The organism is uncultured Mobiluncus sp. (genome assembly GCF_902488535.1).
Lineage (GTDB): Bacteria > Actinomycetota > Actinomycetes > Actinomycetales > Actinomycetaceae > Mobiluncus.
Genome location: NZ_CABTWO010000015.1, coordinates 1 through 55808, shown reverse-complemented (window position 1 = coordinate 55808; position 55808 = coordinate 1). Strand labels below are relative to the sequence as shown.

Here is a 55808-nt window from a genome sequence, read left to right as displayed (position 1 = left end):
ACATACACCTACGCATATCTATGCAAAAAAATTACATTGGAAACAAGCCAGAGACGCATTGCGATAATGTTGCAAAGTATATTCAAATGGACACTGTTATATTTCGTAAAGAATGGTATGGATGGGGGAACCCAACAGCCTATAGCGGTTACAGACTTAATGTGAAGGATTTTACTAATAAAGGAATCGCTCGGAAGTGTGTTGATCAGACTAAACACGATTGGAGGGCAATCAATAGTCATTATATTGTTGATAAATTTGGATGTAAGCATACGTTGTATAGCTCCACAACGGTGGAAGGTCTTAAGTGCAGCTGAACAGTCAATCTTGCGAAACGAAGTCTGACGCGACATGCCTGACGCTTTCTCTGCTGTGGGTGCTGTTTTCAGAAATCGAAATGGTGGGGTATCTAGCGGACGACGATTTTTATCAACGTTTCGCCGAGGCAGACAGTTCTTTACTTGAGTATATTTCTCGGTCATTGACCAAGATAGAAACGATCTCTGATGATCGAGGTATTTTTTTCCTCCAAGATTTTCTTGATTTATACCCCTGGGGGGGATGGAAAAAGATTTATAAACTTCCTTTGTCTCCTCAGCCATTTTCAGCTCTCAATAGGGAAATATTTTCTCGGCTAGGCAAGCGCGTGCAACGTTTACTTACCGGGGAGCATGAGCAGCCAGAAATTGCCTACAATGTGGAAGCTGTTGATGATGACGGTTTTGATACTGCAGATTCCGGCTGGTGGAGTTTTGACGCAAAGCCTCCGTATCGGGTAACTCTGCCAGGGAAGTACGACGTAAATTCGCAGCTCTGGCTGCCTATACTGACTGATGAATACCTAATTGTCACTCCGGGATGGGAGAGAGCGAATACGGCACGCGATAAAAGTAACTCTATTAAACTATTGGAAATTAATTCTTATAGTGATTGGGTTTTGTTGTGCAAACATTTTCCTTTCGTAAAATCAGCACCGTTCCCCTTGAATGATATTAATGGTGCGCCCCAGAGATGGATTACTGCTGACTTAGATTCGGCGCGTAATACGTATGATGCTATCAAATTGTCGATTAGAGGTTATTTTGACGCTGCCTACCGATTGCAAGACCAAATCGATGGAATTCCTTGCTTACTGATGGGCTGGAATCCGGGTGCCACGATTTGGCTGCGTCCGTCAGTTTCCGAGGCTTGAGAATTTGCTACGGGAGAACCAATAAGTGTAAGCTAGTTCCTCGGCGCATCTTGAGGCGGGTTCACGCCTCCCAGTGCGCACTTGCCTGGCAAAAGTCAGGTGGAATGGAAATCCAACGGTGCGAGATTTCGCTTGTGTTGCGTTTACAAATGCGACACACCCGAAAGCGTGTACCGGTGAAGAACCAGTTAGAGAGAGGTTAGCCCATGGCGGGACAAAAAATCCGCATTCGGCTGAAGTCTTATGACCATGAGGTCATTGACTCCTCGGCGAAGAAAATCGTCGAGACGGTAACCAGTGCTGGCGCTACCGTAGTCGGACCTGTGCCCCTGCCGACCGAAAAGAACGTTTACGTCGTGATTCGGTCGCCGCACAAGTATAAGGACAGCCGGGAGCAATTTGAAGTTCGCACCCACAAGCGTCTGATTGACATTATTGACCCCACGCCTTCCGCAGTTGATTCGCTGATGCGTCTCGAACTGCCGGCAGACGTGAATATTGAGATTAAGCTGTAAGGAGGACCACGATGACTAACGACACCATGGCCTCTGCAAAGGCATTACTGGGGCGCAAGCTCGGCATGACCCAGGTCTGGGATGAAGACGGCAAGTTGATTCCCGTGACGGTGGTCCAGGTCGAAAAGAACGTCGTCACCCAGATTCGTACTAATGAAACTGACGGCTACGACGCTGTCCAGCTGGGCTTCGGCAAGATGGACGAGCGCAAGGTCACCAAGCCGATGGCGGGTCACTTCGCCAAGGCCGGGGTTGAGCCGCGCCGTCACCTCGCGGAAATTCGCACCAACGACGCCAGCTCCTACGAGCTCGGTCAGGAACTGGGCGCGGATGTTTTTGACGCGGGAGTCCTAGTTGACGTTTCCGGAAACACCAAAGGCAAAGGCTTTGCCGGGGTGATGAAGCGTCACGGTTTCCAGGGCGTGTCCTCTTCTCACGGTGCACACCGCAACCACCGCAAGCCCGGCTCTATCGGCGCTTGCGCCACCCCGGGCCGCGTGTTCAAAGGCTTGAATATGGCCGGCCGCATGGGCGGTAACCGTCGCACCATCATGAACTTGAAGGTTCAGGCTGTGGACGCGGAAAAGGGTCTGGTCGTTTTGACCGGCGCGATTCCCGGCCCCAAAGGCGGCATCGTCATGATCCGCTCTGCTGTGAAGGGAGCCTAACAATGACTGAAAACCGCAGCGTAGACATTTTTGATGGCGTCGGCAAGAAAACCGGCACCGTAGAGCTGCCCGGAGAGGTTTTCGACCTCGACTTTAACAATCCCTTGGTACACCAGGTCGTAAACGCCCAGTTGGCGGCGGCTCGTCAGGGGACCCACTCCACCAAGACTCGTGGTGAAGTCGCCGGCGGCGGCAAGAAGCCGTGGCGTCAAAAGGGCACTGGCCGGGCTCGTCAGGGTTCGATTCGCGCCCCGCAGTTCGCTGGCGGCGGTACCGTACACGGTCCGCAGCCTCGTGACTACTCCCAGAACACCCCGAAAAAGATGAAAGCAGCCGCTTTGCGCCAGGCCTTGTCTGATCGGGCTCGCGCTGGGCGTATCCACGTGTTGAGCGACTTCGGCGTCAAGGAAGCCCCGTCCACCAAGGCCGCGAAGGCAGCTTTGCAGGGTGTTGTCGATGATCGTCGCGCCCTGATTGTGTTGACCCCGGAAGTTGATGACGTCGTGGCGTTGAGCGTGAACAACCTCAGCGAGCACCACGCTCTGTACGTCGGTGAGCTGAACACCTACGATGTGTTGGCTAACGACGATGTGGTGTTCTCGGCTACGGCGTTGGACTCCTTCCTTGGGAAAGGAGAAAACAAGTGAGCCTGGAAAAGACTAAGAACCCGCACGACGTGATTATTAAACCCGTCGTCAGTGAAAAAGCCTACAACTTGATTGACCACGGTCAGTACACCTTCGTGGTGGCTCCCGACGCGAACAAGGTCGAAATCAAGTCGGCTATCGAAGAAATCTTTAAGGTAAAGGTTGCTTCCGTCAACACCCAGAACCGTGAGGGCAAGCGCGTGCGCACCCGTACCGGCTGGGGCAAGCGTAACGACACCAAGCGCGCCATCGTCACCCTCAAAGAGGGCTCGATTGACGTCTTTGGGATGCAGGCCTAAGGGGGATAACTCATGGGAATTCGTAAGTACAAGCCAACAACTCCGGGCCGTCGTGGTTCTTCCGTGGCGGATTTCGCGGAAATCACGCGTGACCACCCGGAAAAGTCCCTGGTTCGTCCGCTGCACAAGACCGGTGGGCGCAACAACAAAGGTCGGATTACCTCTCGTCGTCGCGGTGGTGGCCATAAGCGCCAGTACCGCTTGATTGACTTCCGTCGTCACGACAAGGATGGTATTCCCGCCAAGGTGGCTCATATTGAATATGATCCGAACCGTTCGGCGCGCATCGCTTTGCTGCACTACGCCGATGGCGAGAAGCGCTACATCTTGGCTCCGTCCAAGCTGAAGCAGGGCGACTCCATCGAACAGGGTCCCACCGCGGACATCAAGCCCGGCAACAACTTGCCGCTGAAGAACATTCCGTTGGGTACCACGATTCACGCGGTAGAGATGCGTCCGGGCGGCGGGGCCAAGATTGCCCGCTCCGCTGGGGTTTCTGTCCAGCTGGTCGCCAAAGAGGGGCGTTATGCCCAGCTGCGGATGCCGTCTGGCGAAATCCGTAACGTGGATGCTCGTTGCCGCGCCACCATTGGCGAAGTCGGCAACTCCGATCATTCCAACATCGACTTGGGCAAGGCCGGTCGCTCCCGTTGGTTGGGACGCCGTCCGAAGGTCCGTGGTGTGGTTATGAACCCGGTTGACCACCCGCACGGTGGTGGCGAAGGCCGTACTTCCGGTGGCCGTCACCCGGTGAGCCCCTGGGGCAAGCCCGAGGGTCGTACTCGTAGCAAGAAGAAGGCGTCGAATCAGTACATTGTCCGTCGCCGTAAGACTGGCAAGAATCGCTGATAGGGGAGTTTGTTTATGCCACGCAGTTTGAAGAAAGGCCCCTTTGTTGATGCTCACCTGCAAAAGAAGGTGGACGCGCAAAACGAGGCCAACACAAAGAACGTCATTAAGACCTGGTCGCGCCGTTCGATGATTACCCCGGATTTCCTGGGTCACACCATCGCGGTGCACGACGGTCGCAAGCACGTGCCGGTGTTTATCACCGAATCCATGGTCGGTCACAAGCTGGGCGAATTCGCTCCGACTCGTACTTTCCGTGGTCACGACAAGGAAGACAAGAAAGGTCGCCGCTAAAAGCGGGGGAGGGATAGAACATGAAAGCTACTGCTCATACCCGCTATGTGCGCGTGACGCCGCAAAAGGCTCGCCGCATCATGAATGAGGTGCGCGGAATGGAAGCGAACAAGGCGCTTGACGTGCTGAAGTTTGCTCCGCAAAAGCCGGCCTTGCCGATTCGCAAGACTTTGGTTTCCGCCCTGGCTAACGCCGAACAGGCGGCTCGCAACGCCGGTACGTCTTTTGATTCCGATGAGATGTACATCGTTGAGGCTTACGTCAATGACGGACCCACGATGAAGCGTTTCCGGGCTCGGGCACAAGGGCGTGGGGCGCGTATCTTGAAGCGTACTTCTCACCTGACCATTGTGGTGGGGGACGCGGAAGACAAGAAGGAACTTGCTGCTCCGTACTTGCCGTCTCAGCGCCGTCCGGAAGCTGATCGGATTTCGGCTTCCGCCGCAAAGAAGGCTGCTGCGGCCGCTGTCACTAAGAAGGCAGCTAAGCCGGTAGAGGCTCAGGAAGAGTCGGCTCCGAAGTCCACGACTGCGGCCAAGAAGGCTCCTGCCAAGAAGCCGGCCGCAACGAAGTCCGCGACGAGCAAGACCACGGCCACCAAGTCCACGGCTGCGAAGTCCTCGACCACTAAGTCGACCACGACTAAGTCCGCAGGAACCAAGGCTACGACCGCGAAGTCCACGACTGCGAAGTCGAGCGCGGCCAAGAAGTCCACAGCTACGAAGAGCACGGCGGCAAAAAAGCCTGCCGCGAAAAGCACTGAGAAGGGAGCGGAGTAAATAATGGGTCAGAAAGTACATCCCACTGGTTTCCGTCTGGGCATAACCGCGGAACACCGTTCCCGTTGGTTTGCTGACTCTACGAAGTCCGGCCAGCGTTACCGCGACTTCGTGAAGGAAGACGTCGAGATTCGTCGTCTCATGCAGGACAAGCTGGAACGTGCCGGTATTTCCAAGGTCGAAATCGAACGGACTCGCGATCGTGTGTCTGTTGACCTGTACACGGCTCGTCCCGGTATCGTCATCGGACGCCGCGGCGCGGAAGCGGATCGTTTGCGCGCCCAGCTGGAGAAGCTGACCGGCAAGCAGGTGCAGTTGAACATCCGCGAGGTTAAGAACCCCGATTTGGATGCGCAGCTGGTCGCTCAGTCCATTGCTGAACAGCTCAGCGCCCGCGTGTCTTTCCGTCGCGCCATGCGTAAAGGAATGCAGTCCGCACAGCGTGCGGGTGCCAAAGGTATCCGTGTGCAGTGCTCCGGTCGTTTGGGCGGTGCTGAAATGTCCCGCTCTGAGTTCTACCGGGAAGGCCGCGTGCCGTTGCACACCTTGCGTGCCAACATCGACTACGGCTTCTACGAAGCGCGGACCACTTTTGGTCGTATCGGTGTAAAGGTCTGGATTTACAAGGGTGACATGACCGAACGGGATTGGAACCGGATGCAGGCTGAACAGGCCGGCCGCACGGGTCGCCGCAACGACCGTCACGCGGGGACCCGCCGTCCTCGTGCCGACCGTCCTGCTGACAACGCGGCCAACGAAAACGTAAACGAACCCCCCGAAGCCGCGACCGTCGCCGCCGGGGCAACCACAGAAACGGAGGCATAAGCAATGCTGATTCCTCGTCGTACTAAGTGGCGTCGCCAGCACCGTCCGGGCCGGCGTGGCTACGCTAAGGGCGGCACCGAAATCGCTTTCGGCGATTACGGTATCCAAGCCCTGGAGGGCGCTTACCTGACTAACCGTCAGATTGAAGCGGCTCGTATTGCCGTGACTCGTCACGTCAAGCGTGGTGGCAAGATCTGGATTAACATCTTCCCGGATCGTCCGCTGACCAAGAAGCCCGCGGAAACTCGTATGGGTTCTGGTAAAGGTTCCCCCGAATGGTGGGTGGCTCCGGTCAAGCCTGGCCGTGTGCTGTTCGAAATCGCTGGTGTCAGCGAAGAACTGGCCCGCGAAGCGCTGTCTCGCGCCCAGCACAAACTGCCCATCAAGACCCGTTTTATTTCCCGAGAGGGTGGTGAATGAACATGATAGGTTCCAAAGGACTGGCTCCTAACGATTTGGATGCCATGGACAACGAGCAGCTCGCGATGAAGCTGAAGGACGCGAAGCAGGAGCTTTTCAACCTGCGTTTCGCCCAAGCTACCGGTCAGCTCGAAGACCACGGCCGCATTAAGGCGGTTCGCCGCGATGTCGCCCGTATCTACACCATTTACCGTGAGCGGGAACTCGGCATTCGTACCGAGCCCAGCGTTAAGGAGTAATCAATGGCAGACGAAACAATGACTACCGAAACGACCGAACGCAATCACCGTAAGGTGCGCCGCGGCTACGTGGTGTCCGATCGCATGGAAAAAACCATCGTGGTTCAGCTCGAAGACCGCGTGAAGCACCCGCTTTACGGAAAGGTCATGCGCAAAACCAAGAAGGTTACGGTTCATGATGAGCAAAACCTCGCCGGTATCGGCGACTTGGTCGTCATCATGGAAACGCGCCCGCTGTCCAAGACTAAGCACTGGCGCCTGGTGGAGATTGCCGAAAAGGCCAAGTAATTCTCCACAACTAAAACTCGGTTGAGGTCTCTTAGACCTTTCAATCTGGATATAGGACGCGGCCCGGATACATTATGTGTCTGGGCTGCGTCCTTATTTCAGCGCCGCTGGGGCCGACTGTTGAAAGTGCGGCGCTTGACCTCATTTTGGCGCTCATTTCCCCCTAGAATATAGGGGTGATTGCGTTACCGTCTTTGTCTGACTTGAAAAAATCTCGATCCCTGAAGTGGAGTATCCACCCCGGAGCCCTGGGTATGTGGGTCGCGGAAATGGACTTTGGGATTGCTCCAGCCGTGAGGGATGCCCTGCAGTCCGCCCTCGATGACGCCATCACCGGCTACCCTCCCGTAGGTCTATCCCAGCAGGTTGGCCAGGCAATGCGAGAATTTTATGCGGCTGAATTCGGCTGGCAAATCGAGCCTGATGCGGTTGGCGTGGCCTCCGATGTACTGTCGGTGCTGCAGTCTGTGATGAGTATTCTTCCTCCGCAGGCTCCGGTGGTGGTGCCGACACCTGCCTATATGCCATTTTTGACGATGCCCCAAGACCAGGGACACGAAGTCGTGCAGGTCGTGTCCAACTATGATGCGCAAACTGGCCAGTATCAGCTGAACTTGGAGGGGATCTCGCAGGTTTTCCGCTCGGCGCAGGCTGGGGGACTGCTGGTGCTGTGCAATCCTTGGAACCCCGTGGGCAAGTGCGTGAGCCCCGCTGAGATGGCTGGATTGTGCGCTATTTTGGCTGATTACCCAGACGTCTTAGTGTTCTCGGATGAGATTCACTCCCCGCTAGTCTTGGACGGACAGCTCCACCCCTTCGCTCAATTTTCAGAGCTGGCAGCTTCCCGGACCGTGACTGCGTCAGCTGCCTCAAAAGGGTGGAACATCCCTGGTTTGCACTGTGCACAGTGGATCATTCCCGACGAATCGCTGCGGCAACGTTTGCGCACCCCGCTGCAAGTTTTTGCCTCCGGGGCGACCCCATGGGGGATGCTGGCATCCATCAGTGCTTTTCGCGATAGCCGCGAATGGTTGGGGGAAGTCAAAGCGCAGATTGTCGAAAATCGGGAAACTGTTCATGGCTGGTTGGCCAATCACGGTGAGCACTTCCGGGTGTTCCTGCCCGAGGCGACCTATTTGTCATGGTGGGAAACTGATGGAATCCTCGGAGCTTGCCCCGCCCAGACCCTGCGGGATTGCGGCCTAATCGTCAACGATGGCGCGGACTTGGGCAAGGGCTTTGAAAACTCTTTCCGTTTGAACCTGGCGACCACTCCCGAAGTGCTGCACGCGGCTTTGCGGGTTATAGAAGCGGGTATATAGGTTTGCCAAACGGATTGCTGATGCCCATTCTTGGTCAACAGGAGATTTAGAGGGTATTACCGAAGCGTTCTTCCTGGTCTAACCCCAGAATTTTCCCTGCCAAACTTCTCTGAACAGGGAGTTTCTTCAGGAAAAATTTTCCTATTGGTTTTTCTTGACACAGCTCTCTATGTGTGGCAACATTGTGTAAACGATTACATGTAATCGTTTACACAATGGAGTGGAGAGTCAATGCGCGCTAACGTGACCATTAAAGACGTAGCCGAGGAATCCGGGGTTTCGGTGGCTACCGTTTCGCGCGTACTTTCGGGAAAATCGGCTTCTGAAAAGGCTAAAAGGCAAGTTTACGCGGCGATTAAAAAGCTCCACTACACTCCGAATGGACTGGCTCGTTCGCTGCGTTCCAAACAAAATCGGGTCGTGGCAGTTCTTGTTTCAGACGTACGTAACCCGTACTTTGGTCTCCTTGCCCACGGACTGCAAACTAGCCTGGCAGAAGCAGGATATGCCATGATTATCGGCAACGCCTCAGAGAACTTTGAGCAACAGGAGCAATTCCTATATCAAGCTTTGGAACATCGAGTTGACGGGATGATTCTTGTTATTCAAAGCCGCCATTCCTCAGCTCTAAAACAGGTGCAACGAGCGGGAGTTCCTGTTGTGTTCGTTGATCGCACGATGGAAGGTTACGAGGTACCTACAGTAGATTCAGATGCGTACCCAGGAATTCGCGATGCGCTGATTCACCTGCAGGGATTGGGACACAAACGCATTGGGATGGTGTTGGGTCCAGAACATACTTCAACTGCGCAACAGCGTCTTCGGGTCTTCCTAGAGATTGGTGCTGAACTGGGGCTGGAAACCGTGGTGAATCCGAAATCAGACGGTGAACAGCACTCAGTTGCGTTGATGCAAGAGCTGTTGGAAGCCAATGTCAGCGCGGCCATCATCGCTTACACGCCGCGACTGTGGCCGATTCTCAGCTACCTCGGCAAACAGGGAATCCACGTGCCACAGGAGTTATCGATTATCGGTTATGACGACCTGCCAATTATGGAACACCTCAATCCACCGTTGACCACGATTAACCAGGATATTGAAGAAATGAGTTCTCTGGCTGTTCAGGAGTTGCAAAAACTAATTGCAGGGGAAGAAGCGCAAAGCCTTCACTTGCCAACTTCCCTCATACTTCGCAAATCCACAGCGCGGGCAAAGTAAGGAGCAGCGCAGATGACAACGTTGGAACTAAAGCATATCTATAAATCTTTTGGACCAGTAGAGGTGTTAAAAGACATTTCTCTGCGCGTAGAACCAGGGAAAGTGCATGTCTTGCTGGGAGAAAACGGTGCTGGTAAATCCACCCTCATCAAAATTATTGCCGGAATATACAGTGCAGATAAGGGTGAACTATTCCTGGATGGGAAACCGGTGACAATAGCTAACGTTAAGGACGCGGAGTCATACGGAATTTCGGTAATTCACCAAGAACTCAACCTCGTCCCCAAGATGAGCGTGGCAGAGAACCTTTTGCTGGGCAGACTCCCAACCAAGGCCGGAGTGTTAGATAAACGTGAACTTTATCGCCGGGCACAAGAGGCTTTGGATTTGGTAGGCATGAAACTCAATCTCAAACAGCCCGTGGGCGAATTGGGGATTGCAGGTCAGCAGTTGGTCGAAATCGCCAAGGCTCTATCCGTAAAGTCCAAAATACTGATACTTGATGAGCCCACAGCTGCTTTGACGACAAAAGAGATAAAGGTCTTATTTGAGCTGATGCGCTCACTAAAGGCACAAGGGGTGGGGATGATTTTCATCTCTCACCACCTGAACGAACTAGCAGAAATCGGGGACACTGTTTCGGTGCTACGGGATGGAAACCTCGTGGCGCAGGTAGACGCGAAGACTCCGGAACCTGAGCTGGTGCGTCTCATGGTGGGACGATCTATTGATGAACAGTTCCCCTCCCGCCAGGTTAAAGCCGGAAAGATAATGCTGGAGGTGAAAAACCTAAGTTCAGCAGGGAATTTCTCTGATGTTAGTTTCAATGTTCGTGCTGGAGAGGTATTGGGAATCGCCGGCTTGGTTGGTGCAGGAAGAACCGAGGTCTTGAGAGCCATCGCGGGAGCCGACACATTTGACTCTGGAGTGATTCAAATTCAGGGAAAGGAAGTTCCAAACTCCCAGATTGCTAAAAAGATTTCTTTGGGTCTGGGCATGGTTCCGGAAGACCGCAAAGCTCAGGGCTTGGTTTTGGGTGCAACGGCTGGCGAAAACCTCGGCTATGCAAAACTCATGCCCAGCGCTCGTTTCGGGATAGCCCAACGAAGAATGTTGCGTAAACAAGCTGAAGGAGTGTCCCAGCGGATGCGAGTCCGTATGGAAAGCATTGATCAGAAAGTCAAAGAGCTTTCGGGAGGAAACCAACAAAAGCTAGTGTTTGGACGGTGGGTGTTGGCCGGATCGAAGGTGTTACTTCTCGATGAGCCGACTCGCGGGGTCGACGTAGGCGCAAAAGTCGAAATCTATGAACTTATCAATCAAATCGTGTCCGATGGTGGCGCGGTGGTGATGGTTTCCAGTGAATTGCCTGAGGTACTAGGTATGTCAGACCGGATTCTGGTGATGTCGGAAGGTCGAGTTGCCGGGGAACTTCCGGGTAGAGGAACCACTCAAGACGAAATCATGACACTGGCGGTTTCCAATGTCGCAGAGTTGTCACAAATTTAGAAAAGAAGGCCAATATGCAAACAGTAACGAAACCAAGCGCTCAGCGTGAATTGAAGCCGTCTAACGGGCTGGTCAATGTCAAAACCTTCCTTGCCAACAATGGAGCTCTGGTCGGTTTGGTAATCTTGGCTATCGTTTTGAGCCTAGCGTCACCGGTGTTCCTTTCGGTGAACAACTTCACCCAAATTGGTGTGCAAACAGCGGTCACCGCAATTCTTGCGTTTGGAATGACTTTCGTCATCGTGGCAGCTGGCATTGACCTGTCCGTTGGCTCCATGCTGGCCCTGTCAGCCATGGTGGGTGCTTACGCCTTTACCGTTATGGGTATCCCCAGCTGGCTAGCTTTGCTAGTTGGATTGCTGGCTGGAATCATGTGCGGGGCAGTAAACGGAATTAGCAATGCGTATTTTCGTTTGCCGTCTTTCATTGCTACCCTGGCGATGCTCTCCATCGCTCGTGGGCTCACCCTGGTGATTTCCCAAGGAAAACCGATTCCCACCTCACCTGCGGTAAACATGTTAGGGGGGAGTATAGGTCCGATTCCTGTCCCGATTATCGTATTTGCTCTCTCGGGTGTTGTGGCGGCTGTAATCCTCAACCGAACCGCAATGGGGCGTGCCATGTATGCCGTCGGTGGCAATATCGAGGCAGCTAGGCTTTCGGGTATCCCCGTGAAAAAGGTGCAGGTGACCGTGTTTGCGTTGTGCGGACTATATGCGGGTGTGGCTGGAATGGTTATGGCTGGTCGACTCAATTCCGCTGGCGCACAAGCCGGTGTGGGATACGAGCTCGATGCGATTGCGGCGGTCGTGATTGGGGGTGCATCTCTGGCCGGCGGTTCAGGTAAAGTTTCCGGAACTCTGGTTGGGGCTCTTCTGCTGGCGGTAATTCGTAACGGACTCAACATCATGAATGTTCCTTCCTTCTGGCAACAGGTGGTTATAGGTCTGGTCATCGCCGTCGCAGTGGGTATTGATGCCCTGAAGAACAAGGAATCTGCACACTAAACCATAAGGAGCGGGCTTGCCCTGGAAAAAGGGAACCATTCCTTGTGGGTTCAAAAATTGCAATAAATAAACAACATGTTTCGAGGGACCCCCCGGAACACAACACCCAGAAAGGTAAACACATGATGAAAAAATTTCACAAGTTATTTGCATCTGGAGCGATTCTGTCTCTAGGGATTCTAGGACTGAGCGCTTGCGGCGGCACCGATGCCGCCAATGATGGAGCCTCCTCAGGGGAGAACGGCAATGCCTCAGGTGGGAAAAACCTCGTATTGTTAGTTTCCACTCTGAGCAATCCCTTCTTTGTGGATCTGAGCGACGGTGCCAAGGCCGAAGCGGAATCAAAGGGGTACACACTGGAGATTTCTGATGCTCAGGATGACTCGGCCACCCAGGCTAACCAGGCTCAGAACGCCATCAGTAAGGGCGTGAGTGCGGTAATTATTAACCCGGTGGATTCCGACGCGGCGGGACCTTCTGTTGAAGCGCTGAATGGTGCAAAGATTCCCGTTATTGCAGTTGATCGCGGTGTCACTACCGGCAAGCTGGATTCTTTTGTGTCCTCAGATAACGTCCTTGGCGGCAAACTTGCTGCGGAGCAGATTGCCAAGGCCATCGGCGAGAAAGGAGACGTCATTGTGCTCCAAGGGGTGCCAGGTGCCTCCGCGACTCGTGACCGTGGTCAAGGCTTCGAGGAAGGCATCAAGGCCTTCCCGAATATCAAGGTAGTTGCTTCCCAAACCGCTAACTTTGACCGTGCTGAGGGATTGGACGTGGCATCAAATCTGCTGCAGGCTAATCCTAATGTGAAGGCTATATTTGCACATAACGATGAGATGGCACTGGGTGCTTTGAAAGCGTTAGCGGAAAAGGCGGGTAAAGACGTATTCGTCTTTGGCTTTGATGGCACGAATGATGGCTTGCAGGCTGTGCAGGATGGAACCATGCTTGGAACGATCGCTCAGCAACCCAAAGAACTCGGTAAAATTGCCGTAGATCAAGCTATTAAGTTCTTGGAAACCGGCAAGGCTGATGCCAATGTTCCGGTGGAAGTTAAGACTGTCACCAAAGACAACGTTGCGGAGTACATCAAGTGACAATAGCTGTTTTCGGGTCTCTGAATGCTGACCTGAATTTGACAGTGGCTCGCCATCCCCAGCCGGGAGAGACCCTTTTGGGTGGGGGTGGCGGAGTCAGTGCCGGAGGTAAGGGAGCGAACCAAGCTCTAGCTGCCGCCCTGACCGGGCACCACGTGATGATGGTAGGACAGGCTGGTAATGATTCCAATGCACAGGTTGTGGTGGAATCTCTGCAAAGAGCGGGTGTGGACTTGAGCTTTGTGCGTCAAGTTGACATTCCCACCGGTCTGGCGGTTGTAACCGTCGAACAGCAAGGTGAAAACTTCATTATTGTGGTTCCCGGGGCCAACGGTGCCATGAATAGCGGTGGAATCGAGTGGATTAATCCGGCATTGCACCAGGCTGACGTTCTGGTGATGCAGGCAGAAATTCCGCAAGACTGCATTCTGGAGGCTGCAAAACGATTTGTGGATTCCGGCAAGCGGGTTGTGTTGAATCTCGCACCGGCGATAGCTGTTAACCCGTGGTTGCTTTTGCACAGTAATCCTTTGGTAGTAAACGAGTACGAGTCACGTTTGGCGGCGTGCTGCTTGGGATTGAATCTCAGTAATGCTGAGGATGCTGACGTCGCGAAAGCATTGCTGGAAGTCGGAGTGCCCTCCGTGGTTTTGACTCTCGGTTCGCAAGGATCGCTGTTGGGGGAACACACTTCGGAAGTTAATGTTAGCGTTTCTCATCTAGATGCCATCCCTGTTCAAGCTGTGGACGCGGTAGGAGCGGGTGACGCGTTTACCGGAGTGCTCGCAGCTAAATTAGCTGAGGGTCAGTCCCTCCACGACAGTGCATTAGCGGCAACGCGATTTGCTTCCGAAACGGTAAAATATCCTGGTGCGCAATCCTCGTATTGGCAGGCTGTCGCAGCTTTGAAAGGAAACAGATGAAGAAACAGGGCATTTTGAATCGCAGTCTTCTGGCTCAGATTGCGTGTTTAGGCCACACAGACACCTTCGTGTTGGCGGACTGTGGCCTGCCGATTCCTCGGCATATTCCTGTAGTGGATTTGAGCGTGGTGTTCGGTTTGCCTCGTTTCCAACCGGTGCTTCAGGCTCTGTTGTCAGAAGTTGAAATAGAAGCGTGCTGTTATGCTTCTGAGGCTATCGGCACCGAGGTGGAATCTTGGTTTGCGGAGATTCCTGGGACTCATGACACAATTTCCCATGAAGAGCTCAAGCGCCAGGTAGCGCAAGCAGCTTTTGTAGTCAGAACTGGGGAGGATACTCCGTGGGCGAATGTGATTTTGCGTTGCGGTGTGCCTTTCGGAAAATGAGCAATAAATAGATGTTTGCCCGGGCTTACAGCCCGGGCAAACATCTATTTTATGTTCTGTCGCCCCGTGAAGAATCCAATGTCTTTTCAACACAGACAAGACTTCGTAGGGGAGCCAGAAAGGCGATGACTTGGGGCGTTATAAAAACCATGATGGGCCTCACCCGCAGGTAAGACCCATCAAAAGGGCTCGTTATGGAACCGAGATCGATTTAGATGGCGCTCAAAACGGGCAAAAGTCCCGCGCTCGTGTCGCTAGCCATTCCCAGAATCGCCAGTCCTCCCACAACCGCCATGATGATATTGATACCGATAACAACTAGTCCCAAAATCGTAAATACCATAGCGACTATGGTCCAAGTCTTTAGTTTCGAGGTGGGTTCCATGTTCTGGGCCACCATCTCATTTTTCGCCTTGCTGCCCATATACCAGGCGATAGGTGAGCAAGGCCAAAAGAAGATGCCGATAATAGCCAGTGCCATCAGGGTCTGTTCTTGGGGATGCTCATAAGGGCGGGCGAACTGGCCGGGCATGGGTTGCCCCATCGGTTGGCCGGGAATTGGTTGCCCCATCGGTTGCCCGGGCATGGGCTGGCCAGGCATGGGCTGGCCGGGTTGCGATCCGGGAACTTGACCGGGATTGCTCTGCTGGGGTTGATAAGGGTTGGACATAATTCCTCCTAAAGAATAAACAGCAACACCTGAGTCAAATTTATCAGGAAAATTCCTCGTTTTGCTACCCTTCAATAACAGCGGGCTTCAGGAAATTTTGAGCAGCGCAAACCCTGAACAGTATCAGAGAACCTGGGATGCAGAAATGGCATCGGACTGCTGGGCTTGGATGCCAGGCAGTCTATCAAGTTGCAGCAGCTAAACGAGCTGGAATTTAACACACTTGGGTGACTTGTCCGGTCTCTACGTCATACATAAATCCGCCAACTTCGGCAAACCCTTTAATCAGGGGGTGGTTGCGCAGAGTCTCCACGTCATCACGCAAATGTTGGTCTTGGTTCGGGTCTGCGCCAAAGACCAAATCTCCAACGGGTTGTCCAGCTTGTTTGGCAATAATGGCTCGAAGTCCCGCTTCGTCAGTGGAAGCCATGGTGCAATTGGTGTGTTCCAGCACCATAATTCGGTCCACATTTAGTTTATGAACCGCTGCGATGGCACCAGCCAACGTGCCGGGCTTCAAGAATCCGCCGGGAGTGCGCAGAACCTTGGCCTGTCCAACCTTTAGCCCAAAAATCTCGAGAGGATCAAGACGGGAATCCATACAAGTCACAATCAGCAACCCATGCGCGGGAGCGCCGGGAAGTCCACGGTAGGGGAAATTGTTGGCGTATTGAGCATTAGCTTGTAAGAGATCATCAAACACAGTCTCAGCTTAGCGGTTTTCGCAACGGGACGAATACCGGTTTGGCTGCGGTTTGCCACCCCCGCCAATAAATACTAAACTTGGAGGGTTGCTTTTGGCTGAGACCTCTCACAAATGTGTCTGTGTCAGCCAGGGGTTTCAATTCCGCCCGTTTGAGGTGGGATTTGTGCGCCCTTGCAACGCAAGATAGGTTCGGCAAGGCTCTATTGAGAACCGGCCAGACGAAGGAGAAAAGATGATTCAGCAGGAGTCGCGACTGAAGGTCGCCGACAACACGGGGGCTAAGGAAATCCTTTGCATCCGTGTGATGGGCGGCTCGAAGCGACGCTACGCCGGCATCGGCGACACCATTGTCGCGACCGTCAAGGATGCTATCCCTGGCGGCAACGTGAAAAAGGGTGAGGTCGTCAAGGCTGTCGTAGTCCGCACTAAAAAGGAAACCCGCCGCAAGGACGGTTCCTACATTCGTTTCGACGAGAACGCCGCTGTAATCCTCAAGAACGATGAGGAGCCGCGTGGCACCCGTATTTTCGGGCCCGTCGGGCGTGAACTTCGTGAAAAGAAGTTCATGCGTATTATTTCACTCGCCCCGGAGGTGATCTGATGGCAGCAAAGTTGAAGGTTGGCGACGAAGTCGTGGTGATAACTGGCCGCGACAAGGGCAAGCATGGCCGGATTCTGCGAATCGACCGGAAGCGCGAACGCGTGGTGGTCGAGGGCATCATGATGATGAAGCACCACAATAAGGCGGGGCGGACCCATCAGGGTCCGACTGGAGGCATCGAAACGAAAGAGGCCTCCATCCACATTTCCAACGTGATGTACTACGAGCCCGCGGCCGCCAAGGCCAAGCTCGGCAACACGACCAAGAAGATCGCGGGTACCCGGGTGGGGATGCGCGAAGAGGTCGTCGATCGCGATGGTAAAGAAAAGACCGTCCGGATTCGCGTGTCCAAAGCTACCGGGAAGGATCTGTAATGGCAGAGGAAAAATACACCCCGCGGCTTAAGACCAAGTACCGCGAAGAAATCAAGGGCCAGCTGCTCAAGGAATTCCAGCACCAGAATGTCAACCAAGTTGGCGGTTTGGAAAAGATCGTCGTGAACATGGGTGTGGGTGCCGCCGCGCACGACCACAAGCTCATGGAAGGCGCTATCTCTGACCTGTCCACCATTACTGGCCAGAAGCCGGTGGTTGACAAGGCTCGCAAGTCCATCGCTCAGTTCAAGTTGCGTGAAGGGTCCCCGATTGGGGCTCACGTCACCCTGCGCGGCGATCGGATGTGGGAGTTCCTCGATCGTTTGCTGTCCACGGCTCTGCCGCGTATCCGCGACTTCCGTGGTCTGAGCTCCAAGCAGTTTGACGGTCACGGAAACTATACTTTCGGTTTGACCGAGCAGTCCGTGTTCCACGAAATCAACCAAGACGATATTGACCACGTGCGCGGCATGGACATCACGGTCGTAACCACCGCCGCAACTGATGACGAAGGCCGGGCGCTGCTGAAGTACCTCGGTTTCCCGTTCAAGGAGGATTAACAATGGCAAAAACCGCTTTGAAGAACAAGGCTGCCCGTAAACCCAAGTTTGCGGTGCGTGCCTACACCCGGTGCCAGCGCTGTGGTCGCCCTCATTCGGTGTATCGCAAGTTTGGCTTGTGCCGTATCTGCCTGCGTGAGATGGCCCATAACGGCGAACTCCCCGGCGTTAAGAAGTCTTCCTGGTAAACACATTAGGGGGCAGGTCGATTACGAAACCGCCTCAGAAAGGGCCCAAGCCCAATGACAATGACTGATCCCATAGCAGACATGCTGACACGTCTGCGCAACGCCAGCTCGGCGTACCACGAGTCGGTATCTATGCCGTACTCGAAAATGAAGGCCGCTATCGCGAACATTCTTCAGACTGAGGGTTACATCAAAGACTACGAAGTCGAGGAAGCGCGAGTCGGCAAAACTTTGACGCTTAACTTAAAGTACGGCGCCAAACGTGAACGCGCGATTTCCGGTGTGAAACGCGTCTCCAAGCCCGGTTTGCGGGTGTATGCAAAGTCCACCAAACTGCCGAAGGTCCTGGGCGGCCTGGGCGTGGCGATTATTTCGTCCTCGTCCGGTATGCTCACTGACCGCGAGGCAGCCGACAAGGGTGTAGGCGGAGAAGTTATCGCCTACATCTGGTAAAGGAGGCTGACATGTCGCGTATCGGTAAGATTCCGGTGGAAATTCCCGCCGGTGTGGAAGTAAACATCAATGGACAAGACGTTTCTGTCAAGGGTCCCAAGGGTACCTTGACCATGTCCGTGGCCGCCCCGATTACCGCCAAGGTTGACGGGTCGACCGTGGTCGTGAGCCGTCCCGATGATGAACGTGAGTCCCGTTCTTTACATGGCTTGACTCGCACCCTCATCGCCAACATGGTTGAGGGTGTCACCAACGGATATTCCAAGGTTCTGGAGATCCAGGGCACTGGTTACCGTGTCAATCAAAAGGGTGCTGGTCTGGAGTTCCAGCTCGGTTTTTCGCACCCCGTCAATGTGGAGCCCCCGGAGGGCATCACGTTCAAGGTGGAAGGCAACCGGGTTACCGTCGAGGGTACCTCGAAGGAACTGGTTGGCGAGGTCGCCTCGAATCTGCGCAAGATTCGTCCGCCGGAGCCTTACAAGGGCAAAGGTGTGCGCTATCTGGGTGAGAATGTTCGCCGCAAGGTCGGAAAGGCAGGTAAGTAATCATGGCTTATTCTGTAAAGGGTAAAGGCAAGCGTCTGTCGCGTCTGCGTCGCCACCAGCGGGTTCGTAAGAACATGTTCGGGTCGGCGGAAAAGCCGCGTTTGGTAGTGACCCGTTCTAACCGGCACATGGTCGCCCAGCTCGTCAACGATTACGAGCACAAGACTATTGTGAGCGCTTCCACCATGGAAGACGCTTTGCGCGGTGCTAAGGACAACAAGGTGGCCAAGGCGACTGAAGTTGGCAAACTCATTGCACAGCGTGCCAAAGCCGCTGGAATCACCCAGTGTGTGTTTGATCGCGGTGGAAATATGTATCACGGTCGCGTCGCGGCTGTGGCTGAAGGTGCCCGCGAGGGCGGACTGAGTCTGTAAGGAAAGTTGAGAAAATGGCTGAACAAGAACAGCAGATTACAGGCGAGACCGCAGACTCTGTGGACCAGACCACGGATCTGGGTGCGAATGATGCCCAGGATCGTGGCGGTCGCCGGGAGCGCCGCGGAAATCGCCGTGAACGCGATGACCGCCGTGACAATCGTCGTGGCGGCAGCGCTGATGACAAATACATTGAACGTGTGGTGACCATCAACCGCGTGTCCAAGGTGGTGAAGGGCGGTCGTAACATGTCCTTCTGCGCTCTGGTTGTGGTTGGCGACGGGGAAGGTACCGTCGGTGTTGGTTACGGCAAGGCTAAGGAAGTTCCGGCAGCAATCGCTAAGGGTGTGGAAGAGGCTAAGAAGTCCATGTTCCATGTCCCGATGATTCGCCACACCATCGTCCACGAGGTTCTCGGTGAGGACGCCGCGGGTGTAGTGCTGCTCAAGCCTGCTTCCCCCGGTACCGGTGTAATCGCCGGCGGTCCGGTGCGTGCGGTTATGGAATGCGCCGGAATTCGCGACGTTTTGTCCAAGTCTTTGGGCTCTGACAATGCGTTGAACATTGTGCGCGGCGCCGTGGCTGCTTTGAAACAACTGGAGCAGCCGGAGGCCGTTGCGGCTCGCCGCGGCCTGCCGCTGGAGCGCGTGGCTCCTGCCGGGATGCTGCGGGCTCGTGCCGAAGGCGAAGCTCAGGTGCGCGCCGAAGCGGTTAAAGCCGAAGCTGAATTGGCTGCCGAAGGAGTGAGTGCGTAATGGCTAAGAACCTGAAAATCACTCAGGTGAAGTCCACGATTGGTTCCTCGCGAGATCAGCGGGCGACTGTGGCTTCCTTGGGATTAAAGAAAATTCGTCAGTCTGTGGTACACCCCGATAACCCGGCCGTGCGCGGCCAGGTTCATAAGGTGCGCCACCTAGTTAGCGTGGAGGAGGTCGACTGATGAGCGAGAGCGAAGAGGAAAAGACCGCTGCGGAAAAGCCCGCGGCAAAGAAAGCTCCGGCCGCTGCCAAGAAGCCGGCAGCCGCCGCTACAAAGGCTGCAGCCAGCGACAACGTACAGGTGACGTACCTGCACGATTTGCGTCCGGCTCCGGGCTCTAACAAAGCCAGGACTCGTGTCGGCCGCGGTGAAGGTTCGAAGGGTAAAACTTCGGGCCGCGGCACCAAGGGCACCAAGGCGCGTTACCAGGTGCCCCTGGGCTTTGAGGGTGGCCAGATGCCCATGCATATGCGTCTGCCCAAGTTGCGTGGCTTTAAGAACCCATTTCATGTCGAGTACCAGGTAGTGAACCTGGATCGCCTGTCCGAAGTGTTCCCCGAGGGCGGCACTTTGACGGTTGACGACTTGGTTGACAAGGGTCTGGTCCGCAAGAATTGCCTGGTCAAGGTGCTGGGAACCGGCGAGGCGACAGCCAAGTTTGACTTGACTGTAGACGCTTGGTCCAGCTCAGCTAAGACGAAAGTTGAGGCGCAAGGCGGGTCCTTGACCGCACGCGTTCGTTAAGGATTACGGCGGGGTACACCAACGGTACCCCGCCGTTTCCACCAAACTCTGTTGAACCGGTATCATGTTTAGCTAGGAAGTGAGCTGCGCTCACCGACGTGCCGAAAAACTTTGGAGGACACTTGTTTACCGCTTTTATTCAGGCTTTCAAAACGCCTGATCTTCGTAAGAAGCTGTTGTTCACCTTCTTTATCATGGCTCTGTTCCGCTGGGGTTCGTTTATCCCCCTGCCGGGTGTTGACTATGCCGCGCTAAAGTCGGTCATCGCTGATGTTCAGAACAACGGGTCGCTGCTCGACTTGGTGAACATGTTTTCCGGCGGCGCTTTGCTGCAGCTCTCTGTTTTCGCCCTGGGCATCATGCCCTACATCACGGCCTCGATTATCATCCAGCTACTGCGCGTAGTCATTCCTCGTTTTGAGGACCTGCACAAGGAAGGTCAGACCGGTCAAGCGAAGCTGACCCAGTACACGCGTTACCTGACTATTGCCTTGGGCGTGCTGCAATCAACTTCCATCATCACCGCGGCGCGCACTGGCACACTGTTCGGCCGCGCCTCGAATGCAAAGATTATCCCCTCGGATTCCGCCTGGATTTTTATTCTCCAGATTCTGGTGATGACGGCCGCTACCGGCTTGATTATGTGGATGGGCGAGCTGATTACCGAAAAAGGTGTCGGCAACGGTATGTCCATCCTGATTTTCACCTCTATCATCGCTAACTTGCCGCGAAAGCTGTTCGCCATCGCCGGAGGTAACGGCGGTATTCAAAAGTTCTTGGCGATTATAGCCCTGATTCTGCTGGTGACCTTGGCTGTGGTCTATGTAGAACAGTCCATGCGTCGTATCCCGGTGCAGTACGCCAAGCGCATGGTGGGACGCCGGATGTACGGCGGAACCACCACCTACATTCCGCTAAAGATTAATATGTCCGGCGTTATCCCGGTCATTTTTGCGTCCTCGATTCTGTCCCTGCCGATGATGCTGGCCCAGTTCGGTGACCAAAATGCCAAGTGGATTCAGTGGATTAGCATGAACTTCCGTTCCAGCTCCTGGTTCTACCTGGTGGTTTACGGCTTGCTGACTTTCGCTTTCGCGTTCTTCTATACCTCGATTACTTTCAACCCCGAGGAAGTCGCGGACAACATGAAGAAGTACGGCGGCTTCGTCCCCGGTTTGCGCGCGGGGCGTCCCACGGCTGACTACCTGCACTACGTGATGACCCGAATCACTACGGCCGGTGCGGTCTACTTGACCATCGTGGCTCTGATTCCCCAGATTGCGATGGTCGCTATGAACGTGCCCCAATTACCTTTCGGTGGTACTACAATTCTGATTATTGTTGGCGTTGGCCTGCAAACCGTGAAGGACATCAACGCCCAACTGCATCAGCACCACTACGAAGGATTCATGGCATGACGAAAAATTTGGTGATTATGGGCCCTCCCGGCGCGGGTAAAGGGACCCACGCCAAAGAAATCGCCGCACACTTCAATATCCCTTGGATTTCTACCGGAGATATTTTCCGTAAACACAAGGCGGAAAAAACTGAACTGGGCAAGCTCATCGAGTCTTATATCGACAAGGGCGAGTTTGTTCCTGATTCCGTCACGGACCGGATTGTCTGCGAGCGCATCAGTCAGACCGATGCCACGGCGGGCTTTCTGCTTGACGGCTATCCTCGCTCCATTCCCCAGGCTAAGGTGCTCAAAGCGGTATTGGCTGAGACCAACGAGCGGGTGGACGCGGCGATTTATCTAGATGTCAGCGCCGCGGAAGTTGAGCGGCGGCTGTTGAAGCGCGCCGAAATCGAAGGCCGTACCGACGACACTCCTGAAGTCATCGAGCACCGCCTCGAGGTGTTTTTCACAGCCACGCGGCCCTTGCTGGACTATTATGAGCAGGAGGGTGTGTTGCGCAAGGTCGATGGGGAGGGCACCATTTCTGAGATTGCTCAGCGTTTGCTTACGGTGATGGAAGAAATCGAAGGGAAATAGCTCGGTGTCAGTCCAAGACCGGCGCATTGAGATTAAGTCCACCAATCAAATCCTGAAAATGCGTCGTGCTGGAATGGTGGTTGTCGCGATTCACCAGGCCCTGCGGGAGGCTTGTGAGCCGGGCATCACCACCGGAGAACTGGATCAAATCAGCGCTGCCGTCATCAAACGCATGGGCGCGAAGTCCAACTTCTTGGGTTACGACGGTTTTCCCGCTACGGTCTGTATTTCGATTAACGAACAGGTCGTCCACGGGATTCCGGGCAATCGGGTGCTGCAGTTTGGCGACTTGGTGAGCTTTGATTGCGGCGCCTACATTGTGGACAACGCTTCGCGCCAATGGCACGGCGACGCCGCATTTTCAATGATTTGCGGCGGTGAAGCACATGCTCGTCCCGAAGATTTGCAGCTGCTTTCCACGACCGAACGTGCCCTGTGGTCTGCGATAGCCGCCCTGGCAAACGCCAAGCACCTGGGTGAAATTGGTGACGCTGTTGAGAAAGTCGTGGCGGAAGACACGCTTCGTTACGGCTGGGAGGCCGGCATCGTAGAGGAGTATGTGGGTCATGGCATCGGTACCGCCATGCACCAGGCTCCGGATGTGTTGAACTATTCCACCCGTTCTCATGGCCCAAAGATTAAACCGGGCATGGTGCTGGCCATAGAACCCATGCTGACCCGTGGCGGTTCCGTCACCAAGGAACTGTCCGACGGTTGGACGGCAGTGACTGTAGACGGGTCCAGAGCGGCCCACTTTGAGCACACGGTCGCGGTTCTGCCCGGCGGAGTGTGGGTTTTGACGGCTCCGGACGGGGGACGAGCCGGGTTGGCTCCCTTCGGTCTTTCACCGCGGGCAATCGCACCCCGCGGTTGAGTCTTTTTCTGTAGTTTCACTTTTCCTTAGTTTCGGTTTACTGTCAGTTTGGGCTAATGACCTTTTAAAGTGGCAAGTTTTAGTGCTGGATTTCGGTTTCGCCTAGGGAGCCTAATATAGAATAATTAGAGCTGTGCCGTCCGGCACTGTGAATGGCAAGGAGAATAGAACGTGGCTGAAAGCAGCAACCCCGCAACCCCCTCTCGTTTCGACATGGGAGGGCAACGGTTTTCCCGGTTTGTTCCCGAAGACGATGGGTATCGTCCCCCGACTCTGACGGCTCAGGGCCGCGAGGATGTGGAGCGCTTGCGGGCCAAAGTGCGCAAGCATAATCCCGGTTACATCTACACGAACGGTGTTTCCTTGCCGTCTCAGCTGCCCAGTGTGCCCGAACTGTTAGATGAACTGGCCAGCCACGTGCGTTCCGCGCGCACTGACCAGTCAATCCCCAATACTCCCTTGCCTGAGGTCGAAACTTCCGAACTTGCCAAGGCTGGTTTTGACTGGAAAGCCATCGCGGATTGCGCCATCGAGGCTCTCGAAACAGGGTCACGCCGTCCGTTACCGCTGGCTAACGACCCGGCGGCAGCCGAGATTCCCGGTCTGGATATCATCGCGGCCTCGCGTGCGACGACGACACCACCCCCGCCCCCGGCTGAGCAGGCGACGCAGCCGCAGCCGGAAGCGGCACCTGAAATGCCGGAGGAATCCGAACCGGAGACTGTGCCGGAAGCAGCCCCTGCCACTCCCGCCGACTGGGAGTCCAGCGAGGCGACCTGGACAGAAACTGCCCCAGCTCCAGCGGACGCAGCCCAGCCCCTGGCTCCGGAAGTTGGTGTACCCCTGACTCACGCTCCTGATATGGCCACTTCTGAAACTGAGGTACCCGAGGAAGTCTTACCTCTGCTCGGAGAGCCTATGGCTCCTGCCGAACCTGCTGCGGACACGGATGCGCCTGTCCCTGACCAGGAGTTGCCTGAGAGCGAAGCGCCGGAAGCCGCACAGGAAGTTACCGAGCTTTGGTCTGAGCCCGAAGAGCTTGCCGCCATTGACGCAGAGGAAATAGAGATTTCCGAGGAGCTGCCTGAACAGTTGCCTCAGGACTTGGCTGAGGAACTGCCGGAGGACTTGCTTGAGCAGTTGCCGGAAGAGATTTCCGAGGAGCTGCCCGAACAGTTGCCTGAGGAGCTTCCCGTTGAGCCAGCGGAGGGTGAATCGACCGAACAGACTCTCGCCGCAGAAATTTCCGCCGTGGAAGACTTAGTGAGTCAGCGCGTCTATGACGACGACGTGCTGGAGTCTGAAGGCAATGACGACGAACTGTTTGTCGGCGATGTCGAAGGTGAAGTGGCGCATTGGGAGGTCAACCCCGAGGAAGCCCCGGAAGTCCCCTCGTTGGAGCCAGACCAGCTCGCGGCCACGTCAGATGAGGCACCGGCTGAGGTAGCTTCCGAAACTGAACTTGAGGCCAATCTTGAGCAAACCGAGCTGCCCGAAGGCGCGGAAGTCGCCGAGGAACTGCCGGCAGCTGCGCTGCTGGAGGAAACGGAAATCAACGAGCCGCAGCTGGAAACCGAGCTAACCCTGCAAGACTCCGCCTCCGCGGAGTCGGCGGATGAGGCCACCCCTGAACTTTCCGAGGAAACCCCGGTTGAGGACCTGGAAGCGGCAGATATTCCGGAAACTGATTTGCTCGCGGAACTCCCTGAGGGACTCCCCGAAGATCTGCCTGAGGAACTCCCTGAAGAACTGCCTGAGCAAGTCCCAGATTTGTCGGCAGCCCACATAGGGGAGGATTTCACCGAAACTGACGTGGACTTGGCGGATTTGGATTTGGGTGAGTTGGAGGATCTGGAACCCGAACTTGAGACGACCGAACTTGAGTTAACCGAACTTGAGACGACCGAGCTCGAGACTACCGAGGAACCCGGTCTTGACGAGCCGCTAGAGGAACCCGCCGGTACTGACACGGAAAATCAGGTCGAACCTGCGGACGAAATCCCCGTTGAACTGCCCGAGGACCTCCAAACTGCAGAGGAAACGGCTTTGCCTGGCAGCGAGGCCATTGGGATGGAGGAACCCGAACCGGATTCTCCACAAGATTCCGATGCGGTCAATCTCGAAGAAGTCGACTCAGTTGTGGATTCAGAGTCCGAAGTTTTCTTTGCAGCGCCCACAACCACGTCAGATGAAATGACCGGGAATGATACCGTTGCGGAAAACGAAGAGAGCGAACCTAATGCAGCTGACCTGCCATATCTGGGCGAAAACGCTGAGGATATGCTGGTCCAAGCCGACGGGGCTGAGCACGACGCTAGCGAGGAGGAACTGCCTTTCGAGATTCCCCAAGTTCAAGGCGACATTCCCGAAGCTATGCAAGAGGGATTCCCCGAATGGGAACCGACCATGAGCTCGGAGGCCGCGCCAGGAGCTGATGAGGAACTGTTCGCCGCTGGTGGGCAAGACGGCCCAGCCGAGGCCGAACCGGCCAAACAGGGATTCTTTTCCAAGCTTTTTTCCAAGAAGTCAAAGAAGGCTCGTTGAAGGACCACACCCACCAGCCATTAACAGGTAAAATACCAGTACGCCCAGGGAGGTGAGCTCAGACATGAGCATGCAGACTAACCGCATTGTTTCGCTGCTGAACAAGCAGTCTCAGCACCCTTTGCGTAATGCCATCTTTTTCATGATTGGCTGGGTCATCCTTATCCTGGTGGGCGTATCTTTCATCATGACCACCGTGATTCCTCGAACCCAAGGTTACGTCGCCACAACCATTCCCGACGATTCGATGCGCCCAACTTTATCCCAATCAGATTTGCTGCTGTTCCAAAAGATTCGCCAGCAGGGAGCTCAACAGCTCAACCCTGATGAAATCATTGCTTATCAGCCGACCGAAGCGGTGAAATATAAGATTGCGCGAGTCAGCGAAGTCATGGGATCCGGCGACGAAATGCAGTTCAGCGTAAAGTTTGACAACCCCCAAGCGGAGGCTAGTGACGAAACGGTAACGTTGGATATGGTTCGTGGCACGCTACGTTACAAGATTCCGTTTTGCGGAATCCTGTTCCCGCTGCTTCCCCCTCCGGCAGTCTCATTCCTATTGATTTTTGTCGCTCAGCTGCTGCTGATTTATGCCGGATGGCAAATTGGCACTTCCATGATTAATGCCCGCGACCCCCAACGCCAGGCACGAGCGGCGCGGTTGCGGACCGCGGCCTTGGCCGGAAACCTGGAAACCACGCGACAGCGGTTGCGCCGCCAGGGTCTGAAGTAGCCCCAGCAGGATGTTTCCGTATTTTGCCCGCTCGAGTTGGCTGGTTTGCAAGTGCAGCGGCGGGGTTCGGTAAATTTGGCGTTTGGTGGAAAAAAGGTTTAGGATTATCCTTTGGACTGTCTGACGGCGGGAGTGCCTGCTTAATGACGGATTCTGATGATCCAAAAGACATTTTGCGGAGGATTGGTTAGCCCTATGGGGAAAAAAGACGGAGTCATCGAGGTCGAAGGTACAGTAGTAGAGGCCTTGCCTAATGCGATGTTCCGGGTGCAACTGGCCAATGAACATGTGGTTTTGGCGCATATTTCAGGTAAAATGCGCCAGCATTACATCCGTATCCTGCCGGAGGATCGTGTGGTAGTCGAGTTGAGTCCTTACGACCTCACTCGAGGCCGTATAGTATATCGCTACAAATAAACTGGCCTAACTCGGAGGAAATGATGAAGGTTAACCCCAGCGTCAAACCCATCTGCGATAAGTGCAAGGTGATTCGCCGGCACGGTCGCGTGATGGTGATTTGCGAAAACCCGCGCCACAAGCAGCGTCAGGGCTAAGTCCCGACGCGTCGCTCTCGGCGCATGACCCGGTTTGGGTCAAGCACCCGCCAGCGGCTGGTCGTCTCACCTGAAGTTTCAGGTGTCACGAGAGCCGTAACCCTCGGTATCAGGGGCCGAGGCCGCGCTGTTGAAAGTGCGGGAGGCAGGGTGACGGCCTCTGAATAAGAAAACAGGAGAAACACATGGCACGCCTTGTAGGTGTGGATTTGCCGCGCGAAAAGCGCATGGAAATCGCTTTAACATATATTTACGGGATTGGACGTACCCGTGCGATGGAAACCTTGGAAGCGACCGGCGTGAGCCCGGATACGCGGGCCAAGGATCTTACTGAAGACGAATTGATTGCCTTGCGCGATTTCATTCAGGCCAACTACAAGGTCGAGGGTGATTTGCGTCGTGAAGTTGCCGCGGATATTCGCCGCAAGATTGAAATCAATTGCTATCAGGGGCGTCGTCACCGTGCGGGCTTGCCGGTGCACGGCCAGCGCACCAAGACTAATGCGCGTTCCCGCAAGGGACCCAAGCGCACTGTTGCCGGTAAGAAGAAAGCGAAGTAAGGGGGATAAATCATGGCAGGTAAGCCTCAAGCCACTAAATCGCGCCGCAAGGAACGTAAGAACGTTACCGAAGGCAATGCTTATATCAAATCCACTTTTAACAACACCATTGTGTCCATCACGGATCCTTCTGGTGCGGTTATTGCTTGGTCGTCCTCCGGCCAGGTCGGTTTCAAGGGCTCGCGTAAGTCCACGCCCTTCGCAGCACAGCTGGCTGCGGAAGCCGCAGCTCGCCGTGCGCAGGAATTCGGCCTGAAGAAGGTTGACGTGTTTGTTAAGGGGCCGGGTTCTGGTCGTGAAACCGCGATTCGTACCCTGACTGCTACCGGTCTGGAAGTTGGTTCCATCCAGGATGTAACTCCTCAGGCCCACAACGGCTGCCGCCCTCCGAAGCGTCGCCGCGTCTGATTGCGCTTGTCCGGGCCGGCTGAGCCGTTGGCGTACCTCACCAGGGACGAGCGGCGGCTCAAACGGATTCGGAAAATTTACTTTCAAACAACAATACTCAAATCCCCTCGCCAAGGATTTGGAGCCTGAACCGGTGTGGTGGCGGATGCCGGAAAGGAAATCAACAGTGCTTATTCAAGCGCAACCGAAGCTGACTGAAGAAGTTATTAATGACCAGCGCTCTCGTTTCACGATTGAGCCTTTGGAACCGGGTTTCGGGTACACTCTGGGAAACTCCCTGCGTCGCACCCTGCTGTCCTCGATTCCGGGTTCGGCAGTGACCTCCATCAAAATTGAGGGGGCTCTGCACGAATTCACAACCCTGCCGGGTGTGAAAGAGGACGTGACTCAGATCGTTTTGAACATCAAGGAAATCGTCCTGTCCTCGGACAATGATGAGCCCGTGGTGATGTATCTGCGCAAGACCGGGGAAGGCGAAGTCACCGTGGGTGACATTATGCCTCCGGCCGGCGTGGTGATACACAACCCGGAACAGCACATTGCCACGTTGAACAAAGACGGCAAGCTGGAAATCGAACTGACAGTGGAACGCGGCCGCGGCTACGTTTCCGCGTCTCAGAACAAGGACCCGGAAGCCGAGATTTCGCGCATTCCGGTCGATTCCATCTATTCCCCGGTCCTCAAGGTGTCCTACCGAGTGGAGGCCACTCGTGTGGAACAGCGCACCGACTTCGATCGTTTGGTCGTCGATGTGGAAACCAAGAAAGCCATCCTTCCGCGTGACGCGATGGCTTCCGCAGGCAAGACCTTGGTGGAGCTGTTTGGGCTGGCTCGGGACTTGAACCAAGACGCCGAAGGCATCGAATTGGGGCCGTCCGGAAACGATGCGGCTCTGGCTGAAGATTTGGCTATGTCGGTCGAGGACTTGGATTTGACCTCCCGTGCGTTGAACTGCCTGACCCGTGAAGGTATCAACACGGTAGGCGACCTGGTGGCTCGCTCCCAGGCGGACCTGCTGGATATTCGCAACTTTGGTCAGAAATCCATTGATGAAATCAAGGAAAAACTGGCTGGGATGGGAATGTCTTTGAAAGATACCCCGATGCCTGCCCTTGAAGGCGCAGATATGCCCCAGTTCAGTGACGAAAACTAACTTTTGAGACAATATTAAGGAGAATTAAGAATCATGCCTAAGCCCACGAAAGGCCCCCGTTTGGGTGGTAGCCCCTCTCATGAGCGGATTATGCTCGCGAACCTGGCCTGCTCCCTGTTTGATAACGAAACCGTGACCACCACTGAAGCTCGTGCCAAGCGTCTCCAGCCGTTGGCTGAGAAGCTCATCACCAAGGCTCGCCGCGGTGACTTGCACTCTCGCCGCCAGGTGCTGTCGAAGTTGCACAACAAGGCTACTGTCGCCAAGTTGTTTGAGGAAATCGCTCCTGCCATCGATAAAGACCGTGAGGGTGGTTACACTCGCGTCATAAAGGTGGGAAACCGCAAGGGCGACAACGCTCCGCTGGCGGAAATCTCTTTGGTGCTTGAGGGCGTCGAAAAGAAGAAGAAGGCCAAGCCGGCCACACCAAAGAAGGCCGCCGCTAAGCCCGAAGAAGCCAAGCCGGAAGAAACTCAGCCCGAAGCGAAGGACGCTGCTGAGGAAAAGCCCGCGGCTCCTGCTGAAGACCAGGCCGAGGCTAAGACCGAGGAAACCCCGGAAGAGAAGGCTGAGTAAGCTGATTCATCTTTCCCGGAGGGCTGGGTTCGCAAGGACCTGGCCCTCCGGATTTTTATCAGATGCGCCACAAATTCGCCGCAAAACGGCAAGGATGGATAGTATGTCCAGCAGCCCTAGAGTGAACGCGGTTTTAGTCCGCATGACGCGCGGTCATCGTCGAGAGGGTTGAGGAGGGAAGCAATGCGCATACGCCTGGATATCCGCTACGACGGGATGCCGTTTCACGGGTGGGCCGCCCAACCCGGACTGCCGACGGTACAAGGCGCCCTCCAGTCCGCTCTGGCGGTGATTTTTCGCCAACCGGTAGAACTCACGGTGGCGGGACGCACCGATGCCGGGGTGCATGCCACCGGCCAAGTGGCTCATTTCACCGTACCGGAGTCGGCGGACTGCGTCGTTCCCCCAGAATCTTTGGTACCACGGCTGGGGGCGGTATTGCGGGCGGTGCTGAGCGGGAACCTAACCAGCCCGCTGGAGGATTCCCCACTCGCCTATCCTCCCGGTGCTGCGGATGCGCTGGTAGTTACTGCCGCCACAGCGGTACCAGAAAGTTTCGATGCGAGGTTTTCCGCTCTAGCGCGGCATTACGTGTACCGTATAGTCGATGACGTGGCGGCGCGCAACCCGTTGACCCGCAACTGGTGCTGGTGGTATCCAACCCCGCTGGACCCGGATGCCATGAACGCGGGCGCCACAGAACTGCTGGGGGAACACGACTTCGCGGCTTTCTGCAAACCGCGTGAGGGCGCCACCACAATCCGAACCTTGCAACAGTTAGAAACCCGGCGGAGCGCGCCGGGAACCATAGAAATTCGGGTGCAGGCCGATGCCTTTTGTCACTCTATGGTGCGCTCCCTGGTGGGTGCGCTGACCGAAGTCGGACGCGCCAAGCGCGACACGGCCTGGCTGGCGGGCGCGTTGGCCGCCAAAGTGCGCGTCCCGGAAATCCCGGTCGCCCCGGCCTTGGGACTGACACTAACCCAGGTCGACTACCCGCAAACCGCGGCGGAACTACTGGCCCGCCAACAAACCACGCGTTCCCGGCGAGACTGCGGTTGCCAGCCGGAAGACAGCTGAATATTTTTCGAGTCTTGTAGTGAGACAGCGATTAAGGGCTGTTTATTCTGTTGCTGAAGTGCTATTTCGCTGACTCTTTTCGGCCTGCTTCACCGCCAGAGCGTTCGTGTTTTCCGAGCCACGGAACACCACGAACTTCCACCAGGTGAACTCGCCGACGAAGTTCAGCAGCAAACTGATGCCCTTCAACAGCCAGTCCGCCCACCCCATATCGGACAGGATTTGCCCGCCCCAGGACGTCAGGGGGATAAAGAACACATAGAACAAGGCGACCTTGAGCATCGCGATGGGAACATTATTCGCCGACTTGAAGGTGAAATGGCGGTTCACCGTGAAGTTGTAGATAACCGACAGGGCGATGGAAACCGATTGAGACACCCAGAACGGGAACCACCCCGTCAGAGAGTTTATCCACACCATCAGCGCGAAGCTGGCGACCTCGACACCAGCGGCGGTGATGGACAGCAAAGTAAATTTGATGGCTTGGATGAGCGCGGCCTTGCCCTTGGAAGCTTGGCCGACCACAATCGCGTCGGGGTCACTCGGGGCAGCGGGCGGGGCTGTCTGTTCAGCGCTAGACGGCGGTGCCCCCAGGGGAATATCGGGGGAGTCGCCTGGCTGTTCGGGTGGGGTTGGAGAATCCATCTGTGTCATGGTACTAATCCTTTGTTATTTCGGTTGGTTGTTACTGTTGAGCAGACTGAAAGCTTTGCGGTTGGCGCGATACAAGCCTTTGAACACTTCGTATTGGCGGTCATAGACAGCGCGATGTTCCGGGTTAGGCAGGTAACGCTTCTGGACCTTCACGAGTTTCTGGGCGGCCTGAACTAGGTTATCGGCTTCGTGTGCCCCCACTAGGGCGACAAGGGCGGCTCCGACTGACCCCACGTTCTGCGGGTCCTTTACCGTCTCTACCGTTCGACCTAGCACATCAGCCAGAATCTGGGAAGTGACCGGCGAGAGGGCTCCGCCACCGACGAAACGTACCGCCTCGGAAGTCTGGATTTTCTTACCTTCAGTTTCCAGGAACCAGCGCAGATGGAAACACACGCCTTCGATAACGGAGCGCAGCATTTCGGTTTTGCCGGTTTCCAGCGAGATGTTGAAAAACATGGCGCGGGCATTGGCGTCCTCAAACGGGCAGCGGTTTCCGTGCAGCCAAGGGGTGAAAATCACGCCGCCGCTACCAGCGGGGGCTTTCGCAATGATTTCGGAGAGGTATTCGTAAAGGGAGGTGTACTTCGTTTCCACGTCCGCGGCTTGATCCTTATGAGATAGATAGACGTCTATCTCGTCCTCGGCCAAATGTTTGCGGACCCATTCGAAGCATTTTCCGGCCGTTTCCAGTTCGGCGAAATAGTTGAACTTGCCCGGATCGGCACCATCGACGGTAGCGATCATGGAGTTGACATCCACCACGCGCTGATCGGTGACGGTAGAAACCCATCCCGACGTTCCCCAGTAGACATGGGTGTCGCTGACCGCGCAAGCCCCGGCACCTACCCCGATGAGTGACGCATCCCCACCACCAGCATAAACGGTGGCAGTTTGCGGCAGCCCGATCTCTTGAGCAACTTCCGGAAGCAACGTCCCAACCGCGGATGCAGACGTGACGATGGGAGCCAGATGATCCGGGTTGACCCCAAAAGTGCGAGCTAACTGCGATGCCCACGCGGGCCGGTTGGCGCGCACATCCAGGAGCAAAGTTGCGAACGCCGAATCTACGGACATGACGAAACGTCCGGTCAGGCGGGCAATGAGGTATTCTTTGACGTCAAGCCACTTGTGGACTTTGGCATAGACCTCCGGTTCATTGTCACGCACCCACAGGTACTTCCACATCGGGTCCTTCACGGAAGCGGAAACCGCGGAGGTCCGATAGAGGCTGGTCAGCAGTTTCTTGGCATTCATCCCCGCAATTTTCACGCCGGTTTCCAACCCGCGGCGTTTTTGTTCCGCGGCGCGCTGGTCCATGTAGCTCATAGCGGGGCGCAGGTGGTGTCCCGCTTCGTCTACCAGAACCAGAGCCTGCATCTGGGAGCAAAAACTGATGGCTTGCACCGCCGCCATTTCCCGCGGGTTTTCTCGCGTGAGTTCCCGAGTGGTCTTGACGATGGCGTCCCACCATTCGTTCGGATCTTGTTCGGCGCCCCCGTTGGGAAGGATTGTCAGGCCATATGTGCCCAAGCGGGAGTTCACCAGGGTCAGTTCCGCCCCTGCCCGATACAGACAAGTCTTTACTCCTGACGTTCCGACGTCGTAAGCAAGTATCAACATACTGTTTTCTTTCGTTCAAGAGTTATAGAATTGAGGCAATGATTTCAGCTCAGTGAGGAGACAATCAAATGCGGATTAACCAACCCAGCACTCGCGCCATTAACAAGCAACTGGATGACCTTATCAAGAAACCAATTTACTCCATTAGTGCCGGAGCCTTGCGCAATTACGAACAAGATTACTTCGAAGCGAAGTGTTCAGGTTCGAAATCCATGATTGAAACCGCAAAGAACCGCATTCCCGGCGGCGTACAGCACAATCTGGCGTTCAACCATCCTTTTCCGTTGGTCATCACCAAAGCCAGCGGACACGAACTGACTGACATCGACGGCAACGTCTACTTTGATTTCCTGCAGGCCGGCGGCCCGACCGTGCTGGGCTCCAACCCGCCGGAAGTTCGCGAAGAAGTCATCAAATTGTTGAATGATGGGGGGCCGTCTACCGGCCTGTTCCACGAGTACGAATACAAGCTGGCAGACCTCATCGCCTCACGCGTGCCGACCGTAGATATGTTCCGTATGCTGGGTTCGGGCACGGAGGCGTGCATGGCGGCAATCCGCGTCGCCCGTCTGGCCACCAAAAAGAAGCACATTCTGAAGATGGGCGGGGCCTATCACGGCTGGTCCGACCAGCTCGGTTACGGCATCAGGATTCCGGGTTCTAAGTTCACCCAAGCCCACGGGGTGCCTTGGACCATGTTCCGCTACGTCGACGAGTTCATGCCGGGGGACTTGGGCGACCTGGAGCGCAAGCTGCGCATGAAGAAACTCCACGGCGGGACGGCCGCAGTCATGATTGAACCCATCGGGCCGGAGTCCGGGACATGGCCCATCGACCAGGCTTTCCTCAAGGGAGTGGAACGGCTGTGCCGCCGCTATGGGGCGCTGCTGATTTTTGACGAGGTCGTTACCGCTTTCCGGATTTCAGACCGGGGCGCTTCGGGGCTGTTCGGGATTGACTCTGATTTGACGGTGTTTGGCAAGGTCATCGCCGGAGGGTATCCCGGCGCGGGCGGCTTGGGCGGCAAACGCGAATACATGAAGTACCTCGCGGCGGGGATTCAGTCGGGAGACAAGGTTCACAAGGCGTTGATTGGCGGCACGATGGCGGCCACCCCGATTAGCTGTGTGGCGGGCTACCACACGATTCAGCGCATCATTGAGACGAATGCTTGCGAATACGCCGGAGAAATGGGCAACCGCCTGACCGATGGGCTGCGGGACCTGATTAAACAGTACAACCTGCCTTTCGTGGCTTGGAACGAAGGATCCGTATGCCACCTAGAGACGGTCGGAACTATGCACTTCTCCATTAACTGGAGCAAACCGTGGACGATCCCGCACGTGCTGCGCGAAACGTCGAAACGCAAGAAAGAAATGGAATACATGGGAGCGGCTTATACTGCTGAAGGGCTGATTACTTTGGCCGGTTCGCGCCTGTACACTTCCGCGGCCTACACCCCGGAGCTAATCGACGAGGCGCTAAACCGTTTCGAGCGAGTGTTCCAACAGGTTGAAAAGAAGCCGGTAACAAAGAAATAGGCGGACGCGGACAGCCGCAGTGTCGAGGGAAGGACCAGAAAATGACCGGGAATACTGGGCAAGATAATAAAACCGGAAATGTGATTATCGATACCGCGCGCGTCTTGCTACGAGAAGGCTTGGTGGCTCGTACCTGGGGCAACTTGTCTCAACGCAGCGGTGATGATCGGTATCTCATCACGCCTTCGGGGCGTGATTACGAGACGATGACCCCGGACGACCTGGTCGAGGTCGACTTTGAGGGTAAGTGGTCCGGGGATTTGAAGCCGAGCGGGGAGCGCGGGCTGCACACGGAGATCTATCGGGAACTGCCCCAGGTGCAGTTCATTATCCACACCCACCAGCCTTATGCCTCGGCTCTCAGCGTGGGCGGCACCCCGGTAGAAATCCCAGCTGAGCTGGCAGAACGCATCGGGTCGGCGACACTGCCGATTGCGGATTACGGGTTGCCCTCCACCGGGAAACTGCATAAGGCCGTGTTGGCTTCGCTGCGTGAAACCGGGGCCAGGGCTATCTTGATGCAGGGTCATGGGGCGGTGCTGTTTGGCCAGGACGCGAGTGAACTGGTGGATTTGGCAAAGGCGGTGGAAGCGGCTTGCCGCACTCAGTTTGAACAGATGACCGGCTGGAAGGCGCCGGACGGCGCGGTGCGGGTGCGTCGATTTGAACGCGACGGCTTTGGGCTGCTGCCCCAGATTATCCACATTTTCATGCGCCGAGAGGACGCCGGAGCAGTGGTCGCGACGGACGATCCGCTGTTCCTAAAGTTCCGGGAGAGTGGTTTAAAGGCGTACCTGGATGATTTCAGCCAGCTGGTTGGCTTGAAAGTCGGCAGAACCTTTGGCAAGAACATGATTTACGGGCACAAGGCGACGTATTTCCTGGGAGCGGACCTTGATGAGGCCGAGGCAGTCGCCACGGTGGCACGCAAGAACGCCTTGGCGGCGTTAGTGGCTCAGGTTACCTCCGCCAAGCCGATTAGCCGGCTAGATGGCACCATCATGCGCGGGGTCTACAAGTTTAAATACTCCAAACTGAAGGACTGATTTTGCCTCAATCAGGTGCTGGCGTGCACCACCGAAAACTGGGATAGACACGGCGGCGAGAGCCCCGCTCCACCCGGGATAGTGATGGTCGGCAGGTTCAGCTCGATTTCCGGTGCGTCAGCCGGAGGGCAGGGCAAAGCCGGCTTACGTCCTATAAATGCTAGTGTCGGAAACCACAAATGTCTCTATCGCACCTTGTAGAATAGGCTGAGGAGGCGTTATGGCTAAGGCGGGCTTATCCATTTCCAAGAAGCTGCTGTCAATCGGCGGCATCTGTTTTCTGGTCACTCTAGCGGTAGTGGCGATTACGTGGGGTTCAACCCTGGCGACTCAGAGCAGAGTCTCTACCTACGCGCAGACGTCCACGGTCTCCCGCGATTTTTCCGCCATGGCTCAACAGTTCCAGGAAGTCAGACAATCCGGCTTCAGCGCTGCCCGTGGTGTTACTAATGAAGAAAAGTATCTCCAGGCCACCCAAGATTTCACCGCGCAGCTCACAAAATTGCAGGGAGCCCCACTGGATCCTCAGCAGCGGGAAAATGTTTCCCGCCTGCAGGATTTGGCCGCCCAGCTCCCCGTCAACCCTGACGGTGCAGCTCTGGCTAGTGTCAGCACAGAGATACAAAGCCAGTTGGATTCCCTGAGAAATTCTTTGACTCATAAACATGAGACTGACGTTGCCGAACTGAACACCATCACTTCTATGAACTCCAATGTAGGTTTAGCGGTGAGTTTGCTCGGCTTGGTGGCGGTGCTGCTGGTCTCTGTATTGGTGTCCCTGTCAATTTCTCGCTCCGCGAAGGAAATCAGCAAGGGCCTGAACCGCTTGTCCGCGAAAGATTTTACCTACCAGGTACGTCAGGTTTCCCGTGACGAGATTGGTGCGATGTCGGTGCTGTTGAACGACTCGGTGAAAAACCTGGGCACTCTGTTGAGCGGAATTTCCGCCACCGCTACGGAAACAACGGCAGGCGCCGAAGGGCTGCGGAAACAGAGCCAGGAAGTCGCCGCGAAAGCGAGTGCCGCTCGGGAAACAGTAGCCTCGGTAGCCGGCAATGCCAGGGAAGTCAGTACCCAGATTGGCGACGTGGCCGCGTCTACTGAACAAATGCGCAGCGCTGTCACCGAGATTTCAACTAATGCCGCGACAGCCGCGAAATCGGCCGCGCAGGCCACCACGTTGACCGCGCAGGCTAATGAAGTCATGGGCGAACTGGATAAGGCTTCCGAAGCAATCAGTTCGGTCATTGAAACCATCAAAATGGTGGCGGAGCAAACCAACCTTTTGGCCCTAAACGCCACCATCGAAGCTTCTCGTGCCGGGGAAGCCGGGAGAGGGTTCGCGGTGGTGGCCTCCGAAGTGAAAGATTTGGCTTTGGGCACCAAGTCTGCAGCTGTTGAAGTGTCTGAAAGTATCACCAAGATTCAGTCAGATACCCAAGCTGCGATGCAGGCGATTACTGAGATAACCGGAATTATCTCAAACATTAATGACTTTCAGTCCACCGTGGCGGCGGCTATTGAGGAGCAAACCGCGACGATTTCATCTATGGCACAAACCGTGACGGAAGTGTCAGACGATTCTGCACGAGTTACAGACAACCTCTATACCATTGAGGCCAAAACTGAAGCGACGGTGAAGGAGCTGCAGGAAGCCAGCGAGGACATGGTGCTCAGCGCCCAGGAATTCGAAGCGCTCCGAGAGACATTGTCCCAGTTCAAGTGGGTGAATGAAGCATGATGAGACCGCAAAGCCGCCAAGGCGGGAACAAAAAATCTCAGCTGCGCCTGAATGTGCTGATTAAGGTACTGCTGATGGGGATTGTGGGAATCCTGGGCATAGCCTCGTTCGTGATTTGTTCCGCCATAACTGACGATATCTATTATGGGAAAGTACGTAACTACCAGGATTTAATCCGGATTTCAGACCAAGTCAGTGCCGTATCCGATCTGGTCAGGCAGAGTCAAGCTGATTACATGCAAAACGATTTTGCCAGCCATAATCCCACCCAGAATCTGGAACCCCAGCCGATTACAGAGACTATCGAGCAGGCCGTATCCGACTTGAACGCCGCTCAAGACATTCTCTCTAAGTCTGGATTGCGAGATGAACAGCTGCGGAAACAGTTTGCGCAGGCAGACTCCAGCCTGGAGTCATACCGGCAGGCGGTTGCGCAAACCGAGAACAGCGGCGAGGGCCTGGCTGTGGACGAATCGGTCATTGCAGCGACCCTGTCTGAATTAGATACCCTGCAGAACTCGCTGTCCTCCCTCAGTGACACGGTTTTGCAACAAACCCACGGCTTAGTAGAGAAAAACGTCATTATTCACGCTATCGACATCGTCATAGCTTTCCTGGTGGTGGCGTTTATCCTGCACCGGGTGCGTCGAGGGATTGTCGCCTCCGTCACTAAACTGCATTCTTCGGTCCTGGCGTTACGAAATGGTGACTTGACCCCGCGACTGACATCGAACTCAAACGACGAAGTCGCTGATATGCTCCGAGCCTTGGCGTATTCACAAGATGAGCTAACCGACGTGTTAAGCGAAGGGCAAAACTTGGCGGCTAAGACTGCCGAACAAACCAACCGGGTGGTTCAGGTCGCGTCCACAGCTGCCACAAACGCTGCGGAAACGGTGGAATTAGCGAAATCTACGACTGAGTCTCTCAATGGTATCGTTGCAAATCTGCAAACTGTTGCCAGCGGATCTGAGGAAATGAACGCCGCCATCGCAGAGATATCAGCCAGCTCCGCGGAGGCTTCCCGTACCGCTAACGAGGCCACCGAGGTGTCCCGCAACGCCCAGGAGACCATCTTGCGACTGCAGGACTCTACCCAAAAGGTTGAGACCGTCATCGGTACGGTGACCAGCATTGCTGCGCAAACGAACCTGCTGGCCTTGAACGCCACTATTGAAGCCGCTCGAGCTGGCGAATCGGGGAAAGATTTTGCGGTGGTCGCCAGCGAGGTCAAGGATTTGGCGGCAGAAACAGCCAAGGCGACGAGCCAGATTGCTGTGATGATTAATGACATCCAGGAAAAAACCCAGCAAACTGTCGCCGCTATCGACGAAATTGCTGGGGTAATTTCACAAGTCAATGACTACCAAACCACCATTTCGGCCGCGGTTGAGGAACAGAACGCTGTCACACAAAATATTGCGCAGGCAATCTCCAGCGCGGCGAATGACTCAGGTGTCGTCCTGGAGAACCTGGAGGATTATTGCACGAACGTCACCAAGGCTCAGTCTGATGTTGATGAACTTTCTCAGGACGCGAGCGCTCTTTCTAAACAGGTGACTGTACTCATCGGGGAGTTGTCCAAGCTCAAGACTCGCCCTGCTGGGGACGAGGCGCCTGAACACAACTAATGCAGCCCCGTCCTGAGCGCTTGCCAGATAGGTACAAGTGAGGTGCCGCTCAGGTCCTTTTCTGTGCAGATACCGTGATTTTGACCCAGGCGGGCGAAATCGCTAAGATTAAACGGTTGTATGCCCTCGAGTTGGTGACCATTCCCACTCATACCGCTGTCATCCCGGGGCACACGCAAACTTTCATCATCACAAAAGTGATGAGACCGACGATTAAGAATTGAAGGCTAGAGAAGTGCGTACTTATTCACCCAAGGCTGGTGACGCTGACGCGAAGTGGCACGTAGTTGATGCTGATGGCATCGTGCTGGGACGTTTGGCTTCCCAGGTAGCTACCTTGCTGCGCGGCAAGCACAAGCCGACCTTCGCTCCCAACTTTGATAACGGAGACTACGTCATTGTTATCAACGCGGAAAAGGTCGTGTTGACCGGCAACAAATGGACTGAAAAGACTGCCTACCACCACTCGGGTTTCCCCGGTGGCTTGAAGGCGACCTCTTACCAGGAAATGCGGGACAAGCAACCCGAGAAAATCATCGAGAAGGCAGTTAGGGGAATGATGCCTCATAACCGCCTCTCTAAACAGCAAATGACGAAGCTGAAGGTTTACGCCGGACCGGAACATCCGCACGCCGGCCAGAACCCGGAAGTTTTTGAACTCACGCAAATCGCGCAATAAACGCGGTTCGCAAAACCTCAAGGAGTATCGTGGCGAAGACCACTGCAGAAATCGAAGAGCTGGAGGATGTCCCCAGCGAATACACCACCGAGACTCCGGCGGCTCAGGATGAACCGGGTCGTGGGAATTCTCGTATTGACAAAGGCATGGGGCTAGGGCGCCGTAAAGAAGCCGTAGCCCGCGTGCGTTTGGTTCCGGGTAGCGGCAATTGGACTATCAACGGCCGTAGCCTGGAAGATTACTTCCCCAACAAGTTGCACCAGCAATTGGTGATGGCACCTTTCGTGCTGTTGGACTTGCAGGGTCGTTTCGACGTCAAGGCTCGCATTGATGGCGGCGGCATTTCCGGCCAGGCCGGTGCGCTGCGCTTGGGCGTGTCCCGTGCGCTGAACGAAATCGATCGTGACGCTAACCGTCCCGCACTTAAGAAAGCCGGCTTCCTGACCCGCGACGCTCGCGCCGTGGAACGCAAGAAGGCTGGTCTTAAGAAGGCTCGCAAGGCGCCGCAGTACTCGAAGCGCTAAATCGAATCGAGACTTATGCTGGTGGGGTTCTCATGGAGGACCCCACCAGTTTTTTGCCCGCGGCCCTGGCAAAATCCGCATGAGAGAATGGTATTTCGCTAGTTTTTAGGTTCTGATTTATTTCCCGTTTGCGAACCGTGGAATAATGGTGAAGTTAGGAAACTAGAAAGGCAGAAACTATGTCGCAAAGACTTTTCGGTACTGACGGGGTTCGCGGACTGGCCAACGAAGACATCACCGCGGAACTGGCTTTGAACTTGGGGGTGGCTGCGGCTCGCCTGGTGGTTGAAGAAAAAATTATGGCCACCGGCCAGATGCCCATCGTGAAAGACCTACTGAAAGAGCAACGCGAGTCGGCTATGACGGAATCGCGCACCGGGATTAAGCGTCCTCGGCTGATACCCGAAGAACCAGCTAAGCCGCGAGCCATTATTGGCCGTGATACGCGCGTTTCGGGACAATTCCTGGATCACGCCCTGGCGGCGGGACTGTCCAGCGCCGGTATGGATGTTACTCGTGTCGGCGTCATCCCGACTCCGGGCGTCGCCTACCTCACCGAATCCCAAGACATCGAGTTGGGCGTGGTCATCAGTGCGTCGCACAACCCTATGCAGGACAACGGCATCAAGTTTTTTGCCCGCGGTGGTTACAAACTCCCTGACGAAATGGAGGACCGGGTCCAAGCCATGTTGGGCCAGGATTGGGAACGCCCCCTCGGCTCCGGGGTCGGCGATGTGGTCGCCAACGGCAAAGCCGCCGACGATGCCTATGTCAATCACCTGGTAGACACCGTTCCGGTGTCTTTGCACGGGCTGAAAATCGTGGTGGACTGTGCCAACGGGGCAGCTTCGGAAATTGGTCCGCGGGCGCTGCGTGAAGCCGGCGCGGACGTCATCGTGATTAACGCTTCCCCCGATGGGCGCAACATCAACCTGAACTGTGGTTCGACCCACCCCAAGCAGCTGAAATCCATGGTGGTGGCCGCCGGGGCAGACTTCGGGGTGGCGTTCGACGGGGACGCGGACCGCTGCCTGGCGGTGGACGGTGCCGGAAACCTGGTAGATGGCGACCAGATCATGGGGATGCTGGCCTTGGACATGCACCGGGCGGGAATACTTACTGATGACACCCTGGTACTGACCGTGATGAGTAATCTCGGGCTGCGTTTAGCGATGCAGCAGGTAGGAATCAAGACTCCCACCACCGCGGTAGGGGACCGCTACGTGCTGGAGGAAATGCGCGCCCACGGCTACATTTTGGGCGGAGAACAGTCCGGACACGTTATCAATGCCCGCTACGCCACCACCGGCGACGGCATCCTCACCGCTCTGCAAGTGGCGGCGACTGTGGCCTCCCACCAGGCCCCTCTGAGCGAACTCGTGTCGCCCATCCAAAAATTGCCCCAAACCCTGATTAATGTTCCCGGAGTGGACAAGACCCGCGTGGACGATCCGCGCTTGGCCGAGGACGTCGCGCAGGCCGAAGCGCGTCTAGGGGATACCGGTCGAGTGCTGCTGCGTTCTTCCGGTACTGAACCCCTGGTTCGGGTCATGGTAGAAGCCGCGACTCAGGAACAGGCCGATGCGGAGGCTCAAACCCTCGCCGGCCGGGTACAGGAACTATTAGCGCTGTAAAACCGCGCTGTGAAAGCGAGGAAATGTGTGTGGAATTGTCGGTGCCGTCGGGTCCCAGAGCTCCAAGTTCGCTGAGGAAACTGTCCTGGAAGGACTGTCCCGCCTGGAATACCGCGGCTATGATTCAGCCGGAATTGCGGTGGTCGACGCGACCAGTGCGAGTCCCGAAATTACGGTCGAAAAGGAAGTCGGAAAACTCTCCGAACTGCGCAAAACCTTAGAAAAGCGCCCTTTACCCAACGCTACCACCGCGATTGGGCACACCCGTTGGGCCACCCACGGGGGCGTCACTCGTGAAAATGCCCATCCCCACCTGTCTTATGACGGCAAATTGGCGCTGATACACAACGGCATTATCGAGAACGCGGAACCTTACCGCGCCCACCTGGAAGCGCTGGGCATCAAATGCGTCAGCGAAACTGACACCGAAGTGGTCGCTCACCTGCTGGAACGTGCCTACCTGGCCGAACCGGGCGGGCATGCCGGGGAAAACGCTGGTGAACAGTCGATTACCCCGGGAACTATCCCCTTGCACAGCCTGGATCCGAACTTGAGCTGCGCGGCGGGGGCGACCCGTTTGGCGCGGGCGATGCTAAAGGTCACCAGGGATTTGGAGGGTTCGTTCACCCTGCTGGTGCAGCACGTGGACGCGCCGGGTGTGATTGTGGCGGCGCGGCGGTCGTCTCCGTTGGTACTGGGGTTGTCACAAGGGACGAACTTCCTCGGCTCTGATGTGTTGGCTTTCGCGGCGCGCACGAAACAGGCTCTGGAAATCGGTCAGGATGAAGTGGTGGTCGTAACCCCGGCCGGAGTGCTGGTTATGGACGAGCAGGGTAGCGAAATCCTGCACACGCAAGGCCTGGACGTTATCGCCAAGGATCCCGCCCAGCGCAAACGGGCTTTTGAAGTCGATTTCGCGACCGACCGCGTCACCAAAGAAGGCTTCGACACGTTTATGGAAAAGGAAATCCGGGAACAGCCGCGGGCGGTGGGGGACACCATCGCGGGACGGCTGGATGCCGCCGAGGCGCTGACCTTGGACGAACTGCGGATTGAAGCCGAAGTGTTCCGCTCCATTACTTCGGTGATTATTGTGGCCTGCGGTACGGCCTCGTACGCCGGGCAGGTGGCTCGCTACGCTATCGAACACTGGTGCCGGATTCCGTGTGAGGTGGAACTGGCCCACGAGTTTCGTTATCGGGACCCGGTAGTGAGCCGGCGCACCCTGGTGGTGGCGATTTCGCAGTCCGGGGAAACCATGGACACGATTATGGCTATCCGTCACGCCCGCGAACAGGGCGCACGGGTCCTGGCCATCGTGAATACGCCCGGCTCCACAATTTCTCGCGAGGCTGACGCGGTATTGCTGACCCACGCCGGGCCGGAGATTGCGGTGGCCTCCACCAAGGCGTTTACCGCCCAGATAGCGGCGTGTTACCTGTTAGGTTTGTACCTAGCTCAGGTTCGCGGCAACAAATACGCCGACGAAATCGCGGATTACCTGGAAAAACTTGGTCAGATGCCGGCGCGGATGCAGACCGTTTTGGACCGTTACGCGGGCTCCGCTGACTTAGGCGCGAACCTTGACGACATTAAATCAGTGATTTTCCTGGGGCGTCACGTCGGTTTCCCGGTGGCACTGGAAGGGGCGCTGAAACTGAAAGAAATCGCCTATCTGCACGCCGAAGGCTTCGCAGCCGGAGAACTGAAGCACGGGCCTATTGCCCTGGTGGAGTCCGGACAGCCGGTTGTCATTATTGTTCCCACCCCGCGCCGACCCGAGTTGCACCGCAAAGTCGTATCCAATATCGAAGAAGTCCGGGCGCGTGGGGCGGTGACTCTGGTGGTGGCCGAAGACGGGGATGATTCCGTGAACGAGTTTGCGGACGTGGTGTGGCGGGTGCCTCCCACACCCACGTTGATGCGTCCCCTGGTAGACGTGATTCCGTTGCAGTTGCTGGCGCTGCGCATGGCCGACAGCCTCGGTTATGATGTTGACCAGCCGCGTAACTTGGCTAAGTCGGTCACGGTTGAATAAGGTGCGTTTTTGGTGGTTGTTTTCCCTTCAATAGTCTCTTCTGTCGCCTTTGGTGAGGTTGTCGCGTTTTCGGTCGGTAGCGCCACCCCAGGTTTAGGCGAGAAGATAATCGAGTGGATTCACGGTTTTGCCGGTTCACCCCTGGCTTTGTTGGTCTTGGCGGGCTTGTGTTTTATGGACGCTTTCTTTCCGCCGCTGCCCGCTGAATCGATTGTGATTGGGCTGACATCCTGGTATTTCGCTTCCGCTCCCGGTGAAGTTGTGCCGCTGCCGCTGATTTTTGTGTGTGCAGTGGTGGGGGCCATGCTGGGGGATTCTTTTGCATTCTGGCTGGGAACCCTTATTCCGGTGGAACGCATCAAATTCCTGAACGAAGGGAAAGGCAAACCGGCCTATGATTTGGCCCGTCGCATGTTGCACAAACGTGGTACTTCGTTTATTTTCGCGGCCCGGTTTATTCCCGGGGGCCGGGTAGCAGTGAACATGTGTGCGGGTGCAACCAAGTTTGGTTATCCAAGATTTTTGCGCACCGACTTTGCTGCCGTGCTGTGCTGGGTGGCCTACGGTATGACCATCGGATACCTGTCCGGTCGTATCCTTGGACCCATTAATCCGCTTTTATCCGTGGTGGTGGGCATGACCGGCGGAGTGCTTTTGAGCCTGATTCTGGATCGGGTCGTCAGTTGGTGGCAGGCGAAATTTTGGGACCCCAAGGACGAAACCGCCCCCGAAACCGACCCTAAAACCGGTACCGACAACGAAAACGCTGGCACCAAGACTATTGAGTTCTAGATTTTTCGCAAATGCAGGCGGTGAACCCGATGGTCGGCATTCTTTTCCAGGATTAACGTTGCCCGGGAACGGGTCGGTGCTACGTTTTCCTGTAGGTTTTTCAGGTTGACTTCTCGCCAAATTTGGCGGGCGTGAAAGTCTGCCTGTTCGTCGGTCCAGGCGGCAATCTCACGGAAGAAAGAGTCGGGTTGTTTGAAAGCGGTCGCGCGCAACTGCTGGAAACGGGACAGATACCACTGCTCGATGTCCGCGGGGCGGGCGTGCAGATAGATAGAGAAATCAAAGAAATCCGACACTGCCAGAGAATTTTTGCCGCCTTCGGCAATCAGAGGCGGGGCTAACACGTTCAACCCCTCCAAGATGAGGACGTCCGGGGCGCAAACCATCTGGGACTTACCGGGCACAATATCGTAGGTGACGTGCGAATATACGGGGGCGGCTACCTCGGGAGCCCCGGACTTTACCGCCGCCAGAAAACGCAGCAACCCACGACGGTCATAAGATTCAGGAAAACCCTTGCGGTCCATAATCCCGCGCGCCACCAGCTCAGCATTGGGGTACAAAAATCCGTCCGTGGTGACCAAATCGACCCGGGGAGTGCCCGGCCAGCGACTCATCAACTCGCGCAACAGCCGAGCCAGAGAGGACTTTCCCACAGCGACTGAACCGGCCACCCCAATCACAAAAGGAGTGTGCTGAACCGCTGATTCACCCAAGAAATCAGCGCGCCGGGAACGAATGTTGGTCGTCCCGGCGGCATAAATCTGGAGCAGGGCGGTCAAAGGTCGATAAATCGCGTCAACCTCAGCCAGGTCGATAGGGTCGCCCAAAGCGCGCAAACGCTCCACGTCAGCCTGGTTCAGCGGCAGAGGGGTCTGATCCGACAGAGCCGACCACTGTTCCCTGGTGAACATAACAAAAGGTGAGGCAGTTTCCTCGAGGCCCGCGGAAGTGTGATGCGGGCGGGCAGCCATAATCTCGCGCATAGCCGAACCGTATTGATAATCGCGCAGCTTTTCTTGAGTGCCGTGAGGATCTGTCAGGAATTCTTCCATCAACTCGGTAGTGGGAGCGCCAAAATTTTCATTCATGACTTTTGACCACCGACCCCAGGCACATACTGCCGTCCTTGTCGCGGTAGAAGTATGCGGAAGGCTCTTCCAACTGCGAGTGCGCCGCTCGGATATACATGGGGTAGGTGTTTTTCACCGCGTACAGGTGAATGGACTCGGAACGCAAATCCTGCAACGTTTTGAACGTGTCGTCGTCCAAGCGTCCTTCCTCGTCATAGCGTAGTTTCCGGGAAGCCTCCGGGGTGTATTTCGTGATGCCTGGCGGGGGACTCCATTTCTCGCACAGCGTCGGATAGTTTTCCTCCGTGTCAGCGCCATTGAATGGATAGCTGGAACGAGCCATAATCCGTGCCAGCAGGTAAGACACGTCCTCTGGAGTGACCGAATCCATCTTTCCGCCATAAATCGCCGTCGGGCAGGAATACCGGTCAGCTAACTCGCTCCAGCTGGTTCGCAACTCCACGCTGGAGTCTTTCCAAGACACGCCGTCCTCGGTAACTTTCGGGGTCTGTGACAAGGCGTGCAGCAGAGCCTGTTGGGCGGGCGGAGTCGTGTAACGATCGGTGAACACTTCCGGGGTAATCAGCCAGCAGCTGCGTTGCATCGCGCCAAAATTTCCGGTTTTTAGATCCTTAAAGAAGGCCTGCATTCCGGTGAACTCGACGGGGTCGCCGGACTCGATGGTTTCTTTCTTAAGGTTCGCCGCAGCAGAACGGGTGGGCGTCGAGGTCTGTTTCAGGGCGCGGCTCGGGGTGGGTCGCACAGAAGCCTCGGAAACGTTGCTGAAGGATTCGGGATATGTGAGGTCTTCAACACCATCGAGATTGAGCGTCGCCGAGCGAGAATCAGGATTTTCTGACGGCTCCTCATTGGTGCCTGCTTGCGACGAGGGCGAATCGGGGTTGTCTGAGGGGGTGGACTGTGCGGGAGCCAGCTTCAGAGTGGAGTTGGTGCGGAAGTTAGACCCGGTGACTTCCACCAGAAGCGGGGAAGTGATTTTTTCGGTGGGTTGAGAGCTACCCGTTTCGTCGGGGTCCCGGTTAGGCATGGCAGCGATTTGCGGCGCGACTATGAACAGCGTCACCAGCACCAGGACAATCCCTGCCCCAGCCAGCAGAAACATTCCTACTACGAGGCGTTTTGGGGTGGAAAGAAGCCAAAGTTGAAGGTTGTCTTTTTTCGACATGGCTACCTTTCATGTACACAGTGACCCCGCTGTATAGTCATCGGGCTTTCCTAACTTTAAGATTACCTAGTTTTCCTGCCGGTTGAAAACCGCAAGCGTATCTAAGTCTCTGACTATGTACTGATTTTCGTCTAGGCTGAAATCGTGATTTGGGGATATGCGCCAGATTTGATTGCACAAACGGAAAAACCTCTGGTCGCTCAGGCTGACCGAGAGCAAGGCCCGGATGCGCTGATGCGGCGAGCTGCCTACGCGCTGGCTCACCACACGCATCGGGCCTTGTCCGGGGCTGATACGGGCATTGTGGCACCGCCGGTTCCCCGGGGACGCCGGCGCGTTCTGGTCTTGGTCGGAGCCGGCAACAACGGCGGCGATGGCCTGTACGGAGCTGCGTATCTGCGACGGCGCGGCTATCCGGTCGCGGTCCTGCCAACTTCGAAACATATTCACGAGCGCGGTGCGGCGGCCGCACGGCAAGCCGGGGTAGAGTTTTGGCCCAGTGTGCTGCCCGAGACAGTCGGGGAGGCTCTGAACACGATAAAGGCGTGGAAACCGGTTGCCATCATTGACGCCATTATCGGTATCGGAGCCCGTCCGCCCCTGCGGGAACCCGCGCTATCCCTAGTCCGGGGCATCAGCGAGTTGCTCAGCCAGTGGCCGGAGGAGTGCTCCCCCCTGGTGGTGGCCTGCGATCATCCCTCCGGCCTGGATTTGTACCGGGGTGCTGATTTAGGCCCGGATCAGGGGCTGCTGTCAGCTGACCTGACCGTGACGATGGGGGCGGTGAAAACCGGAATGCTGGTTGGTCCCGGCGCGCTCACGATAGGACGCCTGCAGGTTCAAGATATCGGACTGCCCCTGCAGACGATGCAGCCCGGCGTGGGTCTGATTGAACGCGCTGACGTGCGCGAACTGTGGCCCCGGCCGGAGTTCGCGGATCACAAATATTCCCGCGGAGTTTTGGGCGTAATGGCGGGGTCCGCGCGCTATCCCGGTGCCGGCGTTTTGGTGACCAGTGCTGCCTTGAACGCGGGGGAGTCTTTTGTGCGCTACCTCGGTGAGCCCGCGGTGCAATCGGTAGTGTTGCAGGCCTGCCCGGAAGTTGTACTGGGAGAAGGCCGGTGCCAAGCCCGCATTATCGGTCCTGGTTTTGCGGCCGGCTCGCCGCGGCAGCGCGAACAAATGCTTGACGCGTGGCGTCGCCGCGACCCCGGTGAATTGGTGATTCTCGATGCCAGTGCGCTGGAACTTATCGGGACGGAAATCCAACCGGACGCAAGCTGCCTGCTGACCCCCCATGCTGGTGAGGCGGCTGCCCTGGCCGCCCAACTCGGTCAGGAAACCACCCGAGAAACCATCGAAGCCAACCCTTATGACTGGGCATTACAGCTTGCCGCGGACACGCACGCCACCGTCCTTTTGAAAGGACCGACCACCACTATTGCCAATCCGGGGGGACAGGTTTATTCCCTGACCCACGGTACGCGAGACTTGGCAACGGCGGGCTCCGGGGATGTGCTGGCGGGAATTTTGGGGTACGTTTTCGCCGCTGCGAATGCTCGGGCCCAGAAAACCGGAGAAAGTTTGGATTTGGGACAACTGGCAGCTGTCGCGGCCTGGCTGCACGCCGAAGCGGGCCGTTTAGCCGCGCCCACGCCTCGTGCCACCGCCATTATCAAGGCGATTCCCCGGGCTTTGGCTGGGCTATAAACTATCCCGGTCCCCCTAAACGTGACAAACTAAGAAGTGCGAAAACAATTTTGTAAAGGAAGATTATGACCAACGTGGATGTTCCCCAATGGCCGGTACGCGCCGTGGTGAATCTCAGTGCATATCGAGAAAATCTTGCCCAAATGAGGCATTTTGCCCCGCACTGTCAACAAATGGCGATTGTGAAAGCTAATGCTTACGGACACGGTATCGAGCGCATGGCGCTGGCCGCACTCGACGCCGGTGCTCAATGGTTGGGTGTTGCCAAAGCGAGCGAGGCTTTCCGGCTGCGCAAATACCTCGATAAGCAAGGTGTGCCTCGCGACCACCTGGTCGACACGCCCACTTCTGCCCTAATGCGTTCGCGTCTGTATCAGATTGACGCGATGGGACTGCCCACCGCCGCCCGCCCCCGTATCCTGACCTGGCTCTACACCCCGCAAACGGATTTGCAGCAGGTCGTGAAAGCGGAAATCGACATTTCGGTTTCCACCTTGGATCAGCTGGATCAGGTTTCGCGAGCCTGTGACGCGGCCGGGCTGCGCTGCCGGGTACACCTGAAAGTTGATACCGGACTGTGCCGGGCCGGAGCGACAAATCAAGATTTTCCGGTGCTGTGCAAGCTGGCTCGGGCTCGGGAACGTGCCGGGCTCATTGAAGTCAGCGCTATCTGGTCCCATTTGGCGCGCGCGGACGAAGACACCGCCGCGGCTGAGGCTTTCACCAAGTCGCAACTAAGTGCCTTTGACTGGGCTTGGGAAGTCGCCCAAGAGACGGGTTTGCGCCCGAAACTGCGCCACATTGCCGCCACCGCGGGAATCATTTGGTATCCCGAGAGTCACTATGACCTGGTCAGAGTGGGGATTTCGGGATATGGGTTGAGTCCGAATCCCGAAATCGCGTCGTCGTGGCAGCTGGGGGTGCGTCCGGTGATGCGACTGGAAACGAACGTGGTTCAGGTCAAAAGGGTGGAAGAAGGCGCCGCGGTTTCCTACGGCGGGGAATGGGTCGCGCCGGGACCGCGCTGGTTGGGGCTGCTGCCGATTGGATACGCCGACGGCCTGCATCGCCTGGCAAAAAATCGCGGTGAAACCTGGATTAAAGGCCGGCGGGCCCCGATTGTGGGACGGATTCCGATGGATCAAATCGTGGTTGACCTGGGTCCGGCGGTGGACGATTCCGGCGCCCCTGTGCCTTGCCCGGTCGAGCCGGGCGAACTAGCGATTATTTTTGGGGACGCCAATGACCGCTTGTTCGGGGGTATTCCGGGAGTCCCCCCGCTGCCAACCGCCGACGACTGGGCGGAATGGACCGATACCATCAACTATGAAGTCATTACCAGCATTTCCCCCAGCGTGCCACGGGTTTATGTCGAGGACCAGCCCGAGAGCTGAGCTCCGAGAGCTAACGCAGGGACTGTTGAATTATTTTAAGGAGGTACGCGATGAGCCGCGAGGGGAATTTGCTGTTGGAAGTCGAAACGAAATCCGCTGACGATACTCGTCTGTTGGGCCAAGCCCTAGCCCCATTTCTGCAAGCCGGCGATGTGGTGATTCTGGAAGGGGAACTGGGCGCTGGAAAAACCACTTTGACCCAAGGCATCGGCGCCGGTTTGCGCGTCAACCAGCGGGTCACCTCCCCAACCTTCATCATTGCCCGCAATCACACGAAATCCCCCGACGTGCCGGGACCAAACTTGGTTCACGTGGATGCCTATCGTCTGACGGGCGGGGACGATGTGGAAACACTGGATCTGGAATCCGCGTTAGAGACCGCGGTGGTGGTGGTCGAATGGGGTACCGACAAGGTGGAGGGGCTCAGTTCCCACTGCCTGAAGCTCTCCTTGAGTCGGCCTGAAAACGCCGCAGACCCCATCACGGGAACCATCGTGGACCTGCCCGAAGATACGACCTGCCGGGTCGTCTTTCACAGTCTCGAGGGGGCTTGGGACCTGTCAGGTTTGGTGCAGAAGTGGCAGGCTCTGCGCGCGCAGGAAAGCCCGAGTGCCGCACCCGGTGTTGCTGCGGAAACGTGCCAACCCGGGGCGGATTCGTAACTAGGCTGATAGAGAAACCGATGCTGAGAGTGTTTCAGATACGCCGAGTCCGTAAGCCCGTACTGGGCTGGGTTTTCGTGCTGCTGACCGCGGTGGTGATGAGTTTTGCTGCGCCAAATGTCGGGCAAGCCGTAGCTGGTCGTGCGCCAGGGCTTTCGTTCGCTAGTTCGGTCAGGGGCGTGACTCAGGACGTAGGGATTACGGCGGGACGGCTGCCGAAAGGGGCTCAGAGTGACCTTCCCGACAATGTTCGCGTTTGGTTTGCTACCAAGGCCCCGGCTTTGGGGCAATCATTGCGCGAATACCTCCCCGACAGCGCGAAAGTTCCCCCGGAAGCTCAGATTGAGGTGGGGAATCCAACCCAGGTAATGACTTGGTCTGCTCGACTGCTGCGGGGCACCTACGCTCCGGAAAACGCCGTGACACCCATTGAGATGTGGGTGGCTCCGGTGAGTATCGATGCCAGAGAACTCGGGGTAGTGGTCTATACCGAGGATAAAAAGAATCTTTATCCCCTCTCTGTGCCTACCAGCGGAGCTGCGTTGGCCCCGAAAGTCCCCACCGGTGCGCCCGAACCAACGTCGAGCTTGCGAGAAAATATCCAGCTGGACATTACCGGTTCTGTTGAGGAACCGAAAAATTCCCATCTCCCCGTCCGGTTGGAGGATCCGGGAGCCTGCTATGTGCTGCCGGATTTAGCCCACGCTTTGCTGGCAACCGCGCCAGATTCCGCCCATCCCAACCGCCCTGTTTATGACCCGGTTATACGCGGGTGGTTCACGTTAAATGAGGAACGGTTGTTGCCGGTTTCTAACGCGGCGCGGGCTCGTCTGGGCGGGGAAGTGAATTTGGACCAGGTGCAAGAAGCTGTGCAGTCTTGGTGGGGGACGGTCAGCCCCACTCCCACACCAACTTCGGAAGCACTGCCAACCAGCAATAACACCTTGGTGTGGGTGGTCGTCCTAGCTGTCGTTATTGTCGGTATCGCACTGCTGGTGGTGTGGCTGACTTTCCGTTGGCAATCCCGCACGGAAGATGCTGCCGAAGTGCTTTCCCTGCCTGACCCCGAGCTGATTATGGTGCCGACGCCTCCGCCGACTTCCGCCATCCCGACTTTAACGGTGTCCGGTTCTAAGGGCGAGGCGCATTAGGATTGTCCCTGTGAGTTACCTGTTTATCGATACCTGTGCCGGGGCGGGGGTTGCCCTGGTGAATCCCGAGAACCTCAGCGACGTGCTGGTGAAGGTGAATCCTGACGGAAAAGCCCAAGTGGAAGCCCTCTCGTCCCTGGTTGATGCCGTGGTCCAGGAAGGCGGTAGACCGCAAAAGATTGTGGTTTCGCGAGGGCCTGCCCCGTTCACCGGGCTGCGAGTCGGCCTGGTCACGGCTCGGACCTTGGGGTTTGCCTGGGATATCCCGGTGGTGGGGGTGGATGAGCTGCGCCTCCAGGCGCAGGCTGGCGCGGCGGTACTGTCCGGCCCCGGCTCTCCCGCTCAGACGGGGGGGCGGGCGCCGCACTGGATAGTATCTTTGATGGATGCCCGCCGCCACGAAGTCTATGCCGGGCTGTTCAAACCCGACCCGACGGGCGGTAGCTTGATGCAATGCGGAACCGATTGGGTTGGTCCTGCCTCCCATTTAGAGGACGTTACCCAAGGGTGGGACCGCGACTTTGCGGGGTTTGCCGACGCCGGGGTTTTCCTGGTTGGAAACGCCGTCGCCCAGGTCAGCGGCCAGACCGTAGACGTTAGGTTTGAGGACCTGGCAAGGGCGGCGACCTCCCTTGTGAACAGTGCGGAAGGGGACCCAGAGGCGCAACGGGAACTGGCCTTGCTGAGCACCGAGCCGCAGTATCTACGGCGACCGGATATCCAAAAAAAGCCATAGCTGGCGCTAAAATCGCTGGTGAACCATGATTCGTGACGGTTCGATTGAGGATGCGCCAGACCTGGAACGCGCCGAACAGGAGTGCTTCGCGCTCGACGCTTGGGACCGTGACACCATCGCGTCCCTGCTGGCACATCCAGATATCAGCTTCAGGTTGATTTTCAGCGAATCCGAGGATTTCGTGGCGTGGGCCGTGTGGGGTTTGGGGGAAATGAGCGTTCCTGTTGGCGACCTTCCTCCTGCTGAGCGTCATCAAGCGGTTACTTCCCAAGCGCGTGGGGGCAGGCTATTGCGGGTTCTCTCACTCGCGACCCGACCGGCTTGGCGGGGAAAAGGCTACGCCACGCAGCTGCTGACAGACGGTCTAAGTCGCGGACACGCTCGGGGTTATGCGGGAGCTGTGTTAGAGGTCCGCTCCGGTAACTCGGCAGCCCAGGAGCTCTATGGGAGTCAAGGATTCCACGTGTGGGCACGTTTGCCGCAGTGGTTTCAAAACCCGGTGGAGGACGGCGTCATCATGGTGAAAATGTTTTTCTAACTCAAATGTTTCGTAAAAATTTTGCCCCCGTTGGCCGCGCGCGAGCCCACACCCCGGGATAAATCGGGACTTTTGGCCTGAGTGCCCAGGTAAACATCCAGGTAAAAGCGTTTTTGAGGGAAGTAAAATGAAACTCTCGACCCGATTCAGTCCAGTCGCCCTCGGAAAATCTTATAGGCTCGACTTCGTGGCCAATACAACACTAACTACAGATAACAAAGCAATCAAGACCACCGTTATCATCAAACAAGCCATGGCAATCACTGGCATGTTTTTTGTGGGGTTCGTGATTTTGCACGCCTACGGGAACCTCAAAGTGTTCTCCGGGGCGACCGTTTACAACGATTATGCGCTGCACTTGCGCACATTCCTCATGCCCATACTGCCCTATGAAGGGTTGTTGTGGATTCTCAGGGTTTTGCTGGTAGTTTTCGCCCTGGTGCACATTATTTCCGCTATGGCCCTGTGGCATCGCGCCGGACTAGCGCGCGGTTCTCGCTACATGGTTAAGAAGTCGTTGGCGACTGCTTACGCGGGACGCACCGTCAGATGGGGCGGCATTATCCTGTTGCTGTTCTTGATTTTTCACATCTCCCACTTCACCTTGAAGCTAGCCAAGGTCGGCGACGCGGCCGCCTACGCTTCCCACCAGGTGTTCTTGGATCCGGCGGGAAATGTCGTTGACGCTGCCGGGCCGGGGATTATCTCCGTGATGGAGGGTAATCCTTACGCCATGATGTTCACGACGTTCTCGAATTGGTGGATGGTGCTGATTTACGCCATCGCGGTGGGGGCGCTGTGCCTTCACATCGCTCACGGCGTGTGGTCTGCTCTGCAAACCATTGGCTGGTTGCGTCGTAACACCCAGTACACAGTTCAGATTATTTCGGGTCTGGTTGGCCTGCTGGTGTTCGCTATGTTCCTGGCTCCGCCGGTGGCTATTCTCGCCGGAATGCCGATGCTGGCGTAAGGAAGGTAAGGAAAGACAATGACTGAACTGATTGACGGTTACTACACCGAAGGCGAGAAAATCGCCGATACTCGGGCACCGATGGATGTTCCTATCACTGAACGCTGGTCTACCCGCAAGTTCCGCGGCGGGCTGGTGAACCCCACTAACCGACGCAAGCTGCACATTATTGTGGTCGGCACCGGTCTGGCCGGTGGCGCGGCGTCCGCTTCTTTGGGCGAGCTTGGCTACCACGTGGACGCGTTTTTCTATCAAGACACAGCCCGCCGGGCGCACTCGATTGCGGCTCAGGGCGGTATCAACGCGGCAAAGAACTACCGCAACGACAACGACTCGATTTTCCGCTTGTTCTATGACACGGTCAAGGGCGGTGACTACCGCAGCCGCGAGAATAACGTCTACCGTCTGGCGGAAGTCAGCCGCAACATTATCGACCAGTGCGTCGCCCAGGGCGTGCCTTTCGCCCGCGAATACGGCGGTTTGCTGGACAACCGTTCCTTTGGTGGCGTGCAGGTTGCGCGTACGTTCTATGCGCGTGGCCAGACCGGTCAGCAGCTGCTGATTGGTGCCTACCAGGCTCTGAGCCGCCAGGTTAAGGCCGGCACGGTTATTCCGCACCAGCGTCACGAAATGATGGACCTCATCATCAAGGACGGCAAGGCGCGCGGTATCGTGACCCGCGACCTCACCACCGGTAAAATTGAGACCTGGATTGCTGACGCGGTGGTCTTGGCGAGTGGTGGCTACGGCAACGTGTTCTTCCTCTCCACCAACGCGATGGGCTGCAACGTTTCCGCGGCGTGGAAGGCGTTCAAACATGGCGCCTACATGGCTAACCCCTGCTACACCCAAATCCACCCGACCTGCATTCCCCAGCATGGCAACTTCCAGTCCAAGCTGACGCTCATGAGTGAGTCGCTGCGTAACGATGGCCGCATCTGGGTACCAAAGAAAGCGGAGGACTGCAGCAAGGATCCTCGTGAAATCCCCGAGGAAGATCGCGACTACTACCTAGAGCGTATCTACCCCTCCTTCGGTAACCTGGTGCCGCGCGATATCGCGTCTCGTCAGGCCAAGAACATGTGTGACGAAGGCCGTGGCGTCGGACCAAAGATTAACGGCGTGGCTCGCGGCGTCTACCTGGACTTCAGCGAAGCCATCGAGCGCATGGGTCGAAATAAGGTTTCGGAAAAGTACGGCAACCTTTTCGATATGTACCAGCGCATTACCGGAGACAATCCTTACGAAGTGCCGATGCGTATCTACCCCGCGGTGCACTACACGATGGGTGGCTTGTGGGTCGATTACGACCTGATGAGCAACATCGAAGGCCTGTACGTGGCGGGTGAGGCGAACTTCTCGGATCACGGCGCGAACCGCTTGGGCGCTTCCGCTTTGATGCAAGGTTTGTCTGACGGCTACTTCGTGTTGCCGGCCACGATTTCGGACTACCTGTCCCACGGGGCGATGCCGAAGTTGAGCGAGGACGACCCGGTCGTTCAGGAAGCTCTGGAGCGCGTCAACAGCAAGGTGGACCGTTTGATGGCCATTCAAGG

General features: G+C 56.4%; 64 protein-coding genes. 58 read left to right on the top strand and 6 right to left on the bottom strand.

Annotated elements, in window-relative coordinates; all coding sequences use genetic code 11:
* Positions 1 to 307: 307 nt before the first annotated feature.
* The 19 genes from RDL66_RS06615 (at position 308) to rbsD (ending at position 14477) form a co-directional block, all read left to right on the top strand.
* A complete protein-coding gene (locus RDL66_RS06615) occupies positions 308 to 1192 on the top strand; it encodes a hypothetical protein (RefSeq protein ID WP_308536032.1) in 885 nt (294 codons plus the stop codon).
* Between the two features lie 206 nt (positions 1193 to 1398).
* Positions 1399 to 1707, top strand: coding sequence for a 30S ribosomal protein S10 (rpsJ, locus tag RDL66_RS06610; RefSeq protein ID WP_004008351.1), 309 nt, complete (start codon positions 1399 to 1401; stop codon positions 1705 to 1707).
* A gap of 11 nt (positions 1708 to 1718) precedes the next feature.
* Positions 1719 to 2375: a 50S ribosomal protein L3 gene (gene rplC / locus RDL66_RS06605; protein ID WP_308536030.1), complete on the top strand. Its 657-nt coding sequence runs from the start codon at positions 1719 to 1721 to the stop codon at positions 2373 to 2375.
* Positions 2376 to 2377: 2 nt separating this feature from the next.
* Complete coding sequence (gene rplD, locus RDL66_RS06600; protein WP_308536028.1) at positions 2378 to 3022, top strand: 50S ribosomal protein L4; 645 nt, start codon at positions 2378 to 2380, stop codon at positions 3020 to 3022.
* Positions 3019 to 3321: a 50S ribosomal protein L23 gene (gene rplW, locus RDL66_RS06595; RefSeq protein ID WP_282922102.1), complete on the top strand. Its 303-nt coding sequence runs from the start codon at positions 3019 to 3021 to the stop codon at positions 3319 to 3321. The genes rplD and rplW overlap by 4 nt, the downstream gene beginning before the upstream one ends.
* A gap of 12 nt (positions 3322 to 3333) precedes the next feature.
* A complete protein-coding gene (gene rplB, locus RDL66_RS06590) occupies positions 3334 to 4170 on the top strand; it encodes a 50S ribosomal protein L2 (RefSeq protein WP_297722180.1) in 837 nt (278 codons plus the stop codon).
* A 15-nt stretch (positions 4171 to 4185) separates the two neighbouring features.
* Positions 4186 to 4464 (top strand): 30S ribosomal protein S19, encoded by a 279-nt coding sequence (rpsS, locus tag RDL66_RS06585; protein WP_282922100.1) that lies wholly within the window; start codon positions 4186 to 4188, stop codon positions 4462 to 4464.
* Between the two features lie 20 nt (positions 4465 to 4484).
* Complete coding sequence (gene rplV, locus RDL66_RS06580) at positions 4485 to 5243, top strand: 50S ribosomal protein L22 (protein ID WP_308536025.1); 759 nt, start codon at positions 4485 to 4487, stop codon at positions 5241 to 5243.
* A gap of 3 nt (positions 5244 to 5246) precedes the next feature.
* The gene (gene rpsC, locus RDL66_RS06575) at positions 5247 to 6068 is read left to right on the top strand and encodes a 30S ribosomal protein S3 (protein ID WP_308536023.1); all 822 of its coding nucleotides are present in this window, start codon (positions 5247 to 5249) and stop codon (positions 6066 to 6068) included.
* A gap of 3 nt (positions 6069 to 6071) precedes the next feature.
* The gene (gene rplP, locus RDL66_RS06570; protein ID WP_282922097.1) at positions 6072 to 6488 is read left to right on the top strand and encodes a 50S ribosomal protein L16; all 417 of its coding nucleotides are present in this window, start codon (positions 6072 to 6074) and stop codon (positions 6486 to 6488) included.
* Positions 6485 to 6727, top strand: a complete 243-nt coding sequence (rpmC, locus tag RDL66_RS06565; RefSeq protein ID WP_004008342.1) for a 50S ribosomal protein L29 — start codon at positions 6485 to 6487, stop codon at positions 6725 to 6727. The genes rplP and rpmC overlap by 4 nt, the downstream gene beginning before the upstream one ends.
* A gap of 3 nt (positions 6728 to 6730) precedes the next feature.
* On the top strand, positions 6731 to 7015 hold the full coding sequence (gene rpsQ, locus RDL66_RS06560) for a 30S ribosomal protein S17 (RefSeq protein WP_004008341.1): 285 nt from the start codon (positions 6731 to 6733) through the stop codon (positions 7013 to 7015).
* A 176-nt stretch (positions 7016 to 7191) separates the two neighbouring features.
* Positions 7192 to 8337, top strand: a complete 1146-nt coding sequence (locus RDL66_RS06555; protein WP_308536019.1) for an aminotransferase class I/II-fold pyridoxal phosphate-dependent enzyme — start codon at positions 7192 to 7194, stop codon at positions 8335 to 8337.
* 231 nt (positions 8338 to 8568) lie between these two features.
* Positions 8569 to 9555, top strand: coding sequence for a LacI family DNA-binding transcriptional regulator (locus RDL66_RS06550; protein WP_308536018.1), 987 nt, complete (start codon positions 8569 to 8571; stop codon positions 9553 to 9555).
* Positions 9556 to 9567: 12 nt separating this feature from the next.
* Positions 9568 to 11064 carry a sugar ABC transporter ATP-binding protein gene (locus RDL66_RS06545; RefSeq protein ID WP_308536017.1) on the top strand — a complete coding sequence of 499 codons (1497 nt, stop codon included), beginning with the start codon at positions 9568 to 9570 and terminating at the stop codon, positions 11062 to 11064.
* A 14-nt stretch (positions 11065 to 11078) separates the two neighbouring features.
* Positions 11079 to 12071 (top strand): ABC transporter permease, encoded by a 993-nt coding sequence (locus tag RDL66_RS06540; protein WP_308536015.1) that lies wholly within the window; start codon positions 11079 to 11081, stop codon positions 12069 to 12071.
* A gap of 122 nt (positions 12072 to 12193) precedes the next feature.
* The gene (locus RDL66_RS06535) at positions 12194 to 13168 is read left to right on the top strand and encodes a D-ribose ABC transporter substrate-binding protein (RefSeq protein ID WP_308536014.1); all 975 of its coding nucleotides are present in this window, start codon (positions 12194 to 12196) and stop codon (positions 13166 to 13168) included.
* On the top strand, positions 13165 to 14091 hold the full coding sequence (locus RDL66_RS06530) for a ribokinase (protein ID WP_308536013.1): 927 nt from the start codon (positions 13165 to 13167) through the stop codon (positions 14089 to 14091). The genes RDL66_RS06535 and RDL66_RS06530 overlap by 4 nt, the downstream gene beginning before the upstream one ends.
* On the top strand, positions 14088 to 14477 hold the full coding sequence (gene rbsD / locus RDL66_RS06525; protein WP_308536012.1) for a D-ribose pyranase: 390 nt from the start codon (positions 14088 to 14090) through the stop codon (positions 14475 to 14477). Before RDL66_RS06530 ends, rbsD begins: the two co-directional genes overlap by 4 nt.
* A gap of 211 nt (positions 14478 to 14688) precedes the next feature.
* Here rbsD and RDL66_RS06520 read toward each other — a convergent pair whose 3' ends face one another.
* Both RDL66_RS06520 and RDL66_RS06515 read right to left on the bottom strand, forming a co-directional pair.
* Complete coding sequence (locus RDL66_RS06520) at positions 14689 to 15147, bottom strand: hypothetical protein (protein WP_308536011.1); 459 nt, start codon at positions 15145 to 15147, stop codon at positions 14689 to 14691.
* Positions 15148 to 15361: 214 nt separating this feature from the next.
* On the bottom strand, positions 15362 to 15850 hold the full coding sequence (locus tag RDL66_RS06515; protein ID WP_308536009.1) for a carbonic anhydrase: 489 nt from the start codon (positions 15848 to 15850) through the stop codon (positions 15362 to 15364).
* A 235-nt stretch (positions 15851 to 16085) separates the two neighbouring features.
* On the opposite strand from RDL66_RS06515, the gene rplN reads away from it, so the two are divergent.
* From rplN to truA, 22 genes are all read left to right on the top strand, one after another.
* Complete coding sequence (gene rplN, locus RDL66_RS06510) at positions 16086 to 16454, top strand: 50S ribosomal protein L14 (RefSeq protein WP_004008332.1); 369 nt, start codon at positions 16086 to 16088, stop codon at positions 16452 to 16454.
* Positions 16454 to 16828: a 50S ribosomal protein L24 gene (gene rplX / locus RDL66_RS06505; RefSeq protein WP_308536007.1), complete on the top strand. Its 375-nt coding sequence runs from the start codon at positions 16454 to 16456 to the stop codon at positions 16826 to 16828. The genes rplN and rplX overlap by 1 nt, the downstream gene beginning before the upstream one ends.
* The gene (gene rplE, locus RDL66_RS06500) at positions 16828 to 17388 is read left to right on the top strand and encodes a 50S ribosomal protein L5 (RefSeq protein WP_308536006.1); all 561 of its coding nucleotides are present in this window, start codon (positions 16828 to 16830) and stop codon (positions 17386 to 17388) included. The genes rplX and rplE overlap by 1 nt, the downstream gene beginning before the upstream one ends.
* A 2-nt stretch (positions 17389 to 17390) precedes the next feature.
* Complete coding sequence (locus RDL66_RS06495; RefSeq protein WP_004008329.1) at positions 17391 to 17576, top strand: type Z 30S ribosomal protein S14; 186 nt, start codon at positions 17391 to 17393, stop codon at positions 17574 to 17576.
* A gap of 54 nt (positions 17577 to 17630) precedes the next feature.
* Positions 17631 to 18029 carry a 30S ribosomal protein S8 gene (gene rpsH, locus RDL66_RS06490; protein WP_004008328.1) on the top strand — a complete coding sequence of 133 codons (399 nt, stop codon included), beginning with the start codon at positions 17631 to 17633 and terminating at the stop codon, positions 18027 to 18029.
* Positions 18030 to 18040: 11 nt separating this feature from the next.
* Positions 18041 to 18574, top strand: coding sequence for a 50S ribosomal protein L6 (rplF, locus tag RDL66_RS06485; RefSeq protein WP_308536002.1), 534 nt, complete (start codon positions 18041 to 18043; stop codon positions 18572 to 18574).
* 2 nt (positions 18575 to 18576) lie between these two features.
* Entirely contained in the window at positions 18577 to 18948 is a 372-nt protein-coding gene (gene rplR, locus RDL66_RS06480; RefSeq protein ID WP_297722227.1) for a 50S ribosomal protein L18, read from the top strand.
* A 14-nt stretch (positions 18949 to 18962) separates the two neighbouring features.
* Positions 18963 to 19703, top strand: a complete 741-nt coding sequence (rpsE, locus tag RDL66_RS06475) for a 30S ribosomal protein S5 (RefSeq protein WP_297587286.1) — start codon at positions 18963 to 18965, stop codon at positions 19701 to 19703.
* On the top strand, positions 19703 to 19888 hold the full coding sequence (gene rpmD, locus RDL66_RS06470) for a 50S ribosomal protein L30 (protein WP_299293216.1): 186 nt from the start codon (positions 19703 to 19705) through the stop codon (positions 19886 to 19888). Before rpsE ends, rpmD begins: the two co-directional genes overlap by 1 nt.
* The gene (gene rplO / locus RDL66_RS06465; protein ID WP_308535999.1) at positions 19888 to 20451 is read left to right on the top strand and encodes a 50S ribosomal protein L15; all 564 of its coding nucleotides are present in this window, start codon (positions 19888 to 19890) and stop codon (positions 20449 to 20451) included. The genes rpmD and rplO overlap by 1 nt, the downstream gene beginning before the upstream one ends.
* Positions 20452 to 20573: 122 nt before the next feature.
* Positions 20574 to 21869, top strand: a complete 1296-nt coding sequence (secY, locus tag RDL66_RS06460) for a preprotein translocase subunit SecY (RefSeq protein ID WP_299293478.1) — start codon at positions 20574 to 20576, stop codon at positions 21867 to 21869.
* On the top strand, positions 21866 to 22447 hold the full coding sequence (locus RDL66_RS06455) for an adenylate kinase (RefSeq protein WP_308535996.1): 582 nt from the start codon (positions 21866 to 21868) through the stop codon (positions 22445 to 22447). The genes secY and RDL66_RS06455 overlap by 4 nt, the downstream gene beginning before the upstream one ends.
* Before the next feature lie 4 nt (positions 22448 to 22451).
* Positions 22452 to 23321, top strand: coding sequence for a type I methionyl aminopeptidase (gene map, locus RDL66_RS06450; protein WP_308535994.1), 870 nt, complete (start codon positions 22452 to 22454; stop codon positions 23319 to 23321).
* Positions 23322 to 23492: 171 nt separating this feature from the next.
* Entirely contained in the window at positions 23493 to 25865 is a 2373-nt protein-coding gene (locus RDL66_RS06445) for a hypothetical protein (protein ID WP_308535992.1), read from the top strand.
* A gap of 64 nt (positions 25866 to 25929) precedes the next feature.
* On the top strand, positions 25930 to 26598 hold the full coding sequence (locus RDL66_RS06440) for a S26 family signal peptidase (RefSeq protein WP_308535990.1): 669 nt from the start codon (positions 25930 to 25932) through the stop codon (positions 26596 to 26598).
* A gap of 195 nt (positions 26599 to 26793) precedes the next feature.
* Positions 26794 to 27015 carry a translation initiation factor IF-1 gene (infA, locus tag RDL66_RS06435; protein ID WP_036324108.1) on the top strand — a complete coding sequence of 74 codons (222 nt, stop codon included), beginning with the start codon at positions 26794 to 26796 and terminating at the stop codon, positions 27013 to 27015.
* 23 nt (positions 27016 to 27038) lie between these two features.
* Positions 27039 to 27152: a 50S ribosomal protein L36 gene (rpmJ, locus tag RDL66_RS06430; RefSeq protein WP_004008316.1), complete on the top strand. Its 114-nt coding sequence runs from the start codon at positions 27039 to 27041 to the stop codon at positions 27150 to 27152.
* Positions 27153 to 27337: 185 nt separating this feature from the next.
* Positions 27338 to 27712 carry a 30S ribosomal protein S13 gene (rpsM, locus tag RDL66_RS06425; RefSeq protein WP_308535987.1) on the top strand — a complete coding sequence of 125 codons (375 nt, stop codon included), beginning with the start codon at positions 27338 to 27340 and terminating at the stop codon, positions 27710 to 27712.
* Positions 27713 to 27724: 12 nt separating this feature from the next.
* Entirely contained in the window at positions 27725 to 28120 is a 396-nt protein-coding gene (gene rpsK, locus RDL66_RS06420; RefSeq protein WP_282922074.1) for a 30S ribosomal protein S11, read from the top strand.
* A gap of 166 nt (positions 28121 to 28286) precedes the next feature.
* The gene (locus RDL66_RS06415; RefSeq protein WP_299293196.1) at positions 28287 to 29273 is read left to right on the top strand and encodes a DNA-directed RNA polymerase subunit alpha; all 987 of its coding nucleotides are present in this window, start codon (positions 28287 to 28289) and stop codon (positions 29271 to 29273) included.
* Between the two features lie 33 nt (positions 29274 to 29306).
* On the top strand, positions 29307 to 29849 hold the full coding sequence (gene rplQ / locus RDL66_RS06410; RefSeq protein WP_308535983.1) for a 50S ribosomal protein L17: 543 nt from the start codon (positions 29307 to 29309) through the stop codon (positions 29847 to 29849).
* Between the two features lie 183 nt (positions 29850 to 30032).
* The gene (truA, locus tag RDL66_RS06405; protein WP_308535981.1) at positions 30033 to 30929 is read left to right on the top strand and encodes a tRNA pseudouridine(38-40) synthase TruA; all 897 of its coding nucleotides are present in this window, start codon (positions 30033 to 30035) and stop codon (positions 30927 to 30929) included.
* Positions 30930 to 30971: 42 nt separating this feature from the next.
* Here truA and RDL66_RS06400 read toward each other — a convergent pair whose 3' ends face one another.
* Together RDL66_RS06400 and RDL66_RS06395 are read right to left on the bottom strand one after the other, a co-directional pair.
* Positions 30972 to 31583 (bottom strand): GtrA family protein, encoded by a 612-nt coding sequence (locus RDL66_RS06400; protein WP_308535979.1) that lies wholly within the window; start codon positions 31581 to 31583, stop codon positions 30972 to 30974.
* Positions 31584 to 31598: 15 nt separating this feature from the next.
* Positions 31599 to 33206 carry an FGGY-family carbohydrate kinase gene (locus RDL66_RS06395; RefSeq protein ID WP_308535978.1) on the bottom strand — a complete coding sequence of 536 codons (1608 nt, stop codon included), beginning with the start codon at positions 33204 to 33206 and terminating at the stop codon, positions 31599 to 31601.
* 68 nt (positions 33207 to 33274) lie between these two features.
* Here RDL66_RS06395 and RDL66_RS06390 point away from each other — a divergent pair, with 68 nt between their 5' ends.
* The 9 genes from RDL66_RS06390 to RDL66_RS06350 all read left to right on the top strand — a co-directional run bounded on the left by RDL66_RS06390 (position 33275) and on the right by RDL66_RS06350 (position 44832).
* Complete coding sequence (locus tag RDL66_RS06390; RefSeq protein ID WP_308535976.1) at positions 33275 to 34747, top strand: aminotransferase class III-fold pyridoxal phosphate-dependent enzyme; 1473 nt, start codon at positions 33275 to 33277, stop codon at positions 34745 to 34747.
* Between the two features lie 41 nt (positions 34748 to 34788).
* Complete coding sequence (locus RDL66_RS06385; RefSeq protein ID WP_308535974.1) at positions 34789 to 35793, top strand: class II aldolase/adducin family protein; 1005 nt, start codon at positions 34789 to 34791, stop codon at positions 35791 to 35793.
* Between the two features lie 220 nt (positions 35794 to 36013).
* Entirely contained in the window at positions 36014 to 37534 is a 1521-nt protein-coding gene (locus RDL66_RS06380; protein ID WP_308535973.1) for a methyl-accepting chemotaxis protein, read from the top strand.
* Entirely contained in the window at positions 37531 to 39165 is a 1635-nt protein-coding gene (locus tag RDL66_RS06375; RefSeq protein ID WP_308535972.1) for a methyl-accepting chemotaxis protein, read from the top strand. Before RDL66_RS06380 ends, RDL66_RS06375 begins: the two co-directional genes overlap by 4 nt.
* Before the next feature lie 235 nt (positions 39166 to 39400).
* Positions 39401 to 39844 carry a 50S ribosomal protein L13 gene (gene rplM, locus RDL66_RS06370; RefSeq protein ID WP_297722291.1) on the top strand — a complete coding sequence of 148 codons (444 nt, stop codon included), beginning with the start codon at positions 39401 to 39403 and terminating at the stop codon, positions 39842 to 39844.
* A 29-nt stretch (positions 39845 to 39873) separates the two neighbouring features.
* Positions 39874 to 40368 (top strand): 30S ribosomal protein S9, encoded by a 495-nt coding sequence (gene rpsI / locus RDL66_RS06365; protein ID WP_308535969.1) that lies wholly within the window; start codon positions 39874 to 39876, stop codon positions 40366 to 40368.
* A 179-nt stretch (positions 40369 to 40547) separates the two neighbouring features.
* Positions 40548 to 42002: a phosphoglucosamine mutase gene (gene glmM / locus RDL66_RS06360; protein WP_308535967.1), complete on the top strand. Its 1455-nt coding sequence runs from the start codon at positions 40548 to 40550 to the stop codon at positions 42000 to 42002.
* A 25-nt stretch (positions 42003 to 42027) separates the two neighbouring features.
* The gene (gene glmS, locus RDL66_RS06355) at positions 42028 to 44040 is read left to right on the top strand and encodes a glutamine--fructose-6-phosphate transaminase (isomerizing) (protein ID WP_308535965.1); all 2013 of its coding nucleotides are present in this window, start codon (positions 42028 to 42030) and stop codon (positions 44038 to 44040) included.
* 12 nt (positions 44041 to 44052) lie between these two features.
* Positions 44053 to 44832: a DedA family protein gene (locus tag RDL66_RS06350; RefSeq protein WP_299295304.1), complete on the top strand. Its 780-nt coding sequence runs from the start codon at positions 44053 to 44055 to the stop codon at positions 44830 to 44832.
* Here the strand turns inward: RDL66_RS06350 and coaA are convergent.
* Positions 44829 to 45923, bottom strand: a complete 1095-nt coding sequence (coaA, locus tag RDL66_RS06345; RefSeq protein WP_308535963.1) for a type I pantothenate kinase — start codon at positions 45921 to 45923, stop codon at positions 44829 to 44831. The two genes, RDL66_RS06350 and coaA, sit on opposite strands and share 4 nt — an antisense overlap.
* Positions 45916 to 47028, bottom strand: coding sequence for a hypothetical protein (locus RDL66_RS06340; protein WP_308535962.1), 1113 nt, complete (start codon positions 47026 to 47028; stop codon positions 45916 to 45918). Before RDL66_RS06340 ends, coaA begins: the two co-directional genes overlap by 8 nt.
* A 207-nt stretch (positions 47029 to 47235) precedes the next feature.
* Here RDL66_RS06340 and RDL66_RS06335 point away from each other — a divergent pair, with 207 nt between their 5' ends.
* The 8 genes from RDL66_RS06335 to RDL66_RS06300 all read left to right on the top strand — a co-directional run.
* Positions 47236 to 48801, top strand: a complete 1566-nt coding sequence (locus RDL66_RS06335; protein ID WP_308535961.1) for an NAD(P)H-hydrate epimerase — start codon at positions 47236 to 47238, stop codon at positions 48799 to 48801.
* A 65-nt stretch (positions 48802 to 48866) separates the two neighbouring features.
* Positions 48867 to 50195, top strand: coding sequence for an alanine racemase (alr, locus tag RDL66_RS06330; protein ID WP_308535959.1), 1329 nt, complete (start codon positions 48867 to 48869; stop codon positions 50193 to 50195).
* Positions 50196 to 50245: 50 nt separating this feature from the next.
* Complete coding sequence (gene tsaE / locus RDL66_RS06325) at positions 50246 to 50857, top strand: tRNA (adenosine(37)-N6)-threonylcarbamoyltransferase complex ATPase subunit type 1 TsaE (protein ID WP_308535957.1); 612 nt, start codon at positions 50246 to 50248, stop codon at positions 50855 to 50857.
* A gap of 20 nt (positions 50858 to 50877) precedes the next feature.
* Entirely contained in the window at positions 50878 to 52008 is a 1131-nt protein-coding gene (locus tag RDL66_RS06320; protein ID WP_308535955.1) for a hypothetical protein, read from the top strand.
* A 10-nt stretch (positions 52009 to 52018) separates the two neighbouring features.
* Positions 52019 to 52744, top strand: a complete 726-nt coding sequence (gene tsaB / locus RDL66_RS06315) for a tRNA (adenosine(37)-N6)-threonylcarbamoyltransferase complex dimerization subunit type 1 TsaB (protein WP_308535954.1) — start codon at positions 52019 to 52021, stop codon at positions 52742 to 52744.
* A gap of 25 nt (positions 52745 to 52769) precedes the next feature.
* Positions 52770 to 53282, top strand: coding sequence for an N-acetyltransferase (locus RDL66_RS06310; protein WP_308535952.1), 513 nt, complete (start codon positions 52770 to 52772; stop codon positions 53280 to 53282).
* Between the two features lie 187 nt (positions 53283 to 53469).
* Complete coding sequence (locus RDL66_RS06305) at positions 53470 to 54252, top strand: succinate dehydrogenase cytochrome b subunit (protein WP_308535950.1); 783 nt, start codon at positions 53470 to 53472, stop codon at positions 54250 to 54252.
* An 18-nt stretch (positions 54253 to 54270) separates the two neighbouring features.
* The coding region (locus RDL66_RS06300) for a fumarate reductase/succinate dehydrogenase flavoprotein subunit (protein WP_308535949.1) at positions 54271 to 55808 on the top strand (1538 nt) is incomplete at its 3' end.

Excerpts from the sequence above, each read along its gene's own strand:
- RDL66_RS06400 (WP_308535979.1), bottom strand. The coding sequence starts at position 31,583 with ATGACACAGATGGATTCTCCAACCCCACCCGAACAGCCAGGCGACTCC.
- RDL66_RS06540 (WP_308536015.1), top strand. The coding sequence starts at position 11,079 with ATGCAAACAGTAACGAAACCAAGCGCTCAGCGTGAATTGAAGCCGTCT.
- rplE (WP_308536006.1), top strand. The coding sequence starts at position 16,828 with ATGGCAGAGGAAAAATACACCCCGCGGCTTAAGACCAAGTACCGCGAA.
- rplP (WP_282922097.1), top strand. The coding sequence starts at position 6,072 with ATGCTGATTCCTCGTCGTACTAAGTGGCGTCGCCAGCACCGTCCGGGC.
- rplD (WP_308536028.1), top strand. The coding sequence starts at position 2,378 with ATGACTGAAAACCGCAGCGTAGACATTTTTGATGGCGTCGGCAAGAAA.
- rplQ (WP_308535983.1), top strand. The coding sequence starts at position 29,307 with ATGCCTAAGCCCACGAAAGGCCCCCGTTTGGGTGGTAGCCCCTCTCAT.
- alr (WP_308535959.1), top strand. The coding sequence starts at position 48,867 with ATGACCAACGTGGATGTTCCCCAATGGCCGGTACGCGCCGTGGTGAAT.
- RDL66_RS06390 (WP_308535976.1), top strand. The coding sequence starts at position 33,275 with ATGCGGATTAACCAACCCAGCACTCGCGCCATTAACAAGCAACTGGAT.
- RDL66_RS06550 (WP_308536018.1), top strand. The coding sequence starts at position 8,569 with ATGCGCGCTAACGTGACCATTAAAGACGTAGCCGAGGAATCCGGGGTT.
- tsaE (WP_308535957.1), top strand. The coding sequence starts at position 50,246 with ATGAGCCGCGAGGGGAATTTGCTGTTGGAAGTCGAAACGAAATCCGCT.
- RDL66_RS06320 (WP_308535955.1), top strand. The coding sequence starts at position 50,878 with ATGCTGAGAGTGTTTCAGATACGCCGAGTCCGTAAGCCCGTACTGGGC.
- rplB (WP_297722180.1), top strand. The coding sequence starts at position 3,334 with ATGGGAATTCGTAAGTACAAGCCAACAACTCCGGGCCGTCGTGGTTCT.
- rplF (WP_308536002.1), top strand. The coding sequence starts at position 18,041 with ATGTCGCGTATCGGTAAGATTCCGGTGGAAATTCCCGCCGGTGTGGAA.
- rpsH (WP_004008328.1), top strand. The coding sequence starts at position 17,631 with ATGACAATGACTGATCCCATAGCAGACATGCTGACACGTCTGCGCAAC.
- rpsS (WP_282922100.1), top strand. The coding sequence starts at position 4,186 with ATGCCACGCAGTTTGAAGAAAGGCCCCTTTGTTGATGCTCACCTGCAA.
- rplR (WP_297722227.1), top strand. The coding sequence starts at position 18,577 with ATGGCTTATTCTGTAAAGGGTAAAGGCAAGCGTCTGTCGCGTCTGCGT.
- RDL66_RS06385 (WP_308535974.1), top strand. The coding sequence starts at position 34,789 with ATGACCGGGAATACTGGGCAAGATAATAAAACCGGAAATGTGATTATC.
- rplX (WP_308536007.1), top strand. The coding sequence starts at position 16,454 with ATGGCAGCAAAGTTGAAGGTTGGCGACGAAGTCGTGGTGATAACTGGC.
- RDL66_RS06545 (WP_308536017.1), top strand. The coding sequence starts at position 9,568 with ATGACAACGTTGGAACTAAAGCATATCTATAAATCTTTTGGACCAGTA.
- RDL66_RS06380 (WP_308535973.1), top strand. The coding sequence starts at position 36,014 with ATGGCTAAGGCGGGCTTATCCATTTCCAAGAAGCTGCTGTCAATCGGC.
- rpsQ (WP_004008341.1), top strand. The coding sequence starts at position 6,731 with ATGGCAGACGAAACAATGACTACCGAAACGACCGAACGCAATCACCGT.
- RDL66_RS06455 (WP_308535996.1), top strand. The coding sequence starts at position 21,866 with ATGACGAAAAATTTGGTGATTATGGGCCCTCCCGGCGCGGGTAAAGGG.
- truA (WP_308535981.1), top strand. The coding sequence starts at position 30,033 with ATGCGCATACGCCTGGATATCCGCTACGACGGGATGCCGTTTCACGGG.
- RDL66_RS06440 (WP_308535990.1), top strand. The coding sequence starts at position 25,930 with ATGAGCATGCAGACTAACCGCATTGTTTCGCTGCTGAACAAGCAGTCT.
- RDL66_RS06310 (WP_308535952.1), top strand. The coding sequence starts at position 52,770 with ATGATTCGTGACGGTTCGATTGAGGATGCGCCAGACCTGGAACGCGCC.
- RDL66_RS06395 (WP_308535978.1), bottom strand. The coding sequence starts at position 33,206 with ATGTTGATACTTGCTTACGACGTCGGAACGTCAGGAGTAAAGACTTGT.
- rplC (WP_308536030.1), top strand. The coding sequence starts at position 1,719 with ATGACTAACGACACCATGGCCTCTGCAAAGGCATTACTGGGGCGCAAG.
- rpmC (WP_004008342.1), top strand. The coding sequence starts at position 6,485 with ATGAACATGATAGGTTCCAAAGGACTGGCTCCTAACGATTTGGATGCC.
- rplO (WP_308535999.1), top strand. The coding sequence starts at position 19,888 with ATGAGCGAGAGCGAAGAGGAAAAGACCGCTGCGGAAAAGCCCGCGGCA.
- rpsM (WP_308535987.1), top strand. The coding sequence starts at position 27,338 with ATGGCACGCCTTGTAGGTGTGGATTTGCCGCGCGAAAAGCGCATGGAA.
- rpsE (WP_297587286.1), top strand. The coding sequence starts at position 18,963 with ATGGCTGAACAAGAACAGCAGATTACAGGCGAGACCGCAGACTCTGTG.
- RDL66_RS06340 (WP_308535962.1), bottom strand. The coding sequence starts at position 47,028 with ATGTTTCTGCTGGCTGGGGCAGGGATTGTCCTGGTGCTGGTGACGCTG.
- glmM (WP_308535967.1), top strand. The coding sequence starts at position 40,548 with ATGTCGCAAAGACTTTTCGGTACTGACGGGGTTCGCGGACTGGCCAAC.
- rpmJ (WP_004008316.1), top strand. The coding sequence starts at position 27,039 with ATGAAGGTTAACCCCAGCGTCAAACCCATCTGCGATAAGTGCAAGGTG.
- coaA (WP_308535963.1), bottom strand. The coding sequence starts at position 45,923 with ATGAATGAAAATTTTGGCGCTCCCACTACCGAGTTGATGGAAGAATTC.
- rpsC (WP_308536023.1), top strand. The coding sequence starts at position 5,247 with ATGGGTCAGAAAGTACATCCCACTGGTTTCCGTCTGGGCATAACCGCG.
- RDL66_RS06375 (WP_308535972.1), top strand. The coding sequence starts at position 37,531 with ATGATGAGACCGCAAAGCCGCCAAGGCGGGAACAAAAAATCTCAGCTG.
- rplN (WP_004008332.1), top strand. The coding sequence starts at position 16,086 with ATGATTCAGCAGGAGTCGCGACTGAAGGTCGCCGACAACACGGGGGCT.
- RDL66_RS06535 (WP_308536014.1), top strand. The coding sequence starts at position 12,194 with ATGATGAAAAAATTTCACAAGTTATTTGCATCTGGAGCGATTCTGTCT.
- RDL66_RS06520 (WP_308536011.1), bottom strand. The coding sequence starts at position 15,147 with ATGTCCAACCCTTATCAACCCCAGCAGAGCAATCCCGGTCAAGTTCCC.
- rplV (WP_308536025.1), top strand. The coding sequence starts at position 4,485 with ATGAAAGCTACTGCTCATACCCGCTATGTGCGCGTGACGCCGCAAAAG.
- rpsJ (WP_004008351.1), top strand. The coding sequence starts at position 1,399 with ATGGCGGGACAAAAAATCCGCATTCGGCTGAAGTCTTATGACCATGAG.
- rpmD (WP_299293216.1), top strand. The coding sequence starts at position 19,703 with ATGGCTAAGAACCTGAAAATCACTCAGGTGAAGTCCACGATTGGTTCC.
- infA (WP_036324108.1), top strand. The coding sequence starts at position 26,794 with ATGGGGAAAAAAGACGGAGTCATCGAGGTCGAAGGTACAGTAGTAGAG.
- rpsK (WP_282922074.1), top strand. The coding sequence starts at position 27,725 with ATGGCAGGTAAGCCTCAAGCCACTAAATCGCGCCGCAAGGAACGTAAG.
- RDL66_RS06495 (WP_004008329.1), top strand. The coding sequence starts at position 17,391 with ATGGCAAAAACCGCTTTGAAGAACAAGGCTGCCCGTAAACCCAAGTTT.
- rbsD (WP_308536012.1), top strand. The coding sequence starts at position 14,088 with ATGAAGAAACAGGGCATTTTGAATCGCAGTCTTCTGGCTCAGATTGCG.